The sequence below is a fragment of the Mucilaginibacter inviolabilis genome (assembly GCF_011089895.1).
Classification (GTDB): Bacteria; Bacteroidota; Bacteroidia; order Sphingobacteriales; family Sphingobacteriaceae; genus Mucilaginibacter; species Mucilaginibacter inviolabilis.
On sequence record NZ_JAANAT010000003.1, the window covers coordinates 692,060 to 749,730 of the forward strand.

The window sequence follows — 57,671 nt, forward strand, 5'->3', positions numbered from 1 at the left end:
ATGTATATACCAAAGCTTTTGTTAAAACCGGTATGTTGGCTGGCAATGGTCGGCAGGCTTATCAGCAGGTGCACGAAAGTAGCTGCCCGGTGTACGATCGCCAGCGGGCCGTTAACGAAATTGCCCTCATTAACCTCAAAACCGGTGATGTAACTTATGGTATTCAGAGCCTGTTTAAAATAATTGGTCACGCCTGGCCGGTATTTGCACCGTTGTTTACGTTTAGGCCATTTGTATGGCTGATGAGCAAGTTTTACGCTTTTATATCATACAACAGGCGGGTTATTATCCCACCCACTAAAAATGGCGATGGCTTTGCTTATCAGCCTACGTTTAAATTGCATTATCGTATCGCTTATTTGTTGTTTACCTGGTTTATAGTAGGGTATACGCTTACGGCTTACGCACATTTATTGAGCCCAACAGTGCCCCTGGGTAATGCTTACCGGGAGTATATGATATGCGGCGGACAGATCATTGTTCAGGGAACGGTAATGAGTTTTTGGGACAGGAGACAAACCTGGACTTACCTGGGCAATATGATGACTATTTCTTTGGCAGGCAGTTTGCTGCTTTTAATTCCAATGGCAATAAACCATTGGCTTCAATTCGGGTCTGAAGTGTACGCCTTGTATTTTATGGGAGTGGCCGGATTAATGTTTCTGGAACACATCCGCAGAACTAAGCTATTAAACCTGGGGTGGACATTGACCATTACCTGGGTTGCGTACCGTATTATTTTACTGACACTGATTTTAAACCTGAACTAATGAAAACCTACAAAAAAATTGTGCTCGCCGGAGGCAACGGCTACTTGGGTACTGTATTGGCAAACTATTATAAAGACAAGGCAGACGAGGTGATCATACTGGCTCGCAAACAGGCTAAAACAGTTGATAACATACGCACGGTAGTTTGGGATGGCAAGGCCGAAAACGGTTGGACTGTACAGCTTTCTGGTGCCGATATGCTGATAAATCTTTGCGGTAAAAACGTGAACTGCCGGTATACCGAAAAAAATAAATCCGAGATCATTACTTCACGTGTTTTGCCTACAGAATTGCTTGGGCACGCTATACATAAAATGAGCAATCCGCCAAAGTTGTGGATCAATGTAACTTCTGCTACCATATATCGCCATGCAGAAGACCATCCGCAGGATGAGGAAACCGGCGAAATTGGTTATGGCTTTTCTATCGATGTATGTAAAATATGGGAGGAGGTTTTTCTGAAAAGTGAGACACCGCATACCCGTAAAATAGCCTTACGCATGGGTATTGTATTGGGCCGCAGTGATAGCGTTTTTCCGCGTTTATTGAACCTGGTAAGAATGGGCTTGGGCGGCAAACAGGGTACGGGTGAACAATATATAGCCTGGGTGCACGAACAGGATGTTGCCCGGAGCACACAATGGCTGCTTGATCATCCCGAAATACAGGGTGTGGTTAACTGCACAGCACCCAATGCCATAAAAAATGCCGATATGATGCACACCATCCGCAAAACTTATGGAATGCCGTTTGGTCTGCCGGCACCCGAATGGCTGCTGGACATCGGAGCTCTGGTCATAGGCACCGAGCCCGAGCTGATACTAAAAAGCCGATGGGTAAAACCCAAACGCCTGCTTGATTCCGGCTTTAACTTCCAGTATGAAAAAGCGGAATACGCCGTGCATGATATTTTGAGTATTAAGGGCTGAGAGGGCACCTGTCGTCTTCAAACTACCAGACTATTCCTCCGCTTTTTTCTTCACCTCTTTAGTCATCTTCAAAGTCAGGAATAGCAATAGCCCGGCGGCTATCACAATAGCTATCCATATCAACGCCGTATAATCGCGACCCGCTTTGGCCGGTTGTTTGGCTTGATAGGCGGTATTGGGGCTAACCGCTTCATGATTGATTCGCGGCGTATTATCCCTAATGCTATCAGCAAAAAACTTGAGGTCGTATTCCGGTGCTTGTACGGTTTGCTCACCGGTGAGCAAACGGTAAGTTTGTTTACCATCCAGATAACTGATCAGCGACTCAGCCGATTGGTAAGCATCTATACTGGTAACAGTTAAAGGTAAATTATCACCATTGTTTATTTGTATGATGAGCTGATTGGTTTTAGCGGCTATCAGCAGATCGGTGGCTTTGGTAGAATTGAGTTCTGCTTCGCCAAGCAGTTGCTTGTCGTGCCCTGTAATTTGATAAACCGATACATCGCGTTTAAAATATTTTGGTGCGGTAATGTTTAAATGAAGTTTGTTTACCTGGTAATTATCATTCAGTTTTAAGGTGATGTAAGTTGTTTTATTACTATCGGCACGGGTTAACTGACCGGGCGAAATGAGGGCATAGCTTAAAGTAGCCGCATATTCGGTATATACACCAGCCTGCAAAAACTTGATAGGCGTTTTGTTTTTATCATTCACCAGCAATTTCAAATACCGGTAATTACTTGCCGGGAACGAGAGCGACTGCATGTAGGTGCCCTCGCTATTTACTACGGCTTCCTGTAAGGGAATATCCTCCTGAATAGCGAACCATTGTTTCAGATCGTCGCTGCCTACTAAATTTACTTTGCGCTGCACGGCCGTGTTTTGCAGCTTTATCCACAGACGGTCGAGCGCGAGGCCGGTTTTGTTTTCTACAATAAAAGTGGTGCCGGTATCGGTACTCAACCTGGCATCAACCTGGTTAAAAACCACAAAACTTTTCTGATCTTTTTGCGGCAGGCTGCCGGCTTGTATATAAGGTATAAAATTCCCTTTCGCATCAACTATACGGATGTCAGACAAATCGGCCTTGGCTTTAGCCACAAAAGCAGGCTGCAGGCTGATGCGGTAAAAACCGGTACTATCTACCTTAGGCAACGCGGCCTGGTATTTAAAATTTTGCTGTGCGGATGCCGATAGCATCAGTCCGCAAAATAGCGCCGTGAGGGTTAATATTTTATTCATCCTTGGGTTTAGCTTCATCATCAACAATAATTTTTTTAACCTTTTGGTACATAAACGATATCATCAGCAGTATAATACCCAGACAAAAGAACGCCGCTATTTTACCCGCCACCGGTATGTTGTTGATATCGAACAAAAATAATTTAAGCAGCGTTAATGAAAACAGGCTTAATGATACAATGCGCATTACCCTTAATTTATGGCGCATCCCCAGCCACATGAGTGCGAAGGATAACAGTCCCCATAAAATGGGCAGACCGGTTTTGATATAAACCGTTTCGATACGGTCGATAGAATGCGTATTACCATAAAATAGGAAGTTGCTCAACAGGCTTATTTCTAAACTTAAAAACAATACTACTGCCGCGCTGATAAGCCAGGTGAACATTACCTTCATGCCGGCATCCAGGGTTTTCTGGCTCAGGCGAATGATACGGTAAAACAACAAAGCAACAAAAATGGCCGCTATCCAATGCGCTGCAAAATGACCGGCGGGTACTCTGTGCTGCTCTAGTACACGGCGTTGCAGGTCAAAAAACTCGGGAGTTAAAGCCAGGTAAACCGTAACACATATCATGAGTATGGCCAGCCTTAATTTTTCATTAAAGTTGAGCGCTTTAACTTTTAACGATACCAGGTAATATATATATACAAACGCAGGTGTATACAGCATCATGTATAATACGTTAAGCGAGGTATAGGGAAAATGATAAACAAACTGATGATTCACCTCGAATAGGCCGCTTAAAAATAAAAGTACTAAAGCTGTGACACCGAAAACATGACGGTTTACAGCCAGGCCTTTTGCAGTGGCGGGCTCTTCTTTACCCACCAATGCCGATAACAGGTATGAACTGATGGCCGCAACCAGGGTGGTGATAAAGCCCTTATTGGCAATAATGGTAAGGCTTAAATTATTATCTACGTATATCTGGAACCAGTCCATCAGCAGGCTCAGCAACATAGCCACCCAAAGCAATAAGGAGGTAAGCTTCATTAACTGGATGGATGAGCGCTGATACAGCCAGTAAAGCAGCACGGTTTCAGATGCCCAGAAAATAGTAATGCTATGACCATGCAGTTGTATCGGCGCCGCCAGCGAAATAAAGGTAAGCGTGATGCCGATGAGCAGGTACAATATGTTGGTATCAACCTTACGGTTGCGGAACAGCACGTAGGATAATACCAGGTTCACCACGCCCAGGCTTATACAAAACAAGCCCCGGAACTGCTCTTCTTTCATCATGGTAAGCAGGTACAGGCCGGCCGCAAAATAAAGCGCGGTGTTGCTGAGCAGGATGGTAAAATCAGAGGCGATGAATTTTTTATTTTCCTTAACGTTATGCGCCACATTGATGATAAAGTACAGCACATAAAAAATGCTGGCGTATATAAAGCCAATATGGTAGCTTGGCGCACTAAGGGTGTATAAAACGGATGCCAATACAATTACCGTAAACACAAAGCTGATGATGTTGAGCACCCGCCAGGCTTTAAAATAGGAGATGATCAGCAAGCCGGTGTTGAGTATCAGCAGGTATATAAATAAGGCATCGTAATTGGCGTGCCCGGTACTCACCATAAACGGACTGGCAAAGCCGCCCACCAGGGTAATCACGGCCAGCTCCTGCTTGTCGTACAGCAGCGAGAGCACCACCGCGAAAATGGTGATGACGATCAATATAATGAATGCTACCGTTTGACTGAACAGATTAAACTGGTGAAAGGCCAGTGTTATGGTGAAATAAAATACGGCCAAACCACCACCTACCAATACCGAGCTAAAGGCCTTATAACTATTACGCAGGCGATGGGCAATCCCAATTAAAATGGCTCCGCATACCACACCAATACCCACACGGCCAATTGGGCCAACCCAATCATTATCAATAGCGTATTTTACAAAAAAGCCGATAGCTAAAACCAGTATGGCTATACCAATTTTGTTGATGAGGTTTTCACCGATGAATTTTTCCAGATCGGGATGGCTTTCAAAAAAAGATGGTTTTGGTTCTTTTGGTTTTGGCGGAGTAAAGTTTCCGGTTTTAACCGGCCTGCGGATGGCGGATAAACTATCTGATATAACTTCAGGCTGCCGCTCAATATAGTCGGGTTTAATAAATGCCGGTTCAGATTCGGGCTGTGGTTCTGGTGGAACAACAGGCTCGGGTTGGGGGATATTTACCGGTTCATCAACTTTAATAACTGGTGGCGTTTCGCTGATGATAGGTTTGGGCTCTTCCGCTTTTTTAACTTCTTCGTCGGTAAACCGGGAAGCCCGTAAACGCTCAATCACCACTTTTAATTCCAGTATTTTAAGTTCCAGATCGGTGATTTTATGGTTAATACTGGTTTTGTTATTTACCACTAAATAAACAATCAACAGCAACAAAAGTACGGTTACAATTTCCATAGGTAGAGGTTTGGCAAAAGTTAAAGATAGATGATTTATGCAAGGCAAACACATAAAAAAAAATTTTACGCAGGTTTAAAGATGATCTTTGTGCTGTTTTATAGGTATTTATGACGGTAGACTTTCTTTTTATTAACAGCGGTAATTATTAAATTTAAAGGCCATGAAAAACATATTTGTATTGCTCTTTTTATTGCCATTTACTACTGCGCTGGCTCAGCAAAATTATCCGGCCTCTATTGATAATTTTATGCAGGCCCAGGTTAACGTAAATGGTTTCAATGGAAATGTGTTGGTGGCAAGGGCCGGTAAGGTGATTTACCAAAAGGCATTTGGGTATCGTAACTATGATACAAAGCAGTTATTGGATACCAACTCGGTATTTGAATTGGCCTCTGTTTCCAAACAATTCACAGCTATGGGGATTTTGATGCTTTGGGAAAATGGGAAACTCCGGTTGGCAGATACACTACGGAGATATTTTCCTCAACTTCCCTATAAAGGTGTAACCATACAAAACCTGCTTACGCATACATCGGGTTTGCCCGATTATATGACCGTGATGGAACAGCAGTGGGATCATAAAAGGATTGCTTTTAATGATGACATGATCAATTTTATGGCTTTGAAAAGAGTCCCTGCAAATTTTGCTCCGGGCAAAAAGTTTGAGTATTCCAATACCGGTTATGCCCTTCTGGCCAGTATTATCGAAAAAGTATCCGGGTTAACTTATCAGTATTTTATGCATAAAAATATTTTTGTGCCTCTGGGGATGGATCATTCACAGGTTTATAATACCCGGCGTTCCACAAAGGATGTTATTCCCGATTATGCCTATGGGTTTGTTTTTGCAGACAGTTTGAAAAGATATATACTGCCTGACAGTGTAAAAAAGGACGACGCTGTTTTTTACCTTGACGGGATTGTGGGTGATGGCACTATCAATTCAACAACCAGCGATTTGTTAAAGTGGGATCAGGCGCTAAAAAATCATAGTTTATTGAATGCGGTTACGCAAAATACCATGCTTTCGGCACAATCGGTAATGGATACATTAACTAAAAAATACTACGGTTACGGTGTAGGAGTCGGCACAGATCAGTTTGGGAATTATATTAGTCATGAAGGCAACTGGACAGGTTACAGCACTATTTTAACACGCTACCCGGCAAAGGATGTTACCATCATTATTTTATCCAATAACGAATCCAACGTTGCCAATATAGCCTACGGCATTACCGGGATCTTGTTTGACACGCAGGTAACCCCACCTTATGTTCATAAAGAAATAGTTACTGATGCAAAGCTGCTCAGCAAGTATATAGGTAATTACTCCCGTGTTAACCAGGGCCTTACTTTACATCTAAGCATCATTGAAAAAGATGGGAAATTATATCGGCACCAAATTGGTACAGCCGATGTGGAACTGAAACCCGAGTCAAATACCAAGTTTTTTTATGGTGATGGTACCGACAGGCAAATTGAATTTGAAACCGATAAAACAGGGCACATAACCCGGGGCTGGCTTATCAATACCGGCCTGAGATCTGAACTCCATAAGGCAAAAAAATAACGTCAGAGTGCCGGATATTCCGATTTTGCAGATAAGATATAGACTACATCAATTAATTAATTTAGCTATAATTATAAATTATATGCCAACGGCCTAACCTGGGCTGTAATTACCATAAATTAAGCCTGATGACGAAAAAGTTTTTTAAGCACATCCTGTTGCTCTGCTGCTTATTGATCACGGCAGCCGCCCATTCGCAAACCGTTTCTCCATCATTATTACGCGGTCATTGGAAAGCCGTGTGGATAACCGCTCCCGATGAGCCTGCAAAGGACTATGGCGTTTATCATTTCCGGAAAAATGTCAGCCTGAGCGCTAAACCCGCGTCGTTCATTATACATGTATCGGCCGATAACCGGTATAAACTGTATGTAAACCAAACCCTGGTATCTCTGGGCCCAGCCCGTGGTGATACCTATTACTGGAATTATGAAACCGTTGATCTGGCTCCTTATTTAAAAGCCGGCAACAACACCATAGCCGCACTGGTTTGGAACGAGGGCGATTACCGGCCCGAAGCGCAGATCTCTATCCGCACAGGCTTCATTATGCAAGGCAATACCACTGCCGAAGAAATAGTGAACACCGATAAAACCTGGAAATGCATCCGCGATAAAGCTTATCGCCCACTTACCGGCATTGGTTATCATCCCTATTATGTTGCTGGTCCGGGTGAACTGGTTGATATGAGCGCCACCATCAAAAATTGGAATGCCACTGACTTTGACGACAGCTCCTGGAAAAATGCCATCAGGATAGACTATGGTAACCCCAAAGGTACCGTGAATGCCTTTGGCTGGATGCTGGTGCCCTCCTCACTACCGCAAATGGAATTGAAATATCAACGTATCCCCGTGCTTCGCAAAGCGGAGGGGGTAAGCGTTCCTAAATCTTTCCCCTCAGTAAAAACAGCATTCACCATACCCGCCAATACTACGGCTACTTTCCTGCTCGATCAAACTTATTTAACCAATGCTTTTCTTACACTCAACTTTAGCAAGGGTAAAAATGCGGCTATCAAATTGACCTATGCCGAATCGATGTTCAATAGTCTGAATCATGGGATTGTTAAAGGTAACCGGAATGAGGTGGAGGGTAAAATTTTTGCGGGTCGCCGCGATAGTATTATTTCTGACGGTTCAGTTGGGCAAATATTCACAACCCTGGCCTGGCGCACCTATCGTTATATCCAGTTACAGATTAAAACCGGGAGCGAGCCTTTAGTTATCGACGATATTTACGGCACCTTCACCGGCTATCCATTCCAGCTCAACGCCAAACTGGAAACCGGTAAACCCGAAATACAAAAGATACTGGATATTGGCTGGCGCACCGCCCGGCTGTGCGCCGGTGAAACCTATACCGATTGCCCCTACTACGAGCAGCTGCAATACGTTGGCGATACCCGCATACAAGCGCTGGTATCCTATTATAACAGTGGCGACGATCGCCTGGCTCGCAATGCCATCAACCAAATGGATCAATCGCGCATTGCCGAGGGTTTAACGCTGAGCCGTCATCCATCATTTTCGCCTCAGATTATTTCTACCTTTTCGTTATGGTACATCGGTATGCTGCATGATTACTGGATGTACCGGCCCGACAGTGCCTTTGTAAAAAATAAATTGGAAGGAGTCAGGGCTGTACTCGCCTTCTTTAGCAAATATCAGCAGACCGATGGCTCGCTGAAAGATACACCCTATTGGACCTTTGTAGATTGGGTGAATGACAAAGGCTGGGACTTTGGCGAAGCTCCGCAAAGTAAAGACGGCCACTCGGCAGTATTAGATCTGCAGCTGATGTGGGCCTACAACCAGGCTGCCGAAATGGAAGCAAAAATGGGTATGTCCGCCTTTGCCGAAATGTACAAGGCTAAAGCCGCGCAGTTAAAAGCAACTATCCAGAATAAATACTGGGATGCCGGCAGACAGTTGTACGCCGATACGGAGGATAAACAATTGTTTTCGCAGCACACCAATACGCTGGCAGTATTAACCGGGATGTTGACCAATACCGATGCCACTGCGGTATGCCAAAAAATGCTCGCCGATACTTCCATCACCAAATGCACCATCTATTTTAAATATTACCTGCACCAGGCTTTAATAAAAGGAGGGTTTGGGAATGATTATCTGCAATGGCTGGATATATGGCGCAAGAATATTGACATGGGCCTTACCACCTGGGCCGAAATATCCGACCTGGAGCATAACCGTTCCGATTGCCATGCCTGGGGCGCCAGTCCTAATATTGAATTTTACAGGACGATATTAGGGGTAGATAGCTATTCTCCCGGTTTTACCATGGTAAAGATTGAGCCCCATTTAGGCGATCTGAAAAATGTAAGTGGCGAAATTCCACACCCCAATGGGAAACTGTCGGTAAAATATCAACAGGAGAAAAATAAGTGGGCCATCCGGATCAGCTTACCACCGGGTACATCAGGTATACTGATATGGAAGGGTAAAAGCTATTCCTTAAAAGCCGGAGAGAATCAATGGAGTATTTGAAATAAGGCGGGAATATGAAAAAGCCAAAACCGAAAAGCCCCAAATATGTTTAAGTGAATACAAAACTTAAACTTATGACATCTCCTAAATCACTTACTAAAACACGTTGGGTTATTGATGCCAATCGTGTAGTTGTATATCCTTCCCGTATAGCTTATCCGCTCGGTATATTAGTGGCCCTTGTTTTTGTGGGCATCATGGTAACTTATTTAACATCTGCGCAGGGCGGAACGTCTGTTTCAATCACCTTTTTTATTTTCCTGGTGGTGATACCCTTGTTGTTTCTGGGATATGGAAATACTTATGTGGAGTTTGACGGATCAAGGGGTACCATGCAAAGAAAGTTCTTCGGGATTATCCCGGGTAAAACCGTATCCATGAACGATCTTCATGGCATTAATGTAGTTACCCAGAACGGAGGCTATAATTACAGGATGTTTTTAAAAAGAGACAGATATGGCAGGGGAATCATTGTATCTTCGGGCTATAGAAAAAATACCGATGCTAATGCACAGGCATTTGTAGATCAGGTAGTGCCGGTTATACATGGTTATTTAGATCAGTATGGCAGCGTAGTTGGTAGCGCACCGCAGCCTATTACATCCTATAAGTATTATAACAACACGGGAGGTTCTTATACCATAAAAAGCAAAAAAATAGCGATTGTTATTTTTAGCCTTATATTTTTTGCTGTTGGTATTTATGCATGGGTAGCTCATTGGGCAGAAGATGTAAGTTCCACACAAAAAATACTGGTAGTGGTGATATGCCTGGGTTTAGGCCTGATGGTTCTTCAGGCTGCTTTTGTGAAAATAGTTTTTGATACAGGATCTCAAACCATTATCAAGACAGGCCCTCTCGGATTAGGTAACAAATCTATCTCATTTAGTGATTTTGCCGGTTTTCAAACTATACGTAAAAGCACCAACATGGTGTATACGGGTACAGAAGTGCATATGTATTACCGCTTCCCAAATTCTGAAAAGCAGGGAACTATCCTGTTGCACGCATTTAAATCGAGCGGAGAAATAGAGCGTTTTCTGGAAGAGACACGCAGCATTATGAAGATATAATAGAAACTACAATACATGTAAAAAAATAATGCCGAAAGCGTTCCGCCTTTCGGCATTATTTTTTTACATGAAATTTTTTTCATGTAACAGTAGGATTTAATGAAATTTAAATGCTTTCTTAGCGTTATGTAACAAAAAAATTACATAACATGAGAAAAATACCCCTATTGATGCTCGTGGTGATCCTTTGTGCCTGCAAAAAAAACAACCAGGAAGTCGCCATTGAAAAAAACAAAACCAACGCAAGCGTAAACATCGACTACCAGCAGGAGATGCGCAATTTTGTGATCGGGATAAGTAAATATGCTAAAAGCGCGAATCCCAAATTTGCCGTTATACCGCAAAACGGTATTTCATTGGTAACGGTTGATGGCGAGAAAACAAGTGCACCTAGCACCGCCTACCTCAACGCTATTGATGGTAACGGACAGGAAGATCTGTACTATGGTTATGACAATGATGACCAGGCAACAACTACTAAAGTTACTGATGAATTAAGGAGCTTCCTGGATATTTCAAAAAATAACGGAAAAAAGATCCTGGTTACCGATTATTGCTCAACGCCATCAAACATGACCCGGTCATATAAGGTTAATGACGATAACGGTTATATTTCATTCGCGGCAGATGAAAGAGAATTGAATAACATCCCAGACTTTCCCGCGAAGATCAATAAGGAGAATGCTAATGTGATTACCTCGATTAGCCAGGCCAAAAACTTTTTGTACCTCATTAATAATGCCGATAATTTTACTTCGAAAGCGGATTTTATTAAGGCAGTTACAGCTACAAATTATGATGCTTTGATTATGGATGCCTATTTTGAGAAAGTGGCCTTTACCAGCGCCGAAGTTAATGCCCTGAAAAAGAAAGCAAACGGTGGCAAGCGTATCGTTATTTCCTACATGTCAATCGGCGAAGCAGAGAATTACCGTTATTACTGGCAAAATACCTGGAAACCAGGTAACCCTGTTTGGCTGGACGCGGAGAATCCTAAATGGAAAGGAAATTATAAAGTAAAATACTGGAATAAGACCTGGCAAAACATTATTTACGGCAACGATGCTTCTTATCTGAAAAAGATACTCAATGCCGGTTTTGATGGTGTTTACCTCGATATTATTGATGCCTTTGAGTATTACGAAGGTAAAAACTAGTACAGAAGATTAGGTTAACCTGCTCACCCCCATCTTTTGATGGGTCGCCCTCTTTTCGCCTGCAATGGAAAGGGGGCTTTTTTATGGAGAGGCAATTACACTGCTGCTGGCAGCAGAAATATTTCTGCTTAGCATATTTATTATATTTGAAAATGGAATTAAGTCAAACAAAATCAGAAATTAAGAGATCGATTTCTGTATATCTCTTACTTACTTTATTCTTCAGCACTATCGTTTGGATATTAACCCTTCATGGGGGCACGGGCCGGATTGGCGGCCGTATATATGGATATGGTATTATGTGGTGCCCGGCCCTGGCAACTTACCTAACGTGTAAAATACTCAAACTCGACTTTAAGGGTTTAGGGTGGCAATGGGGTAACCCGAAATACCAGGTTTGGGCTTATTTTATACCGCTGATATACGCGGTGATCAGCTATGGTATTATCTGGGTGATGGGATGGGGCGGATTTTATAATAAACAGTTCATCAAAGAAGCCGAGCAATCGCTGGGTTGGAGTAATCTTCCTGATAGCGTTTTTATTCCCTTGTTTTTCCTGGTTAATGGCGTTATAGGCTTTTTTGCAAGCATGTCTACTGCCTTGGGCGAGGAGATAGGATGGCGGGGCTTCCTGGTACCCCGGCTTAGTAAAATTAGCGGCTTCACTGCTACTTCTTTGATAACCGGCATTATCTGGGCTGTATGGCACTATCCTTTAATTGTATGGGGAACCTATAACGGGGGCACACCTTTCTGGTACAGCTTAACTTGTTTTACGGTAGCTATAGTAAGTATGAGTTTCATTTGCACCTGGTTCAGACTAAAATCAGGTAGCTTGTGGACCGGTGTTATGCTGCATGCCAGCCATAACCTTTTTGTTCAAAGTTTTTTTACCCCGATAACCGTTGCTAACGCGCAGACCAAGTATTTTGCCGATGAATTCGGAGCGGCTTTAGCCGTTGTATCTGTTTGCTTCGCCATTTACTTTTGGACAAGACGTAAGGAATTAAGTGTAGCTGGGTAAAGCCAACAAGCGCAAATAAACACTCGGCAATTGACTCACCCCGACATCGCTGCGCTCGTCACCCCTCTATGCGCGAAGCGCATAGAGGGGTTTTTATTTTATTTTTGTCATCCTGAGGAACGAAGGATCTATTCTTCAAATTGAAAAGTTCAATAATAGATGCTTCACTACGTTCAGCATGACAAATCTATTTTTTTACCTCCGGCGAAGCATAGACCGGGTGAGTAGGCTCTGCGCCAAAAATGTGTTTTTACTTACCCCAGTTATCCCATGCGGCCTTAGCAATTTGGGCTATAACGCCTTCCCGTTCTTCAGTATCTGCATAGGTATCTGCAATAAATACGGCTATCAACAGGTGCTTATTATTAGGCAGGGTAATAATGCCAACGTCATTAGTGGTGCGGGTAAGGCCGTAATGGGTACCGGATGAACCTGGTTTATGGGCAACAACGGCCTGGGCCGGGAGCATGCCTTTTAATCGTTTTGCACCTGGTCCGGATTTGATCATAAGGTTCAGCAATAATTCATTATGCGAGCGATTAAGCAGCTGCCCGGCATAAAACTTTTTTAATAAAAGTAGCATCGCTTCGGGTTTTACCCAGTTGCGGTATTGTACCCAATCATCAGATACCTGTACCATTTCGGTGGTGCTGATAGCTATATCCCGGATGCCGACGCTATGTATGTACTGATTTATCTTTTGACAGCCACCCAAAATCCTGATGAGTACATCACAGGCGCTGCCATCACTGTCTGAAACATTATAACGCAAAAGCTCCAATATGGAAAGGGTGACACCATGGGCATAACGATCGCGAATAGGGCTAACACCTACCGGGATAATTTCAGTCGGACTTACCTTTACCTGCTGGTTAAGGGATAGCCGGCCCAATTCTACCTGGTGTAATACCGCAATCGCGATGGGTAATTTATAAACACTTTGCATCGGGAATTTATCACCCGCACGATAATTCACCGTATCACCGGTTTCAACAATCATGGCCGAAACGCCTACCTGCGCTTTAATACCAGAGGCAATTTTAATAACCTGCTGCCGGATGGATTGAGGCTGACTAAAAGTATAAAGCGGTAAAAAGAGCAGTAGATATAAAAAGCGTTTCATCATACAATCAATAAATAATGCGTGGGTAAGCCAACAAAACTATTAAAAGTGAAATGATAATAGATCGCTTTTCTTTTTTAAAGAATCGCCATAGCGTTTTTAAACGCAAACCCAAGTTAAGCACCCGTTGCAAACGAGCGCAAGTAAAAAAACGTTATAAGCAAAGGCTGGTTAAAAACCAAAACCCCGTCAAACAACTTCCTTGTTTAAAAGTTTATAAAAAGTGTAATAAAAACAATCAATTCTAACAGAAATAACATTTATGGCAGTTTTTGCCATTATTGAGTAAAATACTTTACATTTCGGTTTGAAAAGAAAAAAGCTGCGCTAACTTTACCTCTGTGCTTATTGTATTAATTACACCAATTTAATTGAATAATTAACAATCAGATATTATTAAAAATGTGATATTTACGTGCGGGATTTTTTTAACCGGTTTAATTAACAGTCTGCCGCACCTAAATACAGCTAAATCTATACGAATGAAGAACACGCCAACCAAGGTAAAAGTCCTCTCCATCGATATCGGTGGGTCACATATCAAAGCCACCATCCTTAACGAAAAGGGCGAATTGAAAATGGACTATGATAAAATTGTAACACCCGCGCCCGCAAGTCCCGAAAATCTGATAAAAGCCATCAAGACCCTGGTGAAGAATTTTCCTTCCTATGATTATATATCGGTAGGTTTTCCGGGATATGTAAAAGGCGGCGTTATCAAAACGGCGCCAAACTTAGGTACCAAATTATGGACCGGGTTTGATCTGAGTACAAAACTAGGCGAGGCATTAGGCAAGCCAGCCAAAGTGGTAAATGATGCGGATATGCAGGGCCTTGGTGTGGTTGATGGCAAAGGCCTGGAAATGGTAATAACCCTGGGTACCGGTTTTGGTACAGCTTTGCTAATGGATGGTCATTTATTGCCCCACCTGGAATTGTCGCAATTGCCTGTTAAAACCGATAAAAACTATGATGAGTATATCGGTGAGAAGGCATTGGAAAAATATGGCAAGGAAAGATGGAACAAACGGATGCAGAAAGTTTTTGAGATTTTAAAAACTGTATTCAATTACGACACTTTATATATAGGCGGCGGCAACTCCGATAAGCTTACTTTTAAGCTGGATAAAAATATGAAGATAGTAACCAATGCCGATGGTATAAAAGGCGGCTCACGGTTATGGCTTTCTGACGCCGAGAGCAGAATTACAAAAGCAACACCAACTAAATAAAATCATACACACCGAATTAACAATGGAAAATACGAAAGACATTGAAAAATTGGCGATAGATACCGTACGGGTATTATCTGCCGATGCAGTACAAAAAGCAAACTCTGGTCACCCTGGAACCGCGATGGCTCTTGCACCAATGGGGCACGTTTTATGGTCAAAATTTTTAAACTATAACCCTAAAAACCCGGATTGGGCAAACCGCGACAGATTTATCCTTTCGGCAGGTCACGCCTGTATATTACAGTACAGCTTTTTGTATTTAACGGGATATGATTTGAGTTTGGATGATATCAAACAATTCCGCCAGCTGAACAGCAAAACTGCCGGTCACCCGGAATATGGTTTGGCTCCTGGTGTGGATGTTACTACCGGTCCGCTGGGTCAAGGTTTTGCCAATGGTGTAGGTTTCGCCATAGCGCAAAAACATTTGGCAGCACGTTACAACAAACCAGGTTTCGACCTTTTTAACTACAATATTTACGCAATCACCAGCGATGGCGACATGATGGAAGGTGTAACATCAGAAGCAGCATCACTGGCCGGTCATCTACAACTGGGTAATTTAATTTACCTGTATGATGATAACCACATCTCTATTGAAGGCAGTACCGATATTGCTTTTAATGAAGATGTAAGCGCCCGTTTCCGTGCATACGGCTGGCAGGTACAGGAAGTATCTGATGTAAATGATACCCATGCTTTAGAATTGGCTTTGATCAACGCTAAATCCGAAACACAAAAGCCATCACTGATCCGTGTTCGCTCATTGATCGCTTATGGTAGTCCAAATAAATCGGGTACTGCAGGTTCACACGGTTCGCCGCTGGGTGCCGACGAAATAAAACTGGTTAAACAGTTCTTTGGTTTCGATCCTGAAAAATCATTCAACGTGCCAGACGAGGTAATCAAATACTACCACGAAAAAGGTGCTAAAGGCGAAGGCAAAGAGGAAAAGTGGAACAAACTATTTGCCGACTATAAAGCCAAATACCCAGAACTGGCTGCCGAGTACGAAGCCGCATTTAAAGGTGAACTACCAGCAGGCTGGGCAGATAAACTGCCGGTATTTAAAGCCTCTGACCCTAAAATGGCAACCCGCCAGGCATCTGGTAAAGTGTTGAACGCTGTTGCAGCAAACCTGCCCAACCTGATTGGTGGCGCGGCCGACTTAGCTCCATCAACAGATACCAACCTGAAAGAATATAACTCATTCACTTCTGAAGACAGGCATGGCCGTAACTTCCACTTTGGTATCCGTGAGCATGCCATGGGTTCGGCTTTAAATGGTATGGCTTTAACAAAAGGCCTGTTGCCATTTGGTGCTACCTTCCTGCAATTTGCTGATTATATGCGCCCGCCGATCCGTTTGGCAGCCATTATGAAAGTGAGCCCGATATTTGTTTATACCCATGATAGTATCGGTTTAGGTGAAGATGGTACAACCCACCAGCCAATCGAGCACTTAGCAACATTGCGTGCCATCCCTAACGTAACCGTTATCCGTCCGGCTGATGCAAACGAAACCGCATTTGCGTGGAAAGTGGCTATCGAGAAAAAAGGTGGTCCTACTGTATTGGTGTTCACCCGTCAGGGTTTGCCTATCCTTGACCAGGATAAATATGGTAAAGCCAGTGATTTGGAAAAAGGCGCATACATTGTATCAGAAGGCAGCAAAGGTCCGGATCTGATCCTGATAGCAACCGGCTCTGAAGTATCGTTGATTATGGAAGCCCAAACTAAGTTAGAAGCCGAAGGTATCTCCACCCGTGTGGTAAGTTTCCCATCATGGGAGTTGTTCGAGAAACAGGATGCCGCTTATAAAGAAAAGATATTCCCCAAAGCAAACCGCAAACGTTTGGCTGTAGAAATGGCATCCCCAATGGGCTGGCACAAATACACTACCGACGAAGGCGATATGCTGGGCATGACCACCTTTGGCGAGTCGGCACCTGCAGAAGACCTGTACAAACACTTTGGTTTTACGGTAGAGAACGTAGTAGCCCGCGCTAAAGCTTTGTTATAGTGGTTTAGTATCAAGTAGTTAGTATCAAGTATCAAGAAAATGTTTTACATCTTGATATTTGGTACTGGTTAAAAAGACAATGAAAAGTCTTGATACTTGATACTAGCTACTTGATACTAATAAAAATATGGATTGGAATAGCAATTTAATCACAAACCTGGAATGGTCGTCGGAGATCACCCACATCAGCGGTAAGCAGAAGGTGGCCGATGAAATTGCCGCGAAGGTAAAGGATGGCGATATCCTGGGCGTGGGCTCGGGCTCGACCGCTTACCTGGCCCTCGTTGCTATAGCCAAAAGGATAAAGGAAGAAAAGCTGAACGTAAAGGCCATCCCTACATCGCTGGAGCTATCCATGTTTTGCAGCAAACTGGGCGTGCCTTTAACATCCCTGTATGAAAACAAACCCGACTGGCTGTTTGATGGCGCCGATGAGGTCGACCCCAACAACAGCCTGATCAAAGGGCGCGGCGGGGCCATGTTTAAAGAAAAACTACTCATCAGCTCGAGCGAGGTAAGCTATATTATTGTTGACGATTCGAAAATGGTAACTAAATTAGGCGCGAATTTTCCCGTTCCGGTTGAGGTATTTCCGCAGGCCTTGTTGTATGCAGAAAAAGAACTGCAGCAACTGGGTGCTAACGACATTCTGCTTCGCCCGGCAAAGGGTAAAGACGGACCGGTAATTACCGAGAACGGCAACATGATACTGGATTGTAAATTTGATGAGATAGGCAGCACGATGGAACGGGATATCAAATCGATCACCGGCGTTATTGAAAGCGGGCTTTTTATAGGCTATAACCTGCAAATTTTGGTGGCGTCGAATACGTAGGGAAGGGATAATGGATTTGGGGAGCAAGGAATAAGGACTCTGAAAAGAAAAAGGGTGTCATGCTGAGCTTGTCGAAGCATGGTGTAGTGGCCTCTGCGCACAACCCTTCGACAAGTTCAGGGTGACAGCCTCTCCCGTTGTTTGTGTCCTCACAAACAACCCGTGTTTGGGCAATCAAGAATAGTTGTTTGTGAGGACACAAACAACGGGGATGAATGAATTATGTCTTTTTAAAAGTCTCACCTTTTAGGGGGAGATTTAGAGGGGGCTAAATGATACTCAGGTTACCTGTTTTACAATATAAATTAGGAACTTTAACCTATAATACAAATGCAGGCGGTTGGGGAGGTAAAACCGCCATTGGCACAAAAAATACATCTACCTCATAAATTGAATTTTGAACTTTAAAACAACCTAATAAAATGGCAACTAATAATGTAAAGCAAATACATAGTTTCGGACAAAGCATCTGGCTTGATTTTATTGATCGGGAGATCATGGCATCCGGAAAGTTAAAAAAACTGATCGATGAAGATGGTGTTAGAGGCGTAACCTCAAACCCGGCCATTTTTGAAAAAGCCATCACCAGCAGCTCCGACTATGATAACGATATTGTTGAGCTGTCAAAAACCACTGACGACAATGAGCAGCTGTTTTTTGGTTTGGCCGTAAAAGACATTCAGCAGGCAACCGATTTGTTTAAAGGTATCTACACCGAATCAAACAAAGTTGATGGTTACGTAAGTTTAGAAGTTTCTCCGTTTTTAGCTTTGGATACCGAAGGTACCGCTAAGCAAGCAGAAGAGCTTTGGAAAAAAGTTGACCGTAACAACGTAATGATCAAAATTCCGGGAACACAACCTGGTTTAGCGGCTATCAGACAGTCAATCGCTAAAGGCATCAACATCAACGTAACCTTATTATTTGGTTTAGAGCGTTATGAAGCCGTTACCGAAGCCTACATTTCTGGTTTAGAAGATCATTTGGCCGCAGGTCACGAGATTGCTCATATTTCATCAGTAGCCAGTTTCTTCCTGAGCCGTATCGACGTGATCGTTGATCCGCTGTTGGAAGCTAAAGGCGAAAAAGACCTGGTTGGCGAAGTTGCTATCGCGTCAGCAAAAAAAGCATACGAAATTTACAAAAGAGTGTTCAGCTCCGAAAGGTGGAAAAAACTGGCAGCCAAAGGCGCTCAGCCACAACGCCTGCTTTGGGCAAGTACCGGCAGCAAAAACCCTGCTTTTAAAGACACCAAATATGTGGAGGCCCTGATCGGTCCGGATACTGTGGATACCGTTCCATTGGAAACTGTTGACGCTTTCCGCGATCATGGTATTGCCGCCAACACTTTAGAAGCCGGTTTAGATAAAGCTACCGAAGTTTTAGCTAAACTGCCAAGCTTAGGTATCGATCTTGCCGCTATCACCCAGCAACTGGAAGATGAAGGCATCGAGAAATTCAACAAGCCATTCGAAAAATTATTGAACGCTATCGAGGAGCAAAAAAGCAAAGTAAGCTAATTGCACCATGGAAGCAGCAAATATTAAAATCCTCTTTTTTGACGTTGGTGGCATTTTGCTCACCAACGGCTGGGGGCGCGATTCGCGTAAGCTGGCCTGCGAAAAATTCGGGCTCGATCATGCCGAAGTGAATGAGCTGCACAACTTTGTATTCAACGTATATGAAATTGGCAGCATCACGCTCGACGAATACCTGGATACGGTAATTTTTAATCATCCGCGCGATTTTGTTCGTGAGGATTTTAAAGAGTTCATGTTTTCCCAGTCGGTTGTACTGGGCGATACACTGGCCTGGTTGAAAGAGTGGAAAAAAGACTGCGGTTTCCGCATCATTTCGCTCAATAACGAAGGCAAGGAACTGAACGATTACCGGGTTAAGAAATTCAAGCTGCATGAGTGCTTTGATGCTTTTGTATCATCGTGCGAAGTTAAAATGCGCAAACCCGATCCGGGTATCTGGCAGTTGGCCATGGGTATTGCCCAGGCTTCCCCGCAGCAATGTGTGTATTTTGACGATCGTATCATGTTTGTGAACACGGCCCAGAAATTGGGTATCCGTGCGTTCCAGCACACCGATTTCGAGACCACCAAGAAAATATTAGAAGATCTGAAGAAAGAGAACGGCGTTCATTAGTTCACTGGTTCATTAGTTCATTGGTCTTTTCCAGTGAGCAATATTATTAATAAAGTATTCACTAATAAACCAGTGAACTAATGAACCAACAAGCTAACTAATGAACCAATGAACAAGTGAACCAATAAACAAACAAAATGAGCGCAACAGACAATAAATATGCTTTCGGTATGATAGGCCTGGGTGTTATGGGCCGCAGCTTGCTGCTAAACATGGCCGACCACGGTTTTGCAGTAGCCGGACATGATAAAGATACCACCAAAGTAGCATCACTGAACGAAGAAGCCGGCGATCGTGCCGCTAAAGGTTTTAGCGATGTAAAAGAATTTATCCAGAGTTTAACCACGCCACGTGCCATCATGATGCTGGTGCCGGCCGGTAAAATTGTGGATAGCGTAATTGAAGAACTGACTCCGCTATTGGAGAAAGGCGATATCCTGATCGATGGCGGTAACTCGCACTTTACCGATACCAACCGTCGTGTAGAAGAACTGGAAGCCATTGGCCTGCATTTCTTTGGCATGGGTGTTTCTGGTGGCGAAGAAGGCGCGCGTCGTGGCCCGAGCATGATGCCGGGTGGCGATAAAGATGCCTACAACGTAATGAAGCCTATTTTTGAGGCCATTGCCGCCAAAGTTGATGGTGTACCTTGCGTAACCTACATTGGTCCGGGTGCATCTGGTCACTTTGTTAAAATGGTGCACAACGGTATCGAGTATGGTATTATGCAGCTGATTGCTGAAACCTACGAGATCCTGAAAAAAGGTTTGAAACTGGATAACGACGAGATTGGTAAAATTTTTGCCGAGTGGAACGAAGGTCGTCTGCAGTCATTCCTGCTGGATATCACCAAGGATATTTTCAAATTCAAAGCACCGGGTACCGATCATTTATTATTAGATGATATTAAAGACGAGGCCCGTGCCAAAGGTACCGGTAAATGGACATCGCAAGTGGCTATGGACCTGCAGGCACCTATCCCTACGGTAGACACCGCGGTAGCCATGCGCGATCTGTCGAAATACAAACAACTGCGTGAAAAAGCAGCTTCACTGTACGCTAAAGACCCAATTGTATTGGATGCCGATAAAGCCGAGCTGGTAGCTGCATTGGAGCAGGCGTTCTATTTCACCATGATCATCAGCTACGCACAGGGCATGCATTTGCTGTCGAACGCATCAGCAGAGTATAACTATGACCTGCACCTGGGCGAAATCGCCAAGATCTGGAGAGGCGGCTGTATTATCCGTTCAAAATTCCTGAACGATATTTTCAAAGCTTACGAAAAAGATGCCAAACTGGAACACCTGCTGCTGGATTCAAACGTACAGTCGATTGTAGAAAGCGTGGTACCAGGCATCAGAAAAGTATTGTCAAAAACTATTGCTGCCGGGGTAGCTGCACCAGCCTACGCCGCATCGTTAAGTTACTTCGACGCTTTCCGCAGTGCAAGAATGCCATCCAACCTGATCCAGGCTCAGCGCGACTATTTCGGCGCGCATACTTACGAGCTGATCGGCAAAGAAGGCACCTTCCATACACAATGGTCGCCAGAAGATTAGTATCAAGTAGCTAGTATCAAGTATCAAGATTTTTCATGTGCTATCAATGCCGTTTTTAGTCTTGATACTTGATACTAGCTACTTGATACTAGCTAAATACTAATGAATAAAGAGAGTTAATATCAGGTATCAGAACAGGAATGCATAATTTCAAGGAACTGAAAGTATGGAAAGCAGGAATCGAAATATCGAAAATTGTATTTCAATTATGCAAAGCTTTACCTGCCGAAGAGAAATATGGATTAATTTCCCAAATGATACGATCGGCTATTTCAATACCTTCTAATATTGCAGAAGGTTGCGGAAGAAGATCTGATAAAGAGCTGTACCACTTTTTAAGTATAGCATTAGGATCTTCCTTTGAATTGGAAACGCAATTGATTATTGCTAAAGAGTTTAATTATATAAGCCAGGAAAAGCTGGATGAAACCAGCACAATAATTACAGAGATACAAAAAATGGTATATGGCTTGCAAAAAAGCCTCACCACCTAAAAAAATCTTGATACTTGATACTAACTACTTGATACTAAGAAAAAACAAAATGAGCACACAAACTAAATCAGATCCTACTATATTCATCATTTTTGGTGGCACGGGGGATTTAAATTCACGGAAAATTGCGCCGGCCCTGTATAATCTATTTTTAGATGGATGGCTGCCAAAACAATATTCCATTATAGGAACCGGTCGTACCAAACTGACTGACGAGCAATTCCGCGAGAACTTGCATAACGATATCAATCAGTTTTCGCGCAGCGGTAAAGTTGACGAGAAAAAATGGGCCGACTTTGTAAAAAACATCTATTACCAGGTATCAGATGCCAACGATTTTGAAACTTATAAAGAGTTTGGCAAGCGTATCGAAAAACATAACGCAGATTGGAAAGTTAAAGCCAACGTTATATTTTACCTGGCTGTAGCACCAAACTTCTTCCCGATCATCGCCTCGAACATATCAAAAGCCAAACTGGCCGACGATAAGAAACGCGTACGTATCATCATCGAGAAACCATTTGGTCACGATCTGGAAACCGCCAAAGAGCTAAACAAGCTATTGTCTGGTATTTTTGACGAGTCACAGATCTATCGTATTGATCATTACCTGGGTAAAGAAACCGTTCAGAATATTATGGCTTTCCGCTTTGCCAACTCCATTATGGAGCCACTCTGGAACCGTAATTATATTGAGCACGTACAGATCTCGGTTACCGAGCAACTGGGTGTGGAAGAACGGGGCGACTATTACGACGGATCTGGCGCTATGCGCGACATGATCCAGAATCACTTATTGCAGCTGCTTTGCCACATAGCCATGGAACCACCGGTAAGCTTTAGCGCCGACGAAGTGCGCGACCGCAAGGTTGACGTATTGAAAGCCATGCGCAAATTTGGTCCGGAAGATGTACGTAATTCGGCCGTTAGGGGTCAGTACGGCAGCGGCTGGATGAAAGGTAAAGAAGTACCGGGCTATCGCGAAGAGCCAAAAGTTAATCCGGAATCAAACACCGAAACTTTTGCCGCTATCAAATTCTTTATTGATAACTGGCGCTGGCAAGGTGTGCCGTTTTACCTGCGTACAGGTAAACGTATGCACCAGTCGTCATCGGTTATTACCATTCAGTTTAAGGATGTTCCTCACCTGATATTCCCTACCGAAGCCGCCGAAAGCTGGCAGCAAAACAGGCTCATCATCAGCATACAGCCCGAAATGAGCATTCGTTTGCAGGTACAGGCCAAGCGCCCGGGTATTGACATGGTGCTGAACGCCGTGGATATGGTGTTTGATTACAAAGGCACCTATACCAACCAGGCACCAGAAGCTTATGAAACGCTGATACTGGATACCATGCTGGGCGATCAAACCCTGTTTATGCGTGGCGACCAGGTAGAGGCCGCATGGGAACTGGTAATGCCGATCCTGAGCACCTGGCAAAATAAAAAGAGCCTGAATTTCCCTAACTATTCTGCTGATTCATGGGGACCGGAAGCCGCCGAAGCACTCATTGCCCGCGACGGATTTACCTGGTTCACCCTGCCGGTAAATGGGAAAAAAAGTTAATAAGTAATTAGGGCTGCGTTGTTCGAAGTCTCTGACTTCGGACGACTATGTTTGTAGTCTTCAGACTACATGATAATAAGAGATAAGGAGTTATGCCTGTAGTTGCAAACTACAGGCATAATCGTTCGAAGTCATAGGCTTCGAACAGCGAAGAAGAAATAATAATGAGAGTGATAAGTTTGAGGGTTAGTTTTGTGTTTTATTAAAGGAAAGCATACAGAACGGACTACTCACAACTCTCTACTCACAACTCACTACTATGAAATTAAATGTTTTTAATACTGCTGATGAGGTACTAACCGGGTTGGCAGATTATTTTATTAAGATAGGTAACGAGTCCATCACCGAAAGAGGTAAGTTTACCGTGGCTTTATCTGGCGGGAGCTCGCCAAAAAAACTGTATGAGCTGCTGGCTTCTACCTCCTATGCCGACCAGCTGGACTGGGAAAAAGTATTTTTCTTTTTTGGCGATGAGCGTAATGTACCGCAGGATCATAAAGACAGCAATTACCTGATGGCTAAAAAGGCACTGTTTGAGCCTTTACTGATTAGTCCGGCGAATGTATTTGCTGTTGATACCACCTTTGAACCGGCTGAAGCCGCCGCCAAATACTGGAACCTGATCAGCACGTTCTTTGATGAGGATGAACCAAGCTTTGACCTGGTATTGTTAGGTTTAGGAGATAACTCGCACACTGCTTCCCTATTTCCACATACACCGGTATTACATGATACCAAACCAGGCGTAAAAGAAGTTTGGCTGGAAGATCAGCAGGTATGGCGCATTACGCTGAATGCCCCGCTCATCAACGAAGGGCGTTATATCGCGTTCCTGGTTTATGGCGAAGGTAAAGCTATCGCGGTACACCATGTACTGGAAGATGACGAGGATATTGAAGAATATCCAGCGCAGCTGATCGATTCTATCGCCGGTGAAACCCTATGGTTCCTAGACGAAGCCGCTGCCGCTGATCTGGAAGAGCAGGAATAATATCTGAACCCTGATTTTAGGACTAGACGATTTTTCTGATAAAAGAATACTGTAGAGACGCATATTATGCGTCTCTTTTTTTGTGGGATAATACAGCGCCTGTCGTCTTACTTGCGCTCGTTTGCAACGAGTGCTTATTGTGGTTAGGCGATTGCATCGCCCTTGCGTTTTAAACGCAAACCCATGTTAAGCACTCGTTGCAAACGATCGCAAGATCGCAAGATCGAATTGATCCGGAAAAAGCAACAGCCCGTGCGATTCCTTCCCTCGGGAAGGGGAGGAAGGGGTTTCGCAAACAGGTAAGTCCTTCTCATGCGGTGATCTCTAAAATATCCTGACCCTATTACAAACTCATCAATAACTAACTAAAACTGTGTTAAAATTTGTTAAAAAGTGTTAAAATGGCCTTTTTTGAATGAGTTTTAGAGATAAAATGGCTCAAAAAATGTTAAAATTTGTTAAAATACAAGGTCAAAATGACCTTTTGTAGACAATGCTGATTTGTGCCTGTGTTTGAATTTTGTAACTTTGGATATGGCAACAGAAACACTCGAAGATTTTTACCTCAATAAATTTGACTGGCTGCCCAATAACCTGCAGCAAAACATCGGTCACTTTAACGTTTTCAGGATTGAGGACTGTATTGGCCCTAATGCCAAGCCGGTTACCTATAGCCGCAGGAGCTTTTATAAGGTGAGCCTGATGCGCGGCGATAATATTATTCACTATGCCGATAAAAGCATTACGCTGTCTGGTACTTCGCTGATGTTTTTTAGTCCGCATGTGCCTTATACCTTTGAACATATGTCTGATGACCGTACAGGGTTCTTCTGCATCTTCACCGAAGCTTTCTTTACCGAGCGTTTCCGGGGTGGTTTAAGCGAACTGCCGATGTTTGCCCTGGGCGCCAAGCCGGTATATAATTTAAATGATGATCAGGACCGTTATGTGACCGGATTGTTTACCAAGATGCTGGATGAAATAGGTTCCGATTACGATTTTAAATATGATCTGATCCGCAATTATGTGACAGAAATGGCTTACTATGCCCTTAAAACACAGCCGTCAGAAAATGTGTATAAGCACGCGGATGCCAAAAGCCGCATCACCTCGATATTTACAGAGCTGCTGGAACGTCAGTTCCCGATAGAGAACCCTGCGCAGCGGTTTTCCCTGCGTTCGGCTAATGATTTTGCTCAGCGTTTGTCGGTACACGTTAATCACCTCAATCGTGCCATCCGCGAAACCACCGGCAGAACCACAACCGATCACATAGCCGATCGTTTGCTGAGCGAAGCCAAATCGCTCCTCAAGCACACCGATTGGAATATATCAGAAATAGGTTACTGTCTGGGCTTTGAAGAGCCTACACATTTCAATAACTTTTTCAAGAAACAAACGCAGCTTACGCCATCGTCATTCAGGAATATTTAATTCCCAATGCGGTCGAAGGGCTCGCTTTTAACCCACGCGTCATTGCGAGGCACGAAGCAATCCCCAATTTACAGAGTCGCTCTGTATAGCATAGAGATTGCTTCGTGCCTCGCAATGACGCTTGGGGAATTGTCCATTATATGAAGTCTCAAATGTGGCCTTCCTTTTGTTTTCGTCGCAGCAATTCGTTATATTTGTTATAACCGCGCTGTATATCCCTCTCCAAAGCCAAATTAAAATAGAGTGCCAAAATTGAAATTGTTTGAATTTTGTAACCATTGGTTTGATTGACGTAATGCACAGGCCTGCCTGCTAGCCTACCTTTGTTCTATCAATTAGAACAAAAATGGACAACAACAAAAAAGTATGGTTTATTACTGGTGCTTCCAAAGGATTTGGACTCAGCTTAGTAAAACAATTATTGGATGCTGGTCAGCTTGTTGCCGCCACCTCCAGAAATCAAGAGGAGTTAATAAAAGCAGTTAACACCCCAAACAATAATAACTTTTTACCGCTACAGGTTAACCTGGTGAACGAAGCCAGTGTATCCCTGGCCCTGCAGCATACTTATGAAACTTTCGGCCAGATAGATGTAGTGATCAACAATGCCGGTTATGGCATGGGTGGCGCTATTGAAGAACTGACCGATAAAGAAGCCCGCCAGGCATTTGATGTAAATGTATTTGCTACCCTCAACGTCATCAGGTTTGCGATGCCTTATTTACGCAAACAGCGTTCGGGTCATATTATCAATATCTCGTCAATAGCCGGTATTGCCCCGGGAACCGGCTGGGCTATTTATGGTGCTGCTAAATACGCGGTTATCGGTCTGTCGGAAGTGTTGGCCGCAGATGTAAAAGCCTTGGGTATAAAAGTTACAGTAGTTGCGCCAGGCGCTTTCAGGACTAGCTTCCTGACCCCTGATTCACTAAGCATGACCGAAAATCCGATAGCTGATTATGCGGATGTACGGGAAACTCATGCCAAGTACCTGAAAATGGATGGCGAGCAGGCAGGTGATCCGGAAAAAGCTGCCGCATCCATCATCAAAGTTGTTGGTTTGGAGAATCCCCCATTGCATTTACTGTTAGGCGGCGATGCCTACAACCGGGCCTTAACCAAATTGGATTCGATGTACAAAGAGATCCACGAGTGGGAAGAGCTTACCTGTTCAACTGACCTTGAACACGATTTGAAGGTTAATTAAAAACACCATCTCAACCCTATATCTATTAAAACACATTTAAAAACAAGAAAATGAGCAATAAAAAAGTTTGGTTTGTAACCGGCGCCTCTAAAGGCCTGGGACTCTCCTTAGTGAAAAAATTATTAAAAGAAGGCTATCAGGTAGCCGCTACCTCCAGAAGCCTGAGCGACCTGAATAAAGCCGTTGGTACTCATAGCGATCAGTTTTTGCCGCTGGCCGTAAATATCAAAAATGAAGAAAGTGTACAGGAAGCCATTGAACTGACCGTAAGCACTTTTGGTAAAATTGATGTGGTGGTTAACAACGCTGGTTATGGCCTGGTTGGCGGTCTGGAGGAATTAACAGATCAGGAAGCCCGTGACAATTTTGATGTCAACGTATTCGGCTCCCTAAATGTTATTCGTAAGGCATTGCCATATCTGCGCAAACAGCAGTCGGGTCATATCCTTAATATATCATCAATAGGTGGCTTTACCGGCAGCTTTCCGGGTTTCGGCATCTATTGTGCTACCAAGTTTGCCGTAAATGGTTTTTCTGAGTCATTAGCCGAAGAAGTGAAGCCGTTTGGTATTAAAGTAACTATAGTACAACCTGGCTATTTCCGCACCAACTTCCTGTCAGAAGGTTCGTTGGTAGCACCTAAACACCAGATAGATGCTTATCAAAATGTGCGCGCTTCGCAAGATCTGCACCAGAACGAACTGAATCAGCAGCAAGCCGGAGATCCGGATAAGGCAGCGGATGCTATGATTGAAATTGTAAATGCCGAAAACCCACCGGTTAATTTGTTTTTGGGCGAGGATGCTTACAATGCAGCAAATAATAAGATAGCTTCTGTTCAGGGCGATTTGGAAGCCTGGAAAGATTTAACAACCTCAACAGCAATAGTATAAATATGGAAAAGGATCAACATATAGGCGTTTGGGTAACAAGTGATGGTTACATACGCCACGAGTTATTACCAAACGGCCGTTATGTTGAGGCCCGCGGTAACCGGAAGATGGCCTACACCGGCTTTTACAGCATCAGAGGTAAGCATATCGAATACCTGGACGACACGGGTTTTACCGCTGATGGTGATTTTGATGGTAACGTGTTTTACCATGCGGGCATGGTATTGTATAAAGAATCGGCATAAATTGAAAATTTATCAACAAAAGTGGAACTGAATAAAAAGACTTGATAATGAAAGGGGGCTTTATTTATCTTTATAGAAATTCTAACCCCAATATAATATGAGTTTTCAAGATCAGATCAGTTCGATATTTGTGGAGGAAAGCCAGATACCGGCCGAATTCCAAATAGCAGAAGTGCATCAGCGTGAATACCTGTGTGATGGCGAGATGAAGCCCTGGAACGGGCCTGTGACCGAGGTGTATTCGCCTGTTTGTTTCCCCGGCCCGGATGGGTTTAAACGCAAGCTGATAGGTACTTATCCTATCTGCACCGAAACAGAAGCCAATGACGCTTTAGAGGCAGCCATTGCTGCCTATGACCACGGTCGTGGTGAATGGCCTACCATGAGCATTGATGGTCGCATCAAGTGTATGGAACGGTTCATTTATAAAATGATCGAACAACGCACGTTGGTAGTAAAGCTCCTGATGTGGGAGATTGGCAAATCATACGGCGACTCGGCAAAAGAGTTTGACCGTACCATCGAATACATCAACGCTACTATTGATGCCCTAAAGGCGCTCGACCGTAAATCATCCCGCTTTGAAATGGCCGAAGGACTGATCGCCCAGATCCGCCGTTCGCCGCTTGGTGTGGTGCTGTGTATGGGGCCGTTCAACTATCCGCTTAACGAAACTTTTACCACCCTGATCCCCGCCCTTATCATGGGCAATACCATTTTATTTAAACCACCAAAACATGGTACGCTACTGCATTACCCGTTGTTAAGGGCTTTTCAGGAATCGTTCCCTAAAGGTGTGGTGAATACAGTTTATGGTCGAGGGGCCGTGGTTACTCCGGGACTAATGCAAACCGGCAAAGTGAATGTGCTGGCCTTTATTGGCTCCAGCAAAGTGGCTAATGATTTGAAAAAACGTCACCCTAAAATAAACCGTTTACGTGCGGTGTTGAGTCTGGATGCCAAGAATGCTGCTATCGTAACCAAAAATGCCGATCTGCAGCTGGCCGTGAGCGAATGTGTTTTAGGTGCTTTATCATTTAACGGGCAACGTTGTACAGCCATCAAAGTAATATTTGTACATAAAGATATAGCCGATGAGTTTTTAAAACTACTGAGAGAAGCCGTATCCAAACTGAAATTTGGCCTGCCATGGGATAAAGATGTAAAACTAACCCCGATGCCGGAGCCGAATAAAGCCGAATCATTAACAGAAATGGTTGACGATGCCATAGCTCATGGTGCAAAAATTATCAATGAAAATGGCGGCGAAAGCGTAGCCTCGTTCTATTACCCGGCTATAGTTTACCCGGTGAACGAAAAAATGAAGTTGTACCGCGAAGAGCAGTTTGGCCCTATTATCCCGGTAATTCCGTTTGAATCGATAGAAGAACCTATCGAATACCAGATAGATTCGCCGCATGGTATGCAGGTGAGTATATTTAGTAACGATGCCCAGGAGATATCATCGTTGATTGATCCGTTTGTGAACCTGGTAAGCCGTGTAAATATCAACAGCCAGTGTCAACGCGGGCCGGATGTATTTCCGTTTACCGGTCGTAAGGATAGTGCCGAAGGTACGCTTTCGGTATTTGATGCTCTGCGGGCGTTTTCTATACGCTCTTTAGTAGCCACCAAACTAAATGAAACCAATAAACAAATTATCAACGAAATTGTGAACGGCAGCGACTCCAATTTCCTGAGTACGAAGTTTATATTGTAGATAAAATAAAAAAACATGTCATTGCGAGGAGGAACGACGAAGCAATCTCCTCGCATGCATAAACTCGAGGAGATTATTAATGCTATTAATTGTTTTTTTTAAAGGTATTAATGAGCTCCCGTTGGTCGGTTGTCCACGCTGCGCTCGCAATGACATGGTTTATATTATTTGATAAGGAGACTTAGCATACCTGTTAATTAACTCTATCAGCAATAAATTAGGCACCCAGCTTAAAAAAGCAATGATGACGTAATTGTTCTCGAAATTTACGCCATTGCCTAAAACGGTAAACAGCCATATATAAAAGCGCAGTGTAACTGCGGCAAAGGCCAGCGCGTAACTGCGGCGCATCATTTTAACATGCTCATCTATTTTGCCATTCTTTATCAGCAGAAAGGCAGATAAGGTAAAAGCCACCCACAAGGTATTTTGTATTAAAAAGGAAGCAAACACGCCTTTGCCCCGGTTAATGAACAGCGTCATGACATACGCACCCGGCGCTGCAAAAAACAAAACGCCGAAAACATATAGTTTACCCAGTACCTTATGCAGCGGACGATTACTGTATACCTTTTTTGAAAACTGGAAAAAGCCGGCCAGCAAAATAATACTGCTGCCAAAAATATGACAGTAAAAGGCCGGCATATACCAGCCCGTTTTGATAGCAGCCTGCTTAAAGCCCAGGAAAACGGTATTCTGCTTAAAGTTCAGATATTGAACAAAGGTACCCATGCTCAATATCGCAATCCAAAAGAAGGCGAAATACCTTAATAAACGTGCTGTAATACTCATTTAGCCGCTAACGTATTACTCTTTTGCGCATTTAGTTTGCTGTTGATAAAGCTGATATTATACTTGTCAATTACGGTTAAAGAGTCATCAACGCTTTCGTTTTTACGGTCTCCTTCGTCAAAAAACCTGTATTTAAAGGCGTCTTTCCATTTCTGATTCTTGAATTTATAATTGTATGATGCATATATCTCGTTCTTGACGTACTGCAAAATTTCTGGCGTTAAATGGTCAATGGTTTTATTTTGCGGATGCTCATAGTTGCCATTGCTAATCACGTAGCAGCCTTGCAGATAAGTATCATCCATTTTAACATACTTGGTAAAGGAAAAAGTCCTTTTGTTATCCAAAGCCGTGAGTTTACCATCTTTTATTTGCAGATAGTGATAGTATGGCCCTTCGCTTAGAGTTTCACTGGTGTCTGACAAAGGCTGATAAAATTGTGATGTGGTTTTAAATTCAAACAACGAATCATTAATTGCCCTTAGTGTGTTTTCATTGCATAAACCAGATAGTTTGCCGCCACCTTCTTCGATACCCATATAAGCATTTACATTAAAGCCCAGGATGCGGTTTTGTTTTTTGTCGACAAAGAGCATTTCTTTGGTTGTATAAAGGCCTGATCGTCCACCCAGGTAATCATCAACAACAGAATAGAAGGCGCTTTCAAACCAATTGTCGCTTGGTTTCTTTGCACCATCAAAAGTAACAGCCATGCTTAAACTGCCTTCGCCTTCACCATCGTTCATGCTTTTTACCCCCTTCCTTAACGGGTTCTGAAAGTTGAGGAACCTGGAAACGATCAGCCAATCGGAAAGATAAGTGGGGGGAATAATGATAGAGGTTGTTGTTTCCCGGCTGTTAAACTCCATGATACCGTTTGAACTTTTATCAGACAGGTTGAACGATGATCCATAAGCTTTTATCTTGGGTAAAAGGTCAGCTATTTTAAGGTCGACCAGTTTTTCGCTTATGCTCAGATCTTTTTTCAGGTAAAAATAGTCATCTTGTTTTTTGAGCAAAGCCAGGTTTTCATCATCATTCAGGGGATACAGCTGATCATAATCAGCAGGTACTATTGCCTTGCCCTGCAGGTCAAAAAAGCCTCTTTTGGTGCCTTTTTCAACCTCTATCAATCCGTCTACGGTTCCGCCGATATTGTGTATCACATCATATTGCGGAGGAATGATCTCTTTAAGCTCAGGATTTACAAGTCCCATCTGGTGGGTGGGCATTTTACCTTCCTTGTTATCGCTTCCCCAGTAAACACCTTCTTCAAGGCGGCTTTTGGACACGTAATAATAGGTTTTACCGTCAATATGTTCGAACCATATAACGGTATCATATTTAGTTTTTAATTGTTCGGCTGCCTTAAAGGCGGCCAGAGTAATGGGAGCGTAAATATCTTTCTCAGGTATGGTTTTGTTGATCACTTTATTTTGAAAAGCTATATAGCCCTTTACAAAATCGGTTGCATTAACCTGACTTATTTTGTATTGATGATTGCCAGTTTTGTGGATAGTAAATACAATGCTTGCTTTTTCGGCCGGTAAGGCATCATGAGTAAAGTTTGCCACAACATTGGCGGTAGCCAGTTCGGGGTTTATAAATTTAACAGAGGCGTCCTCGGTGTTTAGGTTTACCTTAAAAATAGGTTTTTCTTTACCACCGGTATTGGTTTTATTGGTAAGTACTTTCAATAGTGTTTTTACCAGGCGGCTTTTTTGGTCGGCCTCAAAATATAAACTTGCCGAATCAATATTCCCGGCCTGTATTTGCGTGTTAAAGGCGGTTAAAAATTGAGTTATTTCGCCTTTTTCGGGCTTGCTTAAGTACTTACTGCGGATAAATAAAAAGCCGCACGCCAAAATAACAGCGGCAACTATTACTATAATTATAGGTTTAGTTTTCATACAACCAAGGTAAAGTATTTTTTTAAATAGAAAAAGATCGCCAAAAACCGATGAGGCTCAGAGGGATAGAATGGTGTTATATAACATTGATGTGGTATAGATAAAATTGATGTGGTATAGATTTTTAGAATTAATGACCTTGTTAGAAAAGTGTATATTTGTTGCATAAATAATAATAAAATACACGATATGTTAACGATAGGACAAAAATTCCCTCAATTTTCTAAAACCGCTGTAGTAAGTCTTGAAAAAGGTAAAGAGTTTGAAACATTAACTTCTGAGTACCTGGTGAATGACGATAACGTTTGGACTGTAATGTTCTGGTGGCCAAAAGATTTTACTTTTGTGTGCCCAACAGAAATTGCTGAATTCAACAAAAACTTTGGCGAATTCCGCGATCGTGAAACCCGTTTAATTGGTGCTTCTACAGATTCTGAATTTGTTCACGCTGCCTGGAGACGCGATCATGACGATCTGCGCGATCTGAAATTCCCGATGCTTGCCGATACTTCAAAATCATTAGCAGAAGACCTGGGTATATTAGAGCCTACCGAAAAAATTGCTTACCGTGCAACTTTTATCATCGATCCTACCGGTATCATCCGTTGGGTATCAGTTAACGATTTAAGTGTTGGCCGTAACGTTAAAGAAGTTTTACGTGTACTTGATGGTTTGCAAACAGATGAGCTTTGCCCTTGCAACTGGGAAAAAGGACAAGAAACACTTACTGTTTAATACCGATATATAAGATACGTCCCCGTACAGAAAATTTGTGCGGGGATTTTTTATACACTGAATATGAGCTGAAAGCTTAAGGCATAAAGCCGAAAGCGATTAAAAGCTATTTGAATTCTAACCCGCTTTAAGCCTTCGGCTTTTAGCTTTAAGCACAAAAAACATGAACGAAAGTACCGAAGTGATCCAGGAGCTACTGGAAAGTATTGGAATAGATAAAAACTACAGAACAGAAGCCCTTACCCTGTTGGAAAAAGGCGAATCACGATACCTGCGTGATTTGAAACTGAATTTTACAAGCACCCTTACATCAGCCCATTTAACAACTAAAGAGTGTGCCTTGCTGGGATTAAGCACTGCTGTTAATAATAATAACACACCGCTTACCGTGTTTTTTACTAAATATGCCCAAGAGCAGGGAGCTGACGCCGCTGAAATAGCAGAAGCTGTTGGCTGTGCCTCTTTATTGGCCTCGAACAACGTATTCTACCGGTTCAGGCATTTTACTCAGAAAGAAAAATATACCCAAATTCCGGCTCGTATCCGCATGCAATTGATGATGAAGCCTGTAACCGGGAAAGAGTTTTTTGAATTAATGAGCCTGGCTATATCCGCCGTTAATGGCTGTGAGATGTGTGTAAATGCTCATGAAGATTCATTGATAAAATTATCCACTACCGAAGAGCGTATTTTTGATGCAGTACGTATCGCATCCCTCATAACATCAACCGGGAAGCTGATTTTTTAAGTTGTTGATTAACGTTTTCACAAAAAAAAGACATGAGATTTATAAATTTCATGTCTTTTTCATAAATTATGCTTAAATGCTTAATTTAATTTGCGTTTGTTAATTAAAAACTTCTAAATTTATACCTAAGATTAAACGCCCCCTGGATCTACGAAATCTTTTCATAAAGCAAAGTTTTTACGGGAGGCAGTACTTAAATTTTAATTGTTAATTTTTTTTGGGGAAAGCCGTTCCTGGTAATAGAGGAACGGCTTTTATCGTTTTATTAATGCGCGTCGACCGGCATTTTGACAGCCTTTTTAAATGGCTGCAGATACAATAGCGGTATCGAAAATAACATCACCAAACCAGATATCCAGTAGGCATCATCATAAGTTAATAGCAATACCTGCCGGGTAACGGCTCCTTCAATTGCTCCATAAGCCATGCGGGTAGCATCTATCAATGAATGTCCTTTAGCCATAAAGCCATGTAAATAGGCGTTAAAACGATCGGTAAAGGCCGGATTGGTTGAAGTGATATTTGTTAAAAGATTATTGCGGTGAAGGCCCTGGCGAACGTGAATAATGGTGGTAAGGGTAGCTATACCAAACGAACCGCCTAATTGGCGCATCATGTTGTTTAATCCGGTTCCTTGTCCTACTTCCGGGCCTTTCAGATCGGCAATAGCCAAGGTGGTTAGCGGTACGAATAATAAAGCCATACCTACACCGCGTATAACCAGTGGTATAAAGAAGTCGCCTGTGCCCACTGCCAGCGTTGAATTGCTGAGCATAGTGGTAAACACAAAGAACAGAAACATGCCGGCAGTCGCCATAAACTGCGCAGGGATACCCTTATTGAGCATTTTACCTATAAACGGCATCATGATAATGGTACATAACCCGCCTGGAAACAGGATCTCGCCCGTTTGCTGGGCTGTAAAGCCAAGCAGGTTCTGACAAAATACCGGGAATACGAATACCGACCCATAGAGCCCAAACCCAAGTATAAAGGAGGTAAACATACCTACCGCGAAACTCCGGTGCCTTAATATGGCAAAGTTTACTATCGGGTAATCTATGCTCATTTCGCGCCATATAAAAAGGATTAATCCTAATATGGCGGTAATGGTAAGTACGGTTATATAGGTTGTAGCAAACCAATCTTCAGTTTCGCCTTTTTCCAGGATGGTTTGTAAACTACCAACGGATATGGCCAGGAAGAGAATACCCCACCAGTCAATCGGTTTGCCTTTCGCGTCCTTAGGTGTTTCGCGTACAAAAGTGTAAGCAAAAAATGCTGCCAGTGCACCCACTGGGATGTTTACATAAAATATCCAGCGCCATGAAGAGTGATCGGTAATATAACCACCAATGGTTGGCCCAACGGTTGGCCCAACCACCGCGCCTAAACCAAACAACGCGGTAGCTGTACCTATTTGCTCACGTGGCCAGGTTTCGATCAGGATGGCCTGTGAGGTTGATATTAAACCACCCCCGGCGATACCTTGTATGATCCTGAACATAACCAGCTCGTTTAAATTGGTGGCATTACCACACAAAAACGAAGCTATGGTAAATACCACAATAGATGTTATGAAGTAATTTTTGCGCCCGAAACGGCTCCCCAGCCAGCCTGACATAGGAAGCACAATTACGTTTGCTACGGCATAACCGGTAACTACCCAGGCAACATCTTCCAATGTGGCGCCAAGGTTACCTTGTATATCGGGCAGCGATACGTTCACGATCGTGGTATCAATAAGCTCCAGTAGCGAAGCTATGATAACCGTGATGGTGATGATCCATTTTTTAAAGCCTGTTTCAGCCATGATTTTATTAAATTCTAAATCCTAAACTTTGAATCAGAATCAGAATTTACAGAATTAAAGAATTAACAGAATAATAAATCCGAAATCCTAAACCCGAAATCCCAAATTCTCGATTATCCTTTAATTACTGATACTTTTACGCTCATGCCTGGGCGTAATCTATCAAGAGTTGCTTTATCAGCTTTTAATTTTATTTTAACAGGTACGCGTTGTACAACTTTTACGAAGTTACCGGTTGCATTATCTGGTGGCAATAAAGAGAACTTGGCACCTGTAGCAGGTGAAAAATTGTAAACTTCGCCTTCCAGTTTCAGATCAGGGTAAGCATCAACTTCGATGTCAACTTTCTGACCGCTTTTCATATCATTTAACTGGGTTTCTTTAAAGTTGGCAGTAATGTACAAGCTGTTATCGTTAATGATCGAGAACAGTGTTTGTCCGGCCTGTACCAATTGCCCCAATTGGATACTTTTTTTAGATACTAAGCCACTTGCTGGCGCTTTAATAGTAGTATAAGTTAGTTGCAATTTTGCAAAATCAATATCAACCTGTTTCTGGGTTACACCAGTATTGGTTACCTTTAATTGGCTACGAGTAGTGCCGATTTGTTCTTCGGCTGCTTTGAATTGATCTTGTGAAGCACGCAGATTAGCTTTAGCTACATCCAGATCAGATTTAGCCTGATCAAATTGTTGCTGGGTTACAGAACCATCTTTTACCAGATTGGCATAACGGTTGTAATCCTTTTGTACCTTATCTAAACGGGCAACATTTGATGCAACCTGAGCCCTTGCACTTGATGAGTTAGCCTCATTAGCGTAGATCTGTGATTGATTTACGTTGATACCGGCGCTTGCACCTACCTGTGCAGCCTGTGCCTGCTCCACTTTAACTTTGTAGTCACGGTCATCTATCTTAACCAGTACCTGGTTAGCGTTTACGTGAGTGTTCTCTTCAAAATAGATGGAGTCAACATAACCGCCAACGCGGGCAACAACCGGGCTGATATCGCCGTCGATCTGGGCGTCATCTGTATCGATGTGTTTACCGAAATATATATATTCTTTGATACCGAAAATGATACCGCCAATAAGTAATATACCTAGTATGATAGGGATAACTTTATTCGGTTTCTTTTTTGGTGTGTGTTCCTGTGTTTCGTGTTCCTTTGCCATTGTATATAGTATTGATTGGTTTAGTATTATTGTTTGTTAATTTTTCCAGTTGATTTTAATAAGGTATAGTAAGCCAAACCTGCATCGGCTTTAGCCAGTTCCAGGTTGATCTGAGCCTGGTAAAGCAATGTTTCTGCATCGGCACGATCTGTAGCTGATGATATATTGCTCTTGTATTTCGATTCCAATATTTTATTGTTCTCGCCGGCCTGCGCGATAGCTACCTGCAGCAGTTTGATCTTGTTCAAAGCCGAAGTATAATTCTGGTAATCCTGATTTACTTCGTCTTTAATACGGTCAACCATAATGTTTTTGTTGATCACAGATTGCTCACGTTGTATTTTTGCTTCGGTAACCTTGTTTTTGTTGGTCCATAATGAGCTAAAGCTCCATGACAGGGTTAAGCCGCCTGTTAACGGTGTAATATAGTTACCGCTTTTAGGTATAGGGTTGATATTGGCATCTACATAATAGCCTGCAACTGATGCTGCCAGTGTAGGCAAAGTATTGCCTTTGATGCTTTTAATGTTTGTTTCGGCTACTTTAGTACGCAGGTCAAATTGTTGTAGTTCGGGTCTGTTGGTCATGGCGGTATCCAGGTAATTACTAAACGGAGCAATCTGCCTGTCGGCCTCGGTTATCTGATCAATGTTGAGCTGGGTACCTTCCGGTAATCCTAATAACACGTTCAAATTGTAGTTGACAATGCGACGATTAGTTTCCAGATCCACACCGTTAAGCTCAATATTTGATCGTTGCAACTGGAAACGCAGCACATCATTTTTAGTTACCAATCCCTGATCAAAAAAACGTTGTGCCTGTTTTATCTGGCCATCAACAGTGGTTAAGTTTTGAGCTACCACCTTTTTGCTTTGCAGTACTTTATATAAGCTGTAGTAAGAGCTGATAATGTCATAAGTGATCTGATCTTTATCATTCACCACATCCAAACGGGCAACCTGGGTTAACAGATCGGTTGATTGGCGGGCATATTTTAGCTTATTGCCTTCAAAAATAGTTTGATTTAAGGTTAATATGCCCAGGTAAGCGTCGGCCCTGTTGGGTAAGTTAAAACTCTCGGGCCCTAAAGCCAGTCTGTTGGCCGGAATTTCGGCATGGGTGTAGCCGTAGCTTATTTTACCGGTTGGTAACGATTGGTCTTTAGCCTGGTTATATTCAGAAATAGCCTGGTCAATTTTTGATTGCGAAAGCTTTAAAGTCTTGCTGTTGTCCAGACCAAGTTTTATAGCTTCATCCAGGGTGATGGTTCTGTCCTGCGCGTTTGCGGTTCCCACAAATAGCGAAGCCGTTATTACAAACGTAATAGCATACAGGCAGAAGGGGTGCACTGCATTAAACAGTGATAGGTGCTTGGGTTTTTTATTTAGAGTTGTCATTTTCATTAACTAAGTACGCTTTTAAGAGGGTTTTTAAATATTTTTTAATACGGGGCTTAAATTGTTCCTCCAGCACTTTTTCGTCCTGTATATCGTACCCCAGCATGGTTGATGACATCAGCGGGGTATTTAAAATGAAGTTTTTGGTTCCGTAAAGCGTAGACACAATCAGTTGCATATCGGTATCTTTACGAAATTCACCATTATCCATTCCTTCCTGTATTATTCTGAACAGTTCGGATACGCTTTTCATCAACATATTGCGTATCTTTTCGGCAAGCTCGGTACGGCGGTTCATGGTTAATTCCTGATAGAGCAGTTTCTGAAAGCAGTTGTGATTCACTACCCGTTCGCCATAGATATCAATATATGATTCTATTTTTCCCCAGGAACTGATGCTTTCGTCGTTACCTAAAATTTGCAGTATATTTTGAAAATCGGTGATCTTGCGTTCAATAACTGCCAGGAACAAACCTTCTTTTGAACCGAAATAATAATTGAGCATGGCCATGTTCACACCGGCTTCGCCCGAGATCATACGGGTAGAGGCGCCGTCAAAACCCATCTCTGAAAACACGCGCTCGGCGACGTCCAGGATGTGGTCTTTTTTATCTATCTTATCTTTGTCCATTTTCTTTTAACGGCACAAAATTAATCAAACGATTGATTAAAGCATAGCAATCCGGGGCAAAAAGCTAATCAACTGATTAAGATTACTCATGAATGACAGATTTGTTTTACTAATCAGCCGAAATTTTAGGTTATTGCAGCAATTATGGTTTGTCTGTTATTCGTTTGAAATATAGGGCATTCCATATTTATGCAATGTTATATTATTGATATAAAGATAATAAATTTCCATCTTTCAAATATATTTGCCAGCATGAAGCGGATAAACCTCATTACCACCTTTTTATACCTTTCAACTTTAGTATCAGCACAAACTGCGCCACCGGCCGATCTGGGCGCTATACAGCAAAATTTTAAAAAGCTCAATACACTGGGCAGCGTGCTGTATATAGCGGCTCATCCCGATGATGAGAATACCCGTTTGCTGGCTTACCTGGCCCAGGAAAAACATTACCGAACCGGTTATCTTTCCTGTACACGAGGCGATGGAGGGCAAAATTTGATTGGAAATGAACAAAGTGAACTTTTGGGGCTGATACGCACACAAGAATTACTGGCGGCCCGCCGCGTTGATGGCGCCGAGCAGTTTTTTACCCGCGCCAATGATTTTGGCTTTTCAAAAGGGCCCGAAGAAACCCTGAGAATATGGGACAAGGATAAAGTATTAGGCGATATGGTTTGGGTGATCCGCAAATTCAGGCCGGATGTGATGATATGCCGTTTCCCTACCACCGGCGAAGGAGGGCATGGTCATCATACTTCATCGGCTATACTGGCGCAGGAAGCATTTACCGCCGCTGCCGATCCTAAACGTTATCCCGAGCAATTGAAATATGTACAACCCTGGCAGGCCAAACGCTTGTTATGGAATACCTTTAGTTTTGGCAGCGTAAATACCACTGCTCCCGATCAGTTTAAAATTAATGTAGGTGTTTATAATCCCATTTTAGGAAAAGGCTATGGCGAAATTGCTGCCGAAAGTCGCAGTAACCATAAAACACAGGGCTTTGGCTCGGCCAGGCAACGCGGTGAATTTTATGAGTATTTTAAAACTATTTTAGGCGATGCCCCGCAAAATGACCTGATGGATGGCGTAAATACCACCTGGAAACGGGTAAAAGACGGCGAACCTATTGGCGCAGGTATTGGCATAGTTAACCGGGATTTTAATCCGGAAGCCCCGGAAAAATCAGTGCCAGCTTTAGTACAGTTGTTGGGTAAGGTTGAAAAGATATCAGATGTATATTGGCGCACTCAAAAAACCAAAGAGTTGAGTGAACTGATTGCCGCCTGTTCGGGCTTATGGTTTGAAGCTTATGCTACTGAGCCAACTTATGCCCTGGGCGATAAGATACAAGTACGCGCCCAGGTAGTTGACCGATATAGCAACCGGGTAAAGATCAATAACATCGCATTTCAAAATAATGTATCCAACCTCAACAGCCAGGTGATCCCGGCCAATCAGCAGCAAACATTTGAGCAAAGTGGCGTTGCTGATAAGCTGACGCAACCTTACTGGCTGGAAACTCCGCACAGTATTGGTGCCTATAATTTACCAGACGAAACCCTGGCCGGTAATCCTGAAAATCCTGACCTGCCCAAAGTTGATTTTGAATTTATTATTGAAGGTAAGCCCGTACACTTTGAGCGCAGGTTGCTTTATAAATATGTCGACCCGGTGAGAGGCGAGGTTTACCAACCGTTGGAAATAACCCCGCCGGTGACCGCCAATATCGAAAACCAGGATTATATTTTTAATTCTCAGCAGGCACAACTGATTCAGGTAAAATTAAAAAGCTTTACCGCGGCTACCGGAAATATTAGTTTGAAACCTATAGATGGCTGGAAGATCGATCCCAAAAAGATTGAGTTTACCGGGAAAAATAAGAATGACGAGTGGACGGTAACCTTTTCCATCGCTCCAACAGATAATAAACCCCGTATCAATAATTTAGAGGCTTTGGTAACGGTGAACGGAAAAACCTTTTCGCTGGCTCTGCGTCGCATCCGGTATGATCATGTTCCGGCTATTACGCTGTTCCCGCCTGCCGAAACCAGACTGGTGAACCTCGACCTGAAAATAGCCGGTAAAAAACTGGCCTATATTGCCGGGGCCGGCGATCTGATGCCCGAGGCTTTACGCCAGGTGGGTTATGATGTTCACCTGCTTTCGGAAAGCGAGATCATGAACGCTGATCTTTCTGTATATGATGCTATTATTACCGGGGTACGCGCTTATAACGTAAATGAACGCCTGGCCTATGAGCAAAGCCGCCTGATGGATTATGTTAAAAATGGTGGTAATTTATTGGTGCAGTATAATAACAATTCGGGCCTGGTAGTAAAACAAATAGGCCCATATCCTTTCCGGGTGGTAAACCAACGGGTTACTGATGAGGATGCCGAAGTAACCATACTGGATAAGCAAAATCCGGTGCTTAACTATCCTAATAAAATTACTCAGGACGATTTTAAAGGCTGGATCCAGGAACGAGGCCTATATTTTGTAAGTGATATTGACCCGCAATACAAAGCCGTTTTACAAATGAATGATAAGGGTGAGCAACCCAACAACGGATCATTAATTGTTGGCGATTATGGCAAAGGACGATTTGTGTATACCTCCCTGGCTTTTTTCAGGGAACTGCCTGCCGGTGTACCGGGAGCCTATCGTTTGTTTGTGAATTTATTGAGTAAACCAAAAGGGCAATCGTTGTAAAACAAATAAGACTTACGAAGTTTCAAAAACTTCGTAAGTCTTTAATAAGCGATCATACGTAACAATTGTAAATCGTCATTAAATAAAATGTTGAAAAAATCAATTAATCATCTATTTTTGCAAACGTTATAATTAACAGTAATATGAAACATCACGAAGAAGAAGAAAAAAGCCTTGATTTTGTATTTTACCTTGTTGGCTTAGTTTCTGGGCTTTTTATAGGAGCAATAATTGATAAAGGATTTACCTGGATAGCCGTTGGTGGTGTTTTAGGCTTATTAACCGCCGGTTTCTTTGTAACTGTATTGGTTAAAGGCCGTGGTGAAAAGGCCTGATCCTGATCTGCCCTCATTTATAAAAAATTGGAACCAGTTTTACGGCATTGTAGTCGTGTGGCTGGTTTTTTTAATTTTAGTATTTTGGCTCATTACAAAGTCTTTTGAATGAGTTTACCCGATTGGATAGTTTTAGGTCTTACACTGCTGGCCATAGTGGCTTACGGCGTATGGAAAAGCGGCAGTAATAAAAATATCGATCAGTTTTTAATGGGTAACCGCTCGTTGCCCTGGTATCATGTCGGGTTTTCGGTTATGGCCACCCAGGCCAGCGCTATCACCTTTCTTTCAGCACCCGGCCAGGCTTATTCCGATGGGATGCGCTTTGTGCAATTCTATTTCGGTTTGCCATTGGCCATGATCGTACTCTGCGTAACTTTTGTGCCCATATTTCATCGTCTTAAGGTTTATACGGCATATGAGTTCCTGGAACAACGCTTTGACTTGAAAACCCGTGCGCTCACTTCGTTCCTTTTTTTGGTGTTACGCAGCCTGTCAACCGGGGTAGCTATTTATGCACCGGCCATTATTTTATCAACCATACTTAATATTAATACGGTTTATACCACCCTGTTTATAGGTGGCCTGGTAATATTTTACACCGTTTATGGCGGCAGCAAAGCGGTATCCTACACGCAGTTGCTGCAAATGAGCATCATATTTGCCGGTATGTTTCTGGCCGGTATATTGGTGGTTAACCTATTACCATCGGGTGTAGGTTTTACGCATGCTTTGAAAATGGCTGGTAAACTGGGCCACATGAATGTGATAGACTGGAAGTTTGACTGGAGTAACCGGTACACTGTGTGGAGCGGTCTTATTGGCGGCTTCTTTTTGCAGTTATCCTATTTTGGTACAGATCAAAGCCAGGTTGGCCGGTATTTAACCGGCAGCTCCATTGGGCAAAGCAGGTTGGGTCTTATTATGAACGGGCTTATTAAAATCCCCATGCAGTTCCTCATCCTGCTGATCGGTATACTGGTTTTTAGCTTTTACCAGTTTAACAGGCCTCCTATGTTCTTTAATAATTACGAGGTGGCCCGGGTAAAACAAAGCGGCTATGCTTCGCAGTATAATTATCTCGATCAGCAATATACCCGGGCTTTTGAACAGCGAAAAGCCAAAGCCAATGACCTGGTAAAAGCCATTGACAGCAAAAATGAAGATCAGATAGATCATGCAAAAAACGCTTTAAAGGTAGCCGATATGCAGTCACACATCATCAGGCAGGATGCTATCGCACTCATGAAAAAGAATAACGCAAGCGCCGATGATAACGATACCAATTACGTATTTCTGACCTTTGTTAAACAGTATTTACCCCGCGGATTGGTAGGGCTGTTGATAGCCATTATATTTTTGGCTTCGATGGGTTCAACAGCAAGCGCCCTTAACTCATTGGCTTCAACCACGGTGATTGATATTTATAAACGCACCATTAATCAGGATGCTTCTGATAAAAATTACCTGCTGGTATCGCGTATGGCAACGGTATTTTGGGGTGTGGTATGCGTAATTATGGCACTGTATGCCGGTAAGCTGGGCAATTTGCTGGAAGCCGTAAATCAGCTGGGTTCCTACATTTACGGAACCGTGTTGGGCGTATTTATAGTAGCTTTTTATATGAAGCGGGTAAGCGGAACGCCGGTATTTATTGCTGCTATTATTAGCGAAGCAATCATATTATATTTAGGACTAAGTAAAACAGTTGCCTATTTGTGGCTTAACCCTATCGGGTGCTTTTTAGTGATGATAGTGGCTTATTTAATCAATAAACTGACGCCACAAAAAAGCCCGGATCAAGTTGAACCGGGCCTGTAGTATTTTATTATCTGATATTTACTCTTTGGCCTGACTAAGCGCTTCCAAACCTAGCCTCAGGTATTCATCATCATTACTTTCTTTTGAAAGCGCAATACTAGCTTCAGCAGCAGCTATGGCACCCGGTTTATCGCCTTTTTTTAATAGCAGGTGCGACTCCCATAGTTTAAACCATGGCTTCTTAGGCTCTTCTTTCTCTGCTTCAGCTACCCAGCCTAAAGCTTTGTTAATATCTTTACCGTTTTCATAATACCATTGTATAGCGTTAAGATAGTAAGGCTTGCGATCGCCTTTCATCAGCTCATCAATATTGGCCATGATCTTGGCATCGTCAGTCGCTTCTATATGTGCCATAACTGCTGTATGGTCCCATACCAGGTACAGATCTGTCGACCGGGTTGTTGAGTTGGAAAAAGCTATAGTAAAAGTTTCCCGCTTTTCGGTCACCCTTTTAGGTTTAACCGTAAACCGTAAAAGGTCATCGGCTTGCTTATAGCTATAGGCTCCCCATTGTTTAACGGTTTTGTTGAGGATAATGATCCAGTCGGTTCTGTCAGGAATACTGAAAAGGGAATACGTACCCGCCGGTACAGGATTGCCTTCGATAATAACGTTTTCAGTAAAGGTAATAGTAGTGGCGGCATTTGCACCTGTTCTCCATACTTCACCATAAGGGTTTATGCCACCAAACATTCTGCGCCCTTTAACATTCGGTCTTGAATAAGTAATAGTGATTTTACCCAGGCCAAAATCCTGAATAATAGTTTGTGTTGTACTGTTTTCGGGAATGCGGGGTATTCCTTGTGCATTGCTTTTATAGCAGAGGCATGCCAATAGCATGGTAGCTAAAAATAAGTAAGTCTTTCTCATGTTATGTTTTCGATACTAAGATACCAAATGTTTTTAATCGGTAAATATTGTATTGGAGTAATAAAATTTATGAAAGTTTAATTTGGGGAGTGAAGTAGTGAGTGGTGAATAGTGAGGCGTTAATAGAGAGTGAATGGTGAGTAGTCAGAAAGTACACTTATTGATAGGGTTCCCTAATATTATTCACCACTCCCCACTCACCATTCACTATCTCACCATTTTATTACCTTTGCGGTTATGATTGATGTGCTATTAAACAAAGGTAAAGAGAAAGCTGTTTTGCAAAAACATCCCTGGGTATTTTCAGGAGCTGTTGAAAAAGTAAAGGGTAAACCAGCCAATGGCGATGTGGTGCGACTGCTTAATGCAAAAGGCGATTTTATGGCCTATGGTTTTTATAACGATCAATCGCGGGTTGCCCTGCGCCTTTTAGAATGGGATGAAGCCGTTGAAATTAACGATGATTGGTTTCGCCGTAAACTGGCATCTGCTATTAAAAGCCGTGCCCATGTATTAAATAATGAAACCAATACCTGTCGCCTGGTTTTTAGTGAGGCGGATTACTTGCCGGGTTTAATTGTTGATAAATATGCAGGTCACCTGGCTGTGCAGGTGCTTACTTCTGGTATGGAACGGGTAATGCCGGTAATTATTGATGAACTGCAAAAGCTGCTGAACCCCGAAAGCATATCCGACAAAAGTGATAACTCATCCCGTGCTCACGAAGGCCTGGCCGAAGCTGAAAATAAAGTGCTTTTTGGTAACCCTCCACCAGAGATTGTTGAAGTACTCGAGAACAACATTGTTTACGGTATCAATATTACCGAAGGCCAAAAATCAGGCTTTTATTGTGATCAGCGCGATAATCGCCATATAGTAGCCAACTATGCCGAAGGAAAAAAAGTGCTGGATTGTTTTTGCTATACCGGGGGCTTTACGCTCAATAGCCTAAAAAATGGTGCCTTATCAGTAACCAGTGTGGATAGTTCGGCATTGGCTATTGAAACTTTGAAAGAAAACATCCTGTTGAACAAATTGGATGCAGATAAGCACTCGGCCATAAAATCTGATGTAAACGTGCAGCTGCGCAAATTCAGGGATGATGGCGAAAAGTTTGATGTTATTGTGCTCGATCCGCCAAAGTACGCGCCGTCCCGCTCCGCGCTTACACGAGCATCCAGGGCATATAAAGACCTGAACCGTTTGGGCATGCTGCTATTGAACGAAGGCGGTTTATTGGCTACCTATTCCTGCTCGGGCGCTATGGATATGGAAACTTTTAAGCAGGTAATTGCCTGGGCGGCGCTTGATGCCGGTAAGCAGGTACAATTCATTTACCAGTTCCACCAACCCGAAGATCACCCGGTAAGGGCCTCTTTCCCCGAAGGTGAGTATCTGAAGGGGTTGTTGTGCAGGGTGTTTTAAAGAAAGGGAAGTCTTGATTCCTGACTCTTATCTCTTGACTCTCTTCTTCCCCGCTTTTGCTTTCATTTTCAGATTCAGCATCTCTACCAGTACCGAGAAGGCCATGGCAAAGTAAATATAACCTTTGGGGATATGCTGTTCAAATGCCTCAGCCAGGAGCGAAACACCTATCAATAGCAGGAACGACAGCGCCAGCATTTTTACCGTTGGGTGCTTGTTCACAAAGCCCGCTACCCCGTTTGATGCCCACATCATAATACCTACAGCTATAACAACCGCCAGAATCATGATCTCGACATGGCTGGCCATGCCTACCGCGGTGATCACAGAATCGAGCGAGAAAACGATATCCAGCAGCATGATCTGGATAATGGTTCCCCAGAAGCTGTGGCGCTTTACTTTATCCGTATTTTCTTCTTCGCCCTCAATCTTATGGTGTATCTCGGCGGTGCTTTTGTAAATCAGGAACAAACCGCCGATAATCAGGATCAAATCGCGACCCGATATGGCCAGTTTTTCCACCCAATCAGCATCGGTAATGTTAAAAATGTGAGCCAGATTAAATAAAGGGGCGGTAAGTGTCATGACCCAGCTAATGGATAATAAAAGCAATACCCGGGTGATCATGGCCATGCCTAAACCAAGCCTGCGACCTTTAGCCTGCTGATTTGCCGGAAGCTTATCAGATAAAATGGATATGAATATCACGTTGTCAATCCCCAGAACTATCTCCAGCAATGTAAGAGTGATGAGCGATATCCAGGATTCGGCATGAGCAAATATTTCCATAGCAGGCAAAATTGTTTGCCCCTAAAATAACAAAACCCCTGCCGAAAGTGGCAGAGGTTTAAGATCAATGTTAAAATATAAGGCGTTAATCAAAGCTTACACTGCCGTAGCTGGTGTTAATAGTTATGGTTTTATCGTTGGAGCCTTTACCTAAATGGCCCTTGTAATTTTTGGTGGGATTAAAGCCGCGGTCGTTATCTGCAGGGCTTTTGCTGGTGATATTAATGTCATGGCCACCATAGTTAAAGCTGCCATAACGTACGGTTACATCAAAATCGGCATTATGATCATTGCTGATACCCAGTTTTACGCTGGAATAGGAGGAGTTTACAGCTAAATTCTTTACGTTTCTATCTACCTCATTAATATTCAGGTTGCCGCTGAATTTTACGTTGATATTGCCCGAAGTTGTAAGTCTGCCAATTTTAGCCGAACTGTAGCTGATATCGGCATTAAGCTTATTGCACTCGTTAAGGTTAAGGCTGCCATAGGCTACATCCAGATCGCTGCCGTTAAGGGAGCCAATGGTGGCGCTGCCATATTTTACAGAAATCTGATTGCCCGGGTTGCTTAATGCTTTAGCTACCAGGCTGCCGTAAGAGTTATTGATATTTAATTTCCCATCCAGATCGGGCAGGATGGTGGCGCCATATTTATTGCTTATGTTCAATGGATTTCTGGATGGCATATATACGGTATAATTTACCTCAATTTTACGTACGTTATTACGCCGGCCACCAAATAACGACCATGAGCTGCCATTATCATCACTGTTGATATTGGTTTTGAAATAAACACCCGAGCCATCTTTGCTATCCCTGATGGTTACATTGTCCAGTAATTTCTGAGCCAGCTCATCATCATTGGCGCCTACTTTTATTTGCACATCAACCTTCACCTCGCTTTTATTCCAGGTATTCACAGTTATTTTGCCGAAACGGTTGTCCAGGTTAATGACATCGTTGCCATCTATAGAATAGCTTTTGCTGTAATTTTTTACTTTTTCAACACCATCATCGTGCTGGGTATCCGCATCGGTGTTATAGCTAAAATTAGAATCGAAATCTTTAAACCCCAAAGCAATCTGCGGCGCTATATTATTAAGGTCGCAAGTAAGGTTTATGGCACTATCGTTCAGTTTGTAGTTAAAATTCTGATCGAGGTGTTTAAACTGCTTTTCAATGCCCTTCATTTTCAAGTTCATTTGTTTAAGCTGTTGCAGTTTAATGTGGCTTATTTGCTTTTGCAGATCCTTCATTTTAATGTGCAGATCGTCTTCCTTAAACTGAAAGTCCTTGCTGTCGGGCGGTGTCATGTTGTTTAAAGGAGCAACCGGGGGCATGGGCGGCAGCACGGGAACCGGAACGGCTGGCGCAGGAGTTTGTTGTGCAAAACTGATCGTATTAATGGCTAACAGGGCCATTAAAGCAAGCATCGATCGTTTAAATATTCTTGATTTCATCTTTTTGCTCTTTTTTCATTTGATTGAACTGCTCTATTACGCTCAATTGCTGATTAAGCACCTCTGTTTGTACCTGCAAGTTCCGGATCATCGCACGTAAAACACGCTCCTGGTTGGGGCTGGTGGCTAAATCGGCATTAAGCCTTTTATAGGTAGAATCCATTTTGGCTATTTCGGCGCTAAATTCCTTGTACAGCTGCGGGTCGGCTTTAGAAACCGATTTCAGCTCGGTTAATTTAGTTTCAACAAGCGATGCATAGTGCATTTGTTGTTTGGCATACTCAGGGTTTATGGCGGCCAGGTCCACGGTTTTTGCGCCTTTTTGGCTTTGCAGGTATATTCCGAAACCGATGCCCATGACAACAATGACCGAGGCGGCGACGCGAAGCACGAAAGCAAGCGAAAAAGTTTTTGTTTCCGGCTTTTTTGGCAACTCCTCCGGCATGTTGAGGCTTTGTTCAATTTTGCTCCACAGATCTGCCGATGGCTCAATCTCGTCAAACTCTTCGCGGTTGTTTTTAATGAAATCTTCAAATCGCTTGCTCATGATTCTGTTCCTTTCCTTTTTAAAATTTCCATTAATTTTCTTTTAGCTCTCAAAAACTGAGTTCTTGAAGTGTTTTCTGATATATTTAATATTTGTCCTATTTCTTCATGATCATAACCTTCCAGCAGGTAAAGGGATAGTACCACACGGTACCCATCGGGCAGTTGTTTCATGCCTTCTTTTACCAAAGTCACCTGGTATTGAACATCTTCGTCACTTTCAGGCTCTTCGTCGGGTATGTTTTCCAGATGGTCGCCCTCCAGTTCAATCAATTCCAGTTTGCGCTTGCGCAACAGGTTTATAGAACGGTTTACCACTATTTGTTTTAACCATAAACCAAAAGTGGTATCCTGTCTAAAATCCTTCAGCTTGTTAAAAGCATCCAGAAAAGCCTCTTGCAAAACATCTTCAGCTTCGGCAATATTGCCCACGATCCTAAAGGCGACGTTCAACATCGCTTTAGAATACAACCGGTACAACTCGTAACTGGCCTTTTTGCTTCCCTGTTTGCATTCAACCACCAGGTTATAATGCTTATCTACATATATGGCTTCCAAATTTCTGATCAGGTTTCAGATTAAATGACGCATCATTTTTAGCAACGTTGCATCATCATGAAAAATAATTTCATGAAATAATAATTTTTTTTTCAAATAGGCGTTTCAGACCGTTGATTTTTTCTGATGACGTTGATTTCGTTGATGCCTGAAAGCTGATAGATATTAAAAAAACAGGTGGAAATGGATTATATACACTCCTGAAATAAGATCAAAAAATCAGCGCAATCAATGAAATCATTTTAAATCAGCGGTCAAGAAAGCATCAACAGCCTTTACCGCGTTTTCGTAACGCTCATTTCCCATGCCGGATATCACTACATAGTTCGCCTGCAGCGCGCTAAGTTCTTTATGCCATACGGTCATAAAATGTTCGCGTAATTCTGGGAAATTGCGCAGGGGGTCGTCCTGCCAGGGCAGGTCGATATCTAATAATAAATAAAAGTCGTAAGGATGTTTGGGCAATTCATCCAGCACTTCCTGTGGCGCCTTGCCAAACATATGCTCGCTCCATATTTTTACGGTTAAAAAAGTGGTGTCGCATATCAGGATTTGGTTGGCTTTGGGTAATAAAGAAGCCTCAAGCGCCAATTGCCCTTGAAACATATTGATCTCATCCTGCCAGGTACAAGGGGCGGTAAGCGCCGCGCAATACTCCCTGGAAAATTCGGGTACGGCTATGGTTTGGTAATGGGCAGCCAGATAGTCAGACATAGTTGATTTCCCCGTTGATTCGGGCCCGACTACCGCTATTTTGGGAATGTGTTTCATGGGATATTAAATGAAAATAGAGACGCATGTAATGCGTCTCTACAATGATCAAAACGCAGAGACTCATTACATGCGTCTCCTGCTGTCCTATTATCTTTCCAGCTTAGGCACCCTGGTAGGCGTATCCTGCCCCGAAACGATGGTGCGCGAGCTTAAAGCTATGGCCCTGATAGTAGAGGTTATATTATTTACATCTAGCGTGCTAAACTCATCTTTCACGGTATGGTACAGTTTATCGATATCTATCTGATCGGTTGATATGGTATGTGCCGGTACGCCTTTTTCGGCCAGGGATGCATTATCGCTGCGGTAAAACAGGTCCTGATCCGGGTATGGATCGGGGTGGAATTCAAACTTGGTTCCCTTTAGGTTATTTTGCAGGATAGTGCCAAAGTTGGAACGATCAAAACCGGTGATAAAGGCGGAGTTTTGGCCAAATTTAGAAGCCTTGCCAATCATTTCGATATTGAACATGGCTACTACTTTATCCGGATCAACCTGGGTGGCAAAATACTGTGAACCGTATTCGCCAATTTCTTCGGCTGTAAAGGCTACAAAAATGAGTGTGCGGTCATTATTGTTTAATTTTTTGTAGTATTTGGCTAAAGATATCACCGCAGTAGTGCCAGAAGCGTCGTCATCGGCACCGTTGGCAATGCTGTCGCCTTCCATGGCTTTGATGATGCCCAGGTGATCATAGTGGCCAGAGAAAACCACAAACTCATTGGGTTGGGTTTTACCGGGGATAATGCCGGCTACGTTAAACAAAGGCAGTTCTTCGCTTTTGCTTTCGTAACTAATATCAAAGGAGCTGATGTTATCAAATTTGCCCAATACAAAGGCAATAGAAGAGGCGGTTTTACCCTTAAAACTAACGTTTCCTCTCAAAGTATAATCGCGGATACGTTTAAACAGGCTCAGGAATTTTGGATCAACAATCATCAAAGTTTTCTTGCCGCTTTTTTCAGCACTCATGTATTCTTGTCTGAAATTTTTATCAGGGGTGACATTCACTACCTGTACATCCTTGTCGCTGGCCCAGGTAAATGATTCGGCACCCGATGCAAAAACGCTGTCGGCTACAATGGCCTTACCATTAATAGCCGCGGTTATTTTTACAGGGGTTGAGCGTATCATGGTAAAATTCTGGCGGTAGCCCGTATTGCCGGCCAATGGTTTTAGGCCTGCTTTGGTGTATTCGCTTTCAATAAATTTGGCTGCTTTTTCAATGCCTGGTGTAAACGTTGCCCGGCCCTGCATATCATCGGCGCTCAGGGTTTTAATAATGCGGGTTACATCATCCTGATTGATGAGCTTGTTAACATCTTGCCCAAAGCTGTAGGTTGATACAGCTAAAAGAGCGGTTATTAGTGTGATTTTTTTCATTTTAAGTATTTTGTTTGTGATGCGATACTAACACCGATTATAGCTTTGTTTACTTGTTATTGTTGAATTCAAACTTACGAAGTTTTGAAAACTTCGTAAGTTTCTACTCGCCGTTGTTGGTGTTGTCACCAACATTTAACTGCTTGGTTGATGATAATAAGTTGTTGGTGACAACACCAACAACGGCGCGAGATTTTACTTGTGATCCGTGTTCGGCTGGAGGCTGTCATAGCTGCAGATAACAGCTTATTGCTCCAATATATTTTGAACAAAACTTAACCATTGCTCGTCAGGAATGCTTTTGTCGATATAGTAATCTGGCATAATTCCTTTTCCGTCAATTGCCATATCGGGTATCCTGTAGCTTTTTGACAGGCAATAACCTAACTTAAATGCTTTATCAGGCGAATCTATGAAATACATATTGGAAATGTCCAGTACCCCCATGGTAGTTACGCCATAAAGTTTTACCTTTTTACTTTGTTTAGCCGCTAATAAAAATTGCTCTGTTGTACTTCCGTTATTTTCATTAATAATTACCGCTACATGTTTTGGTTTTGGCAAAACCGAATCCAGTTTTTGAATATCTACAATTCTTCCCTCCTCCAGGTTCACAAATTTACCCGGGTTATCATTTAATTTTTTTAATGCAGAGTTGATATCTTTTTTATTTTTCTCCGACAGATCCGGGATCGACAAATATTCTTCCATCCGTTTATTGTTTAATGGGGTCGACAGGAACTCTAGATTTACAATACGGATAGGATTGGTGTACAGAAAGGGGATAATATTGCCGTAACTATCGTCAGATCCGCCTCCGTTATTTCGCAAATCAATAATTAAGTTCTCGGTGCTTTTTAATGAAGTTTCATTGGCCTGAATTAAACTGTCAATCCGTTTTTTTTCTGATTCAATAAATGAAGGAATGCGGAAGAGTGTTGTGTTTGCAGATACTTTTTGAATAAAGGGAACGTCGGTGCTTATTTCTTTTAAATATAGGGCAATAGAGGTGTCATTTTCCTGAAATTTAGGGTAAAGCCTGTCCAGATAAATGCTCCCGAGTTTTAATGTGTTTTTTCCTAAAAGTTTTGCTTTATCAAATTTTTGAGGGGAATGGTCGCCCATATAATAAACACCCGAACTGTCCTGGTTGATCTTCAGCTTTACCCAATGAGGTTTCCAGGCGTTGTTAGATGAGGCCAATATGATTCCCCGGGTAATGTTATTTTTTTTGACGATGCCAATTTTATAAGCTCCCGTATGCCATATGCCTTCAAGCGTGGGAATGTTACTATTTGATAAGCTTTGCTTTATTTGATCTTCGGAAAATACAATACTATCCTGCCCGGTATTGACCTTTGCCAATGTATTATTGTTATTATTATTGGGGAAAAATGCGAAATGGGCTTTTCTGAAAAACGATAGCCATTCGCGGATAACATCGGCACATTCGTCGTTTGTGATAGCTTTTTTAACCTTGTTTAAAATGACCGCGTTATTCTTTTCATAGCTATCTGTCCCTTTGCGTTGAAGGGCATATTCAAAGCCCGCGTCATTTTTTTCAAAAGTTTCTTTTACCCATTTGAAAGTTGCCTCACAATTGCATTTTTGCTGCGCCGATAAATAAAACGGACACGCCAAAATTATCCAAAGAAGAACTGCCTTTTGTTTCATTTTTGTACCATCTTATGCTTAATTATATATAGCATGTTATAAAAATAACACTGGTTATGAGCTTAAAAGAAAAATGTTTGTCATTTTGAACCAGGTACGAGGATAAACTACCTCTTGAGCCCAACGAAAATTTTTTTGCAACAAGCAAATGTAGTCTTGCAAATTGCAGAAGATCTTTCCTCGTACCTCGTTCGAGATGACAGTTGGTTTATCAATTCAATTCTACAATATTTTATTTAACCTTTGATTGCAACCAGTTACTGCGGAAAGCTTCCTGTTCTTTACTCAATTGCTTGCCGGCTTTTTCATAGGTAACTACTTCAAAATATGGGCTTTCTTCCAGCGCGATGGTGGTTTCATGTGCGCCAGTACGGTTTTTATAGTTCACGGTTATTTTGTCGCCCGGTTTTTTAGCGGCCAGTACATCAGCAAATGATTTGGGATCGGTAATGGTTTGTCCGTCGGCTTTCAGGATAATATCACCGGCATCTAAGCCTGCTTTGTAAACCGGTGTACCTATAATGGTGCTCGAGAGGATGGGCAAACCCTCGGCCCCGGCGGCACGCTGCTGACCTGAACGACCACGGCCCGCGTTTGTTGCCAATGAACCGGCCCATGCCTTGCCCGGCTGTATTTTACGCAGTACCAGTCCGGCTTTATTCAGCAGATCTTCGTAATTGTTTTTATCAATACCATAAATGTAGCGCTTAAAAAAGTCGGCGGCAAACTTAGGATTGTTGGTTACTTTAGCCAAATCGGCCTGTAAATCGGGAATGGTATACGGTTTCATGACTTTACCCCGGTTTAACCAAACCTGGCGCATATAATCATCAAGCGTAAGGTTAAACTCGCCTCGCAGGCGCATATCCAGGGCCAGCGCGATAGCGCCGCCGTAGGTATAATAGCTGGTAAAATCATTGGCGTTATTATTGGGGTCGATAGATACCCCGGCGTCGGCAAATACCGAATAACGGCTCATTTGCGTGGCCGGATATTTGGTAGCGCCCGGTGTGTTCAGGATCTGGTTAACCAACCCTCCAAGTGTGCGGGTATAATCATCAAGCGGGGTAAATCCGGAACGTACAAGCAGCAGATCGCCGTAATACTGGGTAAAACCTTCGGCAAACCAAAGCTCACTGCTCATGTTGGCATGCTCAAAATTAAAAGGCTCCAATGATTTTGGACGAATGCGTTTCACATTCCAGCTGTGAAAATACTCATGTGAGTAGATACCCAGCAAACTACTTTCGTTACCCGCAACTTTATCCAATGGGTCAACAATACCGGTAGAATTGCGGTGTTCCATGCCATCGCCAGAGTCTGTTGGGTATACATCGGTTATAAAAGTATATTCGCCATAATCATAGGCAGGTAATTCGCCAAAAACGGCTTTTTCTTCCAATACCAGTTTTTGTACCATTTTACCAAAGTTATCTACCGTGGCCTGGTCGTCATCGGAGTGGATACTCACGTTTATTTTTTCTTTTTTACCGTTGGTATTGGTTACATCCCAACTGGTTAGCTTGTAATTGGCCAGCTCGGTAGGGCTATCCATCATATATTGCAGGTCGGGTGCGCTATACACGTTGGCGCCTTCGGGTTTTAGTTGAGTGGCTACCTTCCAGCCGTATTTGTCCAGATCATTAAACTCAAACTTTACAGGTCTTTTGTCCTGACCCAATATCCAGATAAAAGCAGCAGGCATGTTTAAGTGGGCATGACTGGGATCGATGCTGGCATAGGTGCCATCAGTCCAGTTACCAAACAAGGTATAGCTTATTTTGATATTATCGGGGTGCTGACCTACTTCGTACAAATCGCCTTCTATTTGTGTAAAAGGGATATCGGTACCGTCAATCGTGGTTACTTTAATGTTATAGATGTTTTTACCAAACTCATGCGTGGCATAGCGCCCTGCCGACGAGCGGCTCATCCGGAAACGTAAACTCGAAGGAGCCTGTGGTACGGTTACCACCACTTCTGCTTCATGATGCGCGGCGTTGGGGAAAGATATGGAATAATAGATGGGTTTTTGTTTATCCTGCGCTATGGCGGCAGTGCTTAACAAAGCGGCAATGGTAATTAGAAATATTTTTTTCATGAAGATCAGTATTATACAGGGCTGAAATTACAAATTAATCAGTAAAAAAATGGGGCATCAATTTGTTAGCTGATGAAGGATTAAAGTCTGTCTGGGATGCAGTATAAGCCTGGCAGATCTAAGCGCAGATTACTCACCCCGTCTAAGCTAGGCGATGATCGGATGAGCCGATTCAGTGGCATTTAAACCGCTTCTGAACTATTATACGTATATTTAAAGAAATTACTGAGCTCATGATCCTTTTTTCAAGAAGAAATTTACACTATACCGATTACAAATGGACCGTATATAACCAAAACGATCCGCGGGTAAACGGTAAGCTGGACACCACTCCGTTTACAAAGGATGAGGGCAACGAAGTAGTTTACCTGATCAACAAATTGATGATACTTTGGGATTACCGCTTTGCCAATACCGGTAATAAAATGGAAAAACTGATACATGACCAACTGCCTGCCAGTATTACACTACAGGAAGATGTACAGCAATGGCTTAAAGCCAATTTGAAGTTTTAACCGCCATACAAAACTTTTACCATCTTATTTAACAATTTAAACCTATCCCATCTCAGGGAGTGGGGATATTGTGCTTTCTGCTCCCGGAGATCACATGATTTATTTACTTGAAGATATGGTTAAACCCTTGGGCTTGAGTGCAGTCAAACACGAAAGCAGGAATGCTATGGACTGCAAGTCTGTGGCTTAATTTTTATTCTGCCTGTTTACATTGCCTTTATAATAGATTTTTACTTTTAGACACTTAAACAACCTTAAACACAATGAACCCGACCTTAAACAACAGAGCCGGCGGTAGGCTCCATTCTTTATCTCCGTTTAAAACATTAACCTTAACCATTTTTTTCGCGGTATTCGCCTTAGTAAGCCGGGCACAGGTTGATACTATTGTTTCCAACAACGCAAAAATAGCCTGCGTTGTTAAAGAAATAACCCCCGATGCGGTTAAATACACCTATCCCAATGAAGATTTGCTGAACTCGGTTTACAAGACCACTGTACAGAAAATAATCTTCAAAAGCGGCCGCGTCCAGACTTTTGCCGAAGCAACTTCCTACAAAGCCATCAATGGCGTAATGGATTTTGACAAAGTAACCGTTACCGTTGTAGAAGGTGAGGTTAAGGGCTTGTACAAATTAACAGACGTAAGCTCCAAAGCTAAAGGGACAACCGTTTTTTCGAGCCAGGAACGGGTAAAAGACAGGGCCTATCGTAAACTGAAGATCCAGGCGGCTATGTTTGGCGCCAATATCGTTTACCTGACCAATCAGCGTACCGAGGGTAACAAATACGGTGGCTATTTTCAAAGCGGCTCATCGGCTGAAACAAACCTTACAGGGGTTGGCTATTCTAATATTTTGCCAGATTATGATAAGTTTAAGCAGCTAATAGGCACCAAAACAGATTTTACCACCGTGCGTAAATATGAGTTAGGAGCCAGCGATACAGATGTATCTCAGGATGGCCTTGAGGTACCTTTCACGATATCAAATGTTTCGGTTGAAAACGGTATTGTTTTAATAACCGCTCAGTTAAAGGGCGAGAATAATAACAGCATATTCCAACTGGCAAGCTTCACAGATACTACATTCAGTGTTGCTTACAGACATAAAGGAACGGCCTATAACGTTGAAATTAGCGCTAAATAAAGAAACGCTCTGACCTCAGATTTTACCTCAAAATCTGAGATCAGAGCTTAAGACTCTCGGCTTAAATACGTATATTTGTATATATCAAACGGCCCGGTTCTCTGTAAAAAGAGAACCGGGCCGTTTTGGTTAAGGAAATAAAAGGCCAAAAAACAACTGTTTGGTATGTAGTT

Annotated in this window: 47 protein-coding genes (1 of these 47 cut by a window edge); 29 read left to right on the forward strand and 18 right to left on the reverse strand. The window is 42.8% G+C overall.

The features are described from left to right. Together G7092_RS22970 and G7092_RS22975 are read left to right on the forward strand one after the other, a co-directional pair. Positions 1–770 carry the 3' portion of a DCC1-like thiol-disulfide oxidoreductase family protein gene (locus tag G7092_RS22970; RefSeq protein WP_166092967.1) on the forward strand. Its footprint begins 55 nt before the window's first position, so only the last 770 of its 825 coding nucleotides appear in the window; the start codon falls outside the window, past its left edge; the stop codon is at positions 768–770. Next, the gene (locus G7092_RS22975) at positions 770–1,699 is read left to right on the forward strand and encodes a TIGR01777 family oxidoreductase (protein WP_166092969.1); all 930 of its coding nucleotides are present in this window, start codon (positions 770–772) and stop codon (positions 1,697–1,699) included. Before G7092_RS22970 ends, G7092_RS22975 begins: the two co-directional genes overlap by 1 nt. 30 nt (positions 1,700–1,729) lie before the next feature. Here the strand turns inward: G7092_RS22975 and G7092_RS22980 are convergent, their stop codons facing one another. Together G7092_RS22980 and G7092_RS22985 are read right to left on the reverse strand one after the other, a co-directional pair. Beyond that, positions 1,730–2,965, reverse strand: coding sequence for a DUF3999 family protein (locus G7092_RS22980; protein WP_166092971.1), 1,236 nt, complete (start codon positions 2,963–2,965; stop codon positions 1,730–1,732). After that, positions 2,937–5,357 (reverse strand): DUF2339 domain-containing protein, encoded by a 2,421-nt coding sequence (locus tag G7092_RS22985; protein ID WP_166092973.1) that lies wholly within the window; start codon positions 5,355–5,357, stop codon positions 2,937–2,939. The genes G7092_RS22980 and G7092_RS22985 overlap by 29 nt, the downstream gene beginning before the upstream one ends. 163 nt (positions 5,358–5,520) lie before the next feature. Between G7092_RS22985 and G7092_RS22990 the strand changes: the two genes are divergently transcribed. The 5 genes from G7092_RS22990 to G7092_RS23010 all read left to right on the forward strand — a co-directional run bounded on the left by G7092_RS22990 (position 5,521) and on the right by G7092_RS23010 (position 12,695). Then, the gene (locus G7092_RS22990) at positions 5,521–6,930 is read left to right on the forward strand and encodes a serine hydrolase (RefSeq protein WP_166092975.1); all 1,410 of its coding nucleotides are present in this window, start codon (positions 5,521–5,523) and stop codon (positions 6,928–6,930) included. A gap of 128 nt (positions 6,931–7,058) precedes the next feature. After that, positions 7,059–9,440, forward strand: a complete 2,382-nt coding sequence (locus G7092_RS22995; RefSeq protein ID WP_166092977.1) for an alpha-L-rhamnosidase-related protein — start codon at positions 7,059–7,061, stop codon at positions 9,438–9,440. 74 nt (positions 9,441–9,514) lie between these two features. Further along, positions 9,515–10,513, forward strand: a complete 999-nt coding sequence (locus G7092_RS23000) for a hypothetical protein (RefSeq protein ID WP_166092980.1) — start codon at positions 9,515–9,517, stop codon at positions 10,511–10,513. A gap of 149 nt (positions 10,514–10,662) precedes the next feature. Further along, positions 10,663–11,670, forward strand: coding sequence for an endo alpha-1,4 polygalactosaminidase (locus G7092_RS23005; protein ID WP_202985385.1), 1,008 nt, complete (start codon positions 10,663–10,665; stop codon positions 11,668–11,670). A 152-nt stretch (positions 11,671–11,822) separates the two neighbouring features. Then, positions 11,823–12,695 carry a CPBP family intramembrane glutamic endopeptidase gene (locus G7092_RS23010; RefSeq protein ID WP_166092982.1) on the forward strand — a complete coding sequence of 291 codons (873 nt, stop codon included), beginning with the start codon at positions 11,823–11,825 and terminating at the stop codon, positions 12,693–12,695. A gap of 250 nt (positions 12,696–12,945) precedes the next feature. On the opposite strand, the gene bla is transcribed toward G7092_RS23010, so the two are convergent. Beyond that, complete coding sequence (bla, locus tag G7092_RS23015) at positions 12,946–13,821, reverse strand: class A beta-lactamase (protein WP_166092985.1); 876 nt, start codon at positions 13,819–13,821, stop codon at positions 12,946–12,948. A 479-nt stretch (positions 13,822–14,300) separates the two neighbouring features. Here bla and G7092_RS23020 point away from each other — a divergent pair, with 479 nt between their 5' ends. From G7092_RS23020 to G7092_RS23085, 14 genes are all read left to right on the forward strand, one after another. Then, positions 14,301–15,050 (forward strand): ROK family protein, encoded by a 750-nt coding sequence (locus G7092_RS23020; RefSeq protein WP_166092987.1) that lies wholly within the window; start codon positions 14,301–14,303, stop codon positions 15,048–15,050. Positions 15,051–15,072: 22 nt separating this feature from the next. Then, positions 15,073–17,076, forward strand: a complete 2,004-nt coding sequence (gene tkt / locus G7092_RS23025; RefSeq protein WP_166092989.1) for a transketolase — start codon at positions 15,073–15,075, stop codon at positions 17,074–17,076. Positions 17,077–17,203: 127 nt separating this feature from the next. Then, entirely contained in the window at positions 17,204–17,911 is a 708-nt protein-coding gene (gene rpiA / locus G7092_RS23030; protein ID WP_166092991.1) for a ribose 5-phosphate isomerase A, read from the forward strand. Positions 17,912–18,333: 422 nt separating this feature from the next. Beyond that, complete coding sequence (gene tal / locus G7092_RS23035) at positions 18,334–19,431, forward strand: transaldolase (protein WP_166092994.1); 1,098 nt, start codon at positions 18,334–18,336, stop codon at positions 19,429–19,431. A 7-nt stretch (positions 19,432–19,438) separates the two neighbouring features. After that, the gene (locus G7092_RS23040; RefSeq protein ID WP_166092996.1) at positions 19,439–20,065 is read left to right on the forward strand and encodes an HAD family hydrolase; all 627 of its coding nucleotides are present in this window, start codon (positions 19,439–19,441) and stop codon (positions 20,063–20,065) included. 137 nt (positions 20,066–20,202) lie between these two features. After that, entirely contained in the window at positions 20,203–21,627 is a 1,425-nt protein-coding gene (gnd, locus tag G7092_RS23045; RefSeq protein ID WP_166092998.1) for an NADP-dependent phosphogluconate dehydrogenase, read from the forward strand. A gap of 140 nt (positions 21,628–21,767) precedes the next feature. Further along, positions 21,768–22,121, forward strand: coding sequence for a four helix bundle protein (locus G7092_RS23050; protein ID WP_166093000.1), 354 nt, complete (start codon positions 21,768–21,770; stop codon positions 22,119–22,121). Positions 22,122–22,170: 49 nt separating this feature from the next. Beyond that, a complete protein-coding gene (zwf, locus tag G7092_RS23055; RefSeq protein ID WP_166093002.1) occupies positions 22,171–23,688 on the forward strand; it encodes a glucose-6-phosphate dehydrogenase in 1,518 nt (505 codons plus the stop codon). A 259-nt stretch (positions 23,689–23,947) separates the two neighbouring features. Next, the gene (pgl, locus tag G7092_RS23060; RefSeq protein ID WP_166093004.1) at positions 23,948–24,679 is read left to right on the forward strand and encodes a 6-phosphogluconolactonase; all 732 of its coding nucleotides are present in this window, start codon (positions 23,948–23,950) and stop codon (positions 24,677–24,679) included. Positions 24,680–25,213: 534 nt separating this feature from the next. Continuing rightward, positions 25,214–26,113 (forward strand): helix-turn-helix domain-containing protein, encoded by a 900-nt coding sequence (locus tag G7092_RS23065; protein WP_166093006.1) that lies wholly within the window; start codon positions 25,214–25,216, stop codon positions 26,111–26,113. A 346-nt stretch (positions 26,114–26,459) separates the two neighbouring features. Continuing rightward, entirely contained in the window at positions 26,460–27,320 is an 861-nt protein-coding gene (locus G7092_RS23070; RefSeq protein WP_166093008.1) for an SDR family NAD(P)-dependent oxidoreductase, read from the forward strand. Positions 27,321–27,370: 50 nt separating this feature from the next. Further along, positions 27,371–28,213, forward strand: coding sequence for an SDR family oxidoreductase (locus G7092_RS23075; RefSeq protein WP_166093010.1), 843 nt, complete (start codon positions 27,371–27,373; stop codon positions 28,211–28,213). Between the two features lie 2 nt (positions 28,214–28,215). Next, the gene (locus tag G7092_RS23080; protein WP_166093012.1) at positions 28,216–28,458 is read left to right on the forward strand and encodes an Atu4866 domain-containing protein; all 243 of its coding nucleotides are present in this window, start codon (positions 28,216–28,218) and stop codon (positions 28,456–28,458) included. Between the two features lie 97 nt (positions 28,459–28,555). Beyond that, positions 28,556–30,178 (forward strand): NADP-dependent glyceraldehyde-3-phosphate dehydrogenase, encoded by a 1,623-nt coding sequence (locus tag G7092_RS23085; RefSeq protein WP_166093014.1) that lies wholly within the window; start codon positions 28,556–28,558, stop codon positions 30,176–30,178. A 159-nt stretch (positions 30,179–30,337) separates the two neighbouring features. Here the strand turns inward: G7092_RS23085 and G7092_RS23090 are convergent, their stop codons facing one another. Next, positions 30,338–30,970: a DUF2306 domain-containing protein gene (locus G7092_RS23090; RefSeq protein WP_166093016.1), complete on the reverse strand. Its 633-nt coding sequence runs from the start codon at positions 30,968–30,970 to the stop codon at positions 30,338–30,340. Further along, positions 30,967–32,880, reverse strand: a complete 1,914-nt coding sequence (locus tag G7092_RS23095) for a WG repeat-containing protein (RefSeq protein WP_166093018.1) — start codon at positions 32,878–32,880, stop codon at positions 30,967–30,969. The genes G7092_RS23090 and G7092_RS23095 overlap by 4 nt, the downstream gene beginning before the upstream one ends. Positions 32,881–33,069: 189 nt before the next feature. Here G7092_RS23095 and G7092_RS23100 point away from each other — a divergent pair, with 189 nt between their 5' ends. Further along, positions 33,070–33,615 carry a peroxiredoxin gene (locus G7092_RS23100; RefSeq protein ID WP_166093021.1) on the forward strand — a complete coding sequence of 182 codons (546 nt, stop codon included), beginning with the start codon at positions 33,070–33,072 and terminating at the stop codon, positions 33,613–33,615. Positions 33,616–33,778: 163 nt separating this feature from the next. Beyond that, entirely contained in the window at positions 33,779–34,363 is a 585-nt protein-coding gene (locus G7092_RS23105) for a carboxymuconolactone decarboxylase family protein (RefSeq protein ID WP_166093023.1), read from the forward strand. Positions 34,364–34,628: 265 nt separating this feature from the next. Here G7092_RS23105 and G7092_RS23110 read toward each other — a convergent pair whose 3' ends face one another. The 4 genes from G7092_RS23110 to G7092_RS23125 all read right to left on the reverse strand — a co-directional run bounded on the left by G7092_RS23110 (position 34,629) and on the right by G7092_RS23125 (position 39,379). After that, positions 34,629–36,176, reverse strand: a complete 1,548-nt coding sequence (locus G7092_RS23110; protein WP_166093025.1) for a DHA2 family efflux MFS transporter permease subunit — start codon at positions 36,174–36,176, stop codon at positions 34,629–34,631. Positions 36,177–36,289: 113 nt separating this feature from the next. Continuing rightward, positions 36,290–37,351, reverse strand: coding sequence for an HlyD family secretion protein (locus G7092_RS23115; RefSeq protein ID WP_166093027.1), 1,062 nt, complete (start codon positions 37,349–37,351; stop codon positions 36,290–36,292). A gap of 26 nt (positions 37,352–37,377) precedes the next feature. Then, a complete protein-coding gene (locus G7092_RS23120) occupies positions 37,378–38,748 on the reverse strand; it encodes a TolC family protein (protein ID WP_166093029.1) in 1,371 nt (456 codons plus the stop codon). Further along, positions 38,732–39,379, reverse strand: coding sequence for a TetR/AcrR family transcriptional regulator (locus G7092_RS23125; RefSeq protein WP_166093031.1), 648 nt, complete (start codon positions 39,377–39,379; stop codon positions 38,732–38,734). The genes G7092_RS23120 and G7092_RS23125 overlap by 17 nt, the downstream gene beginning before the upstream one ends. Before the next feature lie 252 nt (positions 39,380–39,631). On the opposite strand from G7092_RS23125, the gene G7092_RS23130 reads away from it, so the two are divergent. The 3 genes from G7092_RS23130 (at position 39,632) to G7092_RS23140 (ending at position 44,253) form a co-directional block, all read left to right on the forward strand. Next, on the forward strand, positions 39,632–42,097 hold the full coding sequence (locus G7092_RS23130; protein ID WP_166093033.1) for a PIG-L family deacetylase: 2,466 nt from the start codon (positions 39,632–39,634) through the stop codon (positions 42,095–42,097). 143 nt (positions 42,098–42,240) lie between these two features. Then, entirely contained in the window at positions 42,241–42,432 is a 192-nt protein-coding gene (locus G7092_RS23135; RefSeq protein WP_076378404.1) for a hypothetical protein, read from the forward strand. A 108-nt stretch (positions 42,433–42,540) separates the two neighbouring features. Then, positions 42,541–44,253: a sodium:solute symporter family protein gene (locus G7092_RS23140; protein WP_166093035.1), complete on the forward strand. Its 1,713-nt coding sequence runs from the start codon at positions 42,541–42,543 to the stop codon at positions 44,251–44,253. A gap of 18 nt (positions 44,254–44,271) precedes the next feature. On the opposite strand, the gene G7092_RS23145 is transcribed toward G7092_RS23140, so the two are convergent. After that, complete coding sequence (locus G7092_RS23145; protein ID WP_166093037.1) at positions 44,272–45,123, reverse strand: DUF2911 domain-containing protein; 852 nt, start codon at positions 45,121–45,123, stop codon at positions 44,272–44,274. A gap of 237 nt (positions 45,124–45,360) precedes the next feature. On the opposite strand from G7092_RS23145, the gene G7092_RS23150 reads away from it, so the two are divergent. Next, positions 45,361–46,548 carry a class I SAM-dependent rRNA methyltransferase gene (locus tag G7092_RS23150; protein WP_166093040.1) on the forward strand — a complete coding sequence of 396 codons (1,188 nt, stop codon included), beginning with the start codon at positions 45,361–45,363 and terminating at the stop codon, positions 46,546–46,548. Between the two features lie 27 nt (positions 46,549–46,575). Here the strand turns inward: G7092_RS23150 and G7092_RS23155 are convergent, their stop codons facing one another. The 8 genes from G7092_RS23155 to G7092_RS23190 all read right to left on the reverse strand — a co-directional run bounded on the left by G7092_RS23155 (position 46,576) and on the right by G7092_RS23190 (position 55,835). Further along, complete coding sequence (locus tag G7092_RS23155) at positions 46,576–47,337, reverse strand: TerC family protein (protein WP_166093042.1); 762 nt, start codon at positions 47,335–47,337, stop codon at positions 46,576–46,578. A gap of 85 nt (positions 47,338–47,422) precedes the next feature. Continuing rightward, a complete protein-coding gene (locus G7092_RS23160; protein WP_166093044.1) occupies positions 47,423–48,799 on the reverse strand; it encodes a DUF4097 family beta strand repeat-containing protein in 1,377 nt (458 codons plus the stop codon). Then, complete coding sequence (locus tag G7092_RS23165) at positions 48,780–49,346, reverse strand: hypothetical protein (protein ID WP_166093046.1); 567 nt, start codon at positions 49,344–49,346, stop codon at positions 48,780–48,782. Before G7092_RS23165 ends, G7092_RS23160 begins: the two co-directional genes overlap by 20 nt. Continuing rightward, entirely contained in the window at positions 49,343–49,903 is a 561-nt protein-coding gene (locus G7092_RS23170; RefSeq protein ID WP_166093049.1) for an RNA polymerase sigma factor, read from the reverse strand. The genes G7092_RS23165 and G7092_RS23170 overlap by 4 nt, the downstream gene beginning before the upstream one ends. 237 nt (positions 49,904–50,140) lie before the next feature. Further along, on the reverse strand, positions 50,141–50,674 hold the full coding sequence (locus G7092_RS23175; RefSeq protein WP_166093051.1) for an AAA family ATPase: 534 nt from the start codon (positions 50,672–50,674) through the stop codon (positions 50,141–50,143). A gap of 90 nt (positions 50,675–50,764) precedes the next feature. After that, positions 50,765–52,060, reverse strand: a complete 1,296-nt coding sequence (locus tag G7092_RS23180) for a M20/M25/M40 family metallo-hydrolase (RefSeq protein ID WP_166093053.1) — start codon at positions 52,058–52,060, stop codon at positions 50,765–50,767. A gap of 246 nt (positions 52,061–52,306) precedes the next feature. Further along, positions 52,307–53,734: a S41 family peptidase gene (locus G7092_RS23185; RefSeq protein WP_166093055.1), complete on the reverse strand. Its 1,428-nt coding sequence runs from the start codon at positions 53,732–53,734 to the stop codon at positions 52,307–52,309. Positions 53,735–53,966: 232 nt separating this feature from the next. After that, positions 53,967–55,835 (reverse strand): M61 family metallopeptidase, encoded by a 1,869-nt coding sequence (locus tag G7092_RS23190; RefSeq protein ID WP_166093057.1) that lies wholly within the window; start codon positions 55,833–55,835, stop codon positions 53,967–53,969. A gap of 233 nt (positions 55,836–56,068) precedes the next feature. Here G7092_RS23190 and G7092_RS23195 point away from each other — a divergent pair, with 233 nt between their 5' ends. Both G7092_RS23195 and G7092_RS23200 read left to right on the forward strand, forming a co-directional pair. Continuing rightward, positions 56,069–56,350, forward strand: coding sequence for a hypothetical protein (locus G7092_RS23195; protein ID WP_166093060.1), 282 nt, complete (start codon positions 56,069–56,071; stop codon positions 56,348–56,350). A gap of 263 nt (positions 56,351–56,613) precedes the next feature. Then, positions 56,614–57,498, forward strand: coding sequence for a hypothetical protein (locus G7092_RS23200; RefSeq protein ID WP_202985387.1), 885 nt, complete (start codon positions 56,614–56,616; stop codon positions 57,496–57,498). The last annotated feature ends 173 nt before the right edge of the window (positions 57,499–57,671 follow it).

Bases quoted from the DNA above. Each gene is read 5' to 3' on its own strand.
- gnd (WP_166092998.1), top strand. From the start codon at position 20,203: ATGAGCGCAACAGACAATAAATATGCTTTCGGTATGATAGGCCTGGGT.
- G7092_RS22995 (WP_166092977.1), top strand. From the start codon at position 7,059: ATGACGAAAAAGTTTTTTAAGCACATCCTGTTGCTCTGCTGCTTATTG.
- G7092_RS23160 (WP_166093044.1), bottom strand. From the start codon at position 48,799: ATGAAATCAAGAATATTTAAACGATCGATGCTTGCTTTAATGGCCCTG.
- G7092_RS23200 (WP_202985387.1), top strand. From the start codon at position 56,614: ATGAACCCGACCTTAAACAACAGAGCCGGCGGTAGGCTCCATTCTTTA.
- G7092_RS23080 (WP_166093012.1), top strand. From the start codon at position 28,216: ATGGAAAAGGATCAACATATAGGCGTTTGGGTAACAAGTGATGGTTAC.
- G7092_RS23150 (WP_166093040.1), top strand. From the start codon at position 45,361: ATGATTGATGTGCTATTAAACAAAGGTAAAGAGAAAGCTGTTTTGCAA.
- G7092_RS23110 (WP_166093025.1), bottom strand. From the start codon at position 36,176: ATGGCTGAAACAGGCTTTAAAAAATGGATCATCACCATCACGGTTATC.
- G7092_RS22980 (WP_166092971.1), bottom strand. From the start codon at position 2,965: ATGATGAAGCTAAACCCAAGGATGAATAAAATATTAACCCTCACGGCG.
- G7092_RS23010 (WP_166092982.1), top strand. From the start codon at position 11,823: ATGGAATTAAGTCAAACAAAATCAGAAATTAAGAGATCGATTTCTGTA.
- G7092_RS23000 (WP_166092980.1), top strand. From the start codon at position 9,515: ATGACATCTCCTAAATCACTTACTAAAACACGTTGGGTTATTGATGCC.
- G7092_RS23130 (WP_166093033.1), top strand. From the start codon at position 39,632: ATGAAGCGGATAAACCTCATTACCACCTTTTTATACCTTTCAACTTTA.
- G7092_RS23020 (WP_166092987.1), top strand. From the start codon at position 14,301: ATGAAGAACACGCCAACCAAGGTAAAAGTCCTCTCCATCGATATCGGT.
- G7092_RS23105 (WP_166093023.1), top strand. From the start codon at position 33,779: ATGAACGAAAGTACCGAAGTGATCCAGGAGCTACTGGAAAGTATTGGA.
- G7092_RS23125 (WP_166093031.1), bottom strand. From the start codon at position 39,379: ATGGACAAAGATAAGATAGATAAAAAAGACCACATCCTGGACGTCGCC.
- G7092_RS23180 (WP_166093053.1), bottom strand. From the start codon at position 52,060: ATGAAAAAAATCACACTAATAACCGCTCTTTTAGCTGTATCAACCTAC.
- rpiA (WP_166092991.1), top strand. From the start codon at position 17,204: ATGGATTGGAATAGCAATTTAATCACAAACCTGGAATGGTCGTCGGAG.
- zwf (WP_166093002.1), top strand. From the start codon at position 22,171: ATGAGCACACAAACTAAATCAGATCCTACTATATTCATCATTTTTGGT.
- G7092_RS23120 (WP_166093029.1), bottom strand. From the start codon at position 38,748: ATGACAACTCTAAATAAAAAACCCAAGCACCTATCACTGTTTAATGCA.
- G7092_RS23095 (WP_166093018.1), bottom strand. From the start codon at position 32,880: ATGAAAACTAAACCTATAATTATAGTAATAGTTGCCGCTGTTATTTTG.
- G7092_RS23175 (WP_166093051.1), bottom strand. From the start codon at position 50,674: ATGAAACACATTCCCAAAATAGCGGTAGTCGGGCCCGAATCAACGGGG.
- G7092_RS22985 (WP_166092973.1), bottom strand. From the start codon at position 5,357: ATGGAAATTGTAACCGTACTTTTGTTGCTGTTGATTGTTTATTTAGTG.
- G7092_RS23185 (WP_166093055.1), bottom strand. From the start codon at position 53,734: ATGAAACAAAAGGCAGTTCTTCTTTGGATAATTTTGGCGTGTCCGTTT.
- G7092_RS23065 (WP_166093006.1), top strand. From the start codon at position 25,214: ATGGCAACAGAAACACTCGAAGATTTTTACCTCAATAAATTTGACTGG.
- G7092_RS23155 (WP_166093042.1), bottom strand. From the start codon at position 47,337: ATGGAAATATTTGCTCATGCCGAATCCTGGATATCGCTCATCACTCTT.
- G7092_RS23070 (WP_166093008.1), top strand. From the start codon at position 26,460: ATGGACAACAACAAAAAAGTATGGTTTATTACTGGTGCTTCCAAAGGA.
- G7092_RS22975 (WP_166092969.1), top strand. From the start codon at position 770: ATGAAAACCTACAAAAAAATTGTGCTCGCCGGAGGCAACGGCTACTTG.
- G7092_RS23145 (WP_166093037.1), bottom strand. From the start codon at position 45,123: ATGAGAAAGACTTACTTATTTTTAGCTACCATGCTATTGGCATGCCTC.
- G7092_RS23090 (WP_166093016.1), bottom strand. From the start codon at position 30,970: ATGAGTATTACAGCACGTTTATTAAGGTATTTCGCCTTCTTTTGGATT.
- tkt (WP_166092989.1), top strand. From the start codon at position 15,073: ATGGAAAATACGAAAGACATTGAAAAATTGGCGATAGATACCGTACGG.
- G7092_RS23005 (WP_202985385.1), top strand. From the start codon at position 10,663: ATGAGAAAAATACCCCTATTGATGCTCGTGGTGATCCTTTGTGCCTGC.
- G7092_RS23115 (WP_166093027.1), bottom strand. From the start codon at position 37,351: ATGGCAAAGGAACACGAAACACAGGAACACACACCAAAAAAGAAACCG.
- G7092_RS23085 (WP_166093014.1), top strand. From the start codon at position 28,556: ATGAGTTTTCAAGATCAGATCAGTTCGATATTTGTGGAGGAAAGCCAG.
- G7092_RS23075 (WP_166093010.1), top strand. From the start codon at position 27,371: ATGAGCAATAAAAAAGTTTGGTTTGTAACCGGCGCCTCTAAAGGCCTG.
- G7092_RS23195 (WP_166093060.1), top strand. From the start codon at position 56,069: ATGATCCTTTTTTCAAGAAGAAATTTACACTATACCGATTACAAATGG.
- bla (WP_166092985.1), bottom strand. From the start codon at position 13,821: ATGATGAAACGCTTTTTATATCTACTGCTCTTTTTACCGCTTTATACT.
- G7092_RS23040 (WP_166092996.1), top strand. From the start codon at position 19,439: ATGGAAGCAGCAAATATTAAAATCCTCTTTTTTGACGTTGGTGGCATT.
- tal (WP_166092994.1), top strand. From the start codon at position 18,334: ATGGCAACTAATAATGTAAAGCAAATACATAGTTTCGGACAAAGCATC.
- pgl (WP_166093004.1), top strand. From the start codon at position 23,948: ATGAAATTAAATGTTTTTAATACTGCTGATGAGGTACTAACCGGGTTG.
- G7092_RS23135 (WP_076378404.1), top strand. From the start codon at position 42,241: ATGAAACATCACGAAGAAGAAGAAAAAAGCCTTGATTTTGTATTTTAC.
- G7092_RS23140 (WP_166093035.1), top strand. From the start codon at position 42,541: ATGAGTTTACCCGATTGGATAGTTTTAGGTCTTACACTGCTGGCCATA.
- G7092_RS23050 (WP_166093000.1), top strand. From the start codon at position 21,768: ATGCATAATTTCAAGGAACTGAAAGTATGGAAAGCAGGAATCGAAATA.
- G7092_RS23165 (WP_166093046.1), bottom strand. From the start codon at position 49,346: ATGAGCAAGCGATTTGAAGATTTCATTAAAAACAACCGCGAAGAGTTT.
- G7092_RS23190 (WP_166093057.1), bottom strand. From the start codon at position 55,835: ATGAAAAAAATATTTCTAATTACCATTGCCGCTTTGTTAAGCACTGCC.
- G7092_RS22990 (WP_166092975.1), top strand. From the start codon at position 5,521: ATGAAAAACATATTTGTATTGCTCTTTTTATTGCCATTTACTACTGCG.
- G7092_RS23100 (WP_166093021.1), top strand. From the start codon at position 33,070: ATGTTAACGATAGGACAAAAATTCCCTCAATTTTCTAAAACCGCTGTA.